The organism is Proteiniphilum saccharofermentans, assembly GCF_900095135.1.
Classification (GTDB): Bacteria; Bacteroidota; Bacteroidia; order Bacteroidales; family Dysgonomonadaceae; genus Proteiniphilum; species Proteiniphilum saccharofermentans.
The window spans coordinates 346029-403699 of sequence record NZ_LT605205.1 but is presented as its reverse complement, the minus strand read 5'-3'; the positions used below and the strand labels follow the sequence as shown (position 1 = coordinate 403699).

Below are 57671 nucleotides of genomic sequence, written 5' to 3'. Positions count from 1 at the left end.
GTTCGGCAGAACGCTGGAGCAGGTATGGGGTTCAAAGCGCTTCCTGTCCTACTACCTGGTTACCGGTATCGGTGCAGGATTAATACAGATGCTTGTCCTCTTTTTAAGAGTGCAAACGGTCGTACCCGTAGAGATGTTTTCAATGGTAAACAGTGTCACCGTAGGTGCCTCGGGAGCTGTTTTCGGCATATTATTGGCATTCGGCGTGTTATTTCCCAATTCACAACTATTCATCATCCCCTTTCCCTTTCCTATTAAAGCAAAATGGTTTGTGATAGGGTACGGACTGTTGGAACTGGCATTCGGCGTTGCCAATCGTACCGGCGACAATGTGGCCCATTTTGCCCATCTGGGGGGAATGCTCTTCGGAATTTTCATGATTTTGTATTGGAAAAAAAAGGACCGGAAATATGGCAGATTTTATTGAAAGATTGAAACATAGGTATAAGACGGGCAGCGTAATGACGAGGCTTATCTTTATCAACGTATTCGTTTTTATTGTACTAAAGATCATAAATGTCATTTTCACCCTGTTCAACATTTATGCTGTCGACCTAATTACCTTTCTTGGAGTCCCGTCCCATATTCCTCTATTAATGAACAGGATATGGACACTTATCACCTATATGTTCGTGCATGAAGGTTTTCTTCATCTGCTCTTTAATATGCTCTGGCTCTATTGGTTCGGCCAGATCTTCATGCAGTATTTTACCGGACGGACACTGGGTAGCCTCTATGTTTTAGGAGGATTGGCCGGCGCACTGCTCTACGTAATAGCATTCAATACGATCCCTTATTATACGGGAATGGAGAGAGGATGGATGATAGGGGCATCAGCGGCTGTAATGGCTATCGTAATGGGTGCTGCTTTTTATCGTCCCGATGTACAATTAAATCTTCTGTTCTTAGGACCTGTAAAAATTGTCTATATTGCTATCTTTGCATTTGTGCTCGACTTCCTTTCATTGGGAAATCCCATGAATCCTGGCGGACATGTGGCACATATAGGCGGAGCATTGCTTGGTTATTTATTCGCCATCCAATATAAGAAAGGGAAAGATATTACCCGCTGGATAGGTGGAGCAATAGATTGGTTTGTCGGTCTGTTCAAACCACGTAGGCAGGCAGCAAGAATGAAGGTGAAGCATGCCCGTCATGAAACCGATTGGGAATACAATCAACGTAAACATACAGAGCAGGAGGAAATTGATGCTATACTGGATAAATTAAAACAATCGGGTTACAGCAGTTTATCATCAGAAGAAAAAAGGAAACTTTTTGATGCGAGTAAGAAATAAAAAAACGGGCTTTAGAGATATGATTAAATGGGCCATCTTTGCTACCAACGTAGCGGCCATTATTCTACTTTTCTGCTCATTCCTTTCATGGTGGGTTTCTCCCCTGAAAACCAACCTATTTTCATACATAGGATTGGGATTTGGCTTCATTCTACTTGCCAATATCGGCTATCTGGTCTTCTGGATAGTTTTTTCAAAATGGAAACTCGCTTTAATCTCATTATTTGCAATTCTTTTCTGTTATAAGCCCGTGACTACATTCTTTCCAATTCACTTTATCAGCAAGATGGAGCCGGAAGGAAGTATCAAAGTATTGACTTATAATGTACAAGGATTTCCTCATGAGAGAAATAAAGATGCGTCAAAACATCCTATACTCGATTATATTGCAGATACAGACGCCGACATAGTCTGCCTGCAGGAATACTTGGTTAGCAAAACGGGACAGTCCATTTTTTCCCAACGCGATGTGAACAAAATTCTCGATCGATACCCCTATCGTTCGATTACCGGTTTGGAATCTTCTGGAAAATATCATATCTTCGGGCTGGCATGTTTCTCAAAATATCCGATTGAGAACACGCATGAAGTAGTGTTTGAGTCCTCCTACAACGGAGCAGCAGTTTATACTATCAATATTGATGGAGAAAGGTACACTGTAGCCAATATTCATCTGGAATCGAATAATATCAAGCCGGAAGATAAGAAGCTATATAACGATTTTCTTCAGAATGCCGATTCGGTACGGCTTGAGCAGGTAACCAGCAATATCCGCACCCGGTTGGGAACTGCCTACCGGATACGGGCGCGACAGGTTGAAAAAGTGAAACAGTATATCGACAGGCAAGATACGCGCGGAACTATTATCTGCGGTGATTTTAATGATACACCTATATCATACGCCTATCACAGGATGAAGAAAGGATTAAGGGATGCATACGTCTCTACCGCTTTCGGGCCGGGTATCACCTATCACGAAGATCTCTTCCTTTTCCGTATCGATCATATTATGCACAGCGACAATATAAAAGCCTATCGGGCAAGAAGGGATAAAATAAAATATTCGGATCATTATCCACTTAGAACCTATCTGAAATTGGAGTGAAAAGGTGGAAAAATGGGAAGGAAAGGAGGAAGATAGATTTGTTGATTTCAAGATTTGACTACATCGATTGGTAATCCATTATTTCACAATTTCAAGATTAAAGAGTAATTGGTAATTAATCACTTTCAACATCCCAACTCTCAAATCAGAATTAATTATGTATAAGATAAGTAAAGAATTTTCTTTTTCGGCGGCACATTCCCTCTTCGGGTTGCCCGACGATCATCCTTGCAGCCGCCTGCACGGGCACAACTATGTGGTGACAGTTCATCTCCGATCAAAAGAGTTAAACAGGCAAGGCTTTGTCCGCGATTATACCGAATTGAAAATAGTTAAGGAGTATATCGATACCCGGTTAGACCACCGGAATCTCAATGACATTCTCTCGCCGCTCAATTCATCTGCCGAGAACCTGGCAAAAATGTTGTACGACGTCTTCAAACCCCGGATCCCGGAGCTTTACGCCGTAGAAGTAAGTGAGACTCCCAAAACATCAGCGATCTATGAACCTGAATGTGAATGAAATATTTTATTCGCTCCAGGGTGAAGGCGGACGCTCGGGACAGCCGTCCATCTTTATCCGGTTGGCGAAGTGCAACCTGACATGCAGTTTCTGTGATACCGATTTCGAACGGGGCGTGAAAATGACAACAGATGAAGTCCTCAGAGAAATTGAACAGTATAGTTGCAAATGGATTATCTGGACCGGGGGTGAACCTACGCTTCAACTCAATGATGCTGTTGTAGCTCTCTTTAAGGAAAAAGGATACCTGCAGGCCATAGAAACCAACGGAACGAGAAGAGTGCCTGAAGGGATCGACTACATCACCTGCAGTCCGAAGCAACAATTCGAGAAGGTCAGGGAGTTGATCCCGGAAGTGGATGAATTGCGTTTTCCCATCCAGAAAGGGGATCCGCTACCGGATGTCACTATCCTCCCCAAAGCAAAACATCATTTTTTAAGTCCCATTTTCGACAATCATAATATCATTCAGGAGAATATAGATTATTGTGTCTCTCTCGTGAAGGAAAACCCATTGTGGGCACTCAGTCTCCAGATACATAAACTTATCGGCATCCGTTAACATGAACAAATTTCAGGTAACTATATTAGGTTGCGGCTCTGCCATACCCACCACAATGCACAATCCGCCGTCGCAATTAGTGGATCTGAATGAAAAATTATTTATGATCGATTGTGGAGAGGGAACACAGCTTCAGATGAGGAAGTTCAAGGCCCGGATCAGTAAACTTCACAGCCTGTTCATTTCTCACCTACATGGCGATCATATTTTCGGATTACCCGGACTACTCTCCACGCTCAGCATGTTGGGGAGGACAGGCGATCTGCATATCTACGCACATAAAGAGATTAACCTATTGATAAAGCCGTTTTTGATCTATATGGGAAAACATATGTCATTCAGGATAAAACTGTTTCCACTAAATCCTGAACGGCAGGAACTCCTGTTCGAAAACAAGTCGATCAGAATATTTTCTTTCCCGTTAAAACACCGCATTGCTACAAACGGGTTTCTTTTCGAGGAGAAAGAATCACCCCGGCATATTATCCGTGAGATAATCGATCTTTACCAAATTCCCCTGAAACAAATCCCGGAAATTAAAGAGGGTGCCGATTTTATCACGTCTGACGGCACTATCATCCGAAACGACATACTTACATCGCCAGGTAATCCTCCACGCAGATACGCTTATTGTTCCGATACCGCCTATGCACCCGAAATCGTCCCCTATATAAAAAATGTGGATCTGTTATATCACGAAGCCACCTTTGCCGAAAGTGAACTGATACGTGCCGGAGAAACTTATCACTCAACGGCACGCCAGGCAGCAGAAATAGCGAGAGCAGCCAATGCAAGGCAATTGGTGATCGGCCATTATTCTTCCCGCTATAATGAACTGGGAACCCTTTTAAAAGAGGCTGTCGCTGTATTCCCTAACACTGAGCTTGCCGCTGAAGGAAAAGTTTTTGAATTATAATAATTTATTTTTATAAATTTGTATCATAACATCCCAGGAGCAGTGTAAAACCAGCATATATATCATTTTGTTTTAATCGGCCAATTATATGCATAAATTTAATAGCATAATTTCAGTTCTGTTTTTCCTGCTACTTTTACTTTCTTGCCAGGATAATACCGAAAAAAGATATACTATAGGTTTCTCCCAATGTATGATGGACGATGTATGGAGGCAGGCCATGATGGTGGAAATGAACATCGAGGTATCGAATTATGAAAATATTGATATCATTGTCATGGATGCGGAGGAGAATAATCAGAAGCAGATCCGCCAGATCAGGGAATTGATCAACAGGAAGGTAGATGTGCTTATTATCTCACCCAATGAATCCAACAACCTTACTCCGATTGCCGTAGAAGCGTACCGGGCGGGTATCCCTACTATTATCGCCGACAGGAAAATAAATTCCGACGAATATACCTCTTACGTTGGTGGCGATAGTTATGAGATTGGGAAGATGGCAGGACAATATGCCAGTTCCCTGTTACCTGACAGTGCTACCATCCTTGAAATATGGGGAACAAAAACTACTTCTCCCGCCATAGAGCGTCATCAGGGTTTTATTGATGGGTTGGACAAGTCGAAGGGTTTCAACATCATATCGATAGAAGGGAAATGGCGGCGTGAGATTGCCCGTGATGAAACTGAAAAACTGCCGGACTATGAAAACATCGATCTTGTGTATGCCCATAATGATGTGATGGCGATAGGTGCCAGAGAAGCAATTATCAAAAGGGATTCATCCCTTATACCGAAAATAAAAATAATGGGAGTTGACGGGGCTTTCGGTAAGGATGCGGGATTAGAAGCCGTTGCCGATGGTCGGATCGACGCATCGTTCCTCTATCCCACCGGTGGAGATGAAGTCATCAAGGTAGCTATGAAGATACTCACAGGACAACCTGTAGAAAAACAATATATCCTCGAAGGCACGAGAATTATAGACAAGCCTACAGCGCAGACCCTCTTATTACAATCCGACCAACTCATTAATTATCAAAACAGAATAGAGCAACAAAGGAAAAACCTTGAATCTATTGTAAACGAATTCAGTATACTTCGGCATTCTTTAATTCTTATTCTTTTGCTGGCTGGATTGCTCTTCCTTTTTTCGATCTATATCTTTTATATCAACAGGAAGATAAAGCGCAGGAATAGTCAGCTCCGGTTGAAAAACGATGAGATAGAGCATCAGAAACAGCAATTGATTATTCTTAATGAAAAAATTAAAGAGGTAAACGATCAGAAAGTGCGATTTTTTATGAACGTGTCGCACGAGGTAAGAACCCCACTCACGCTGATTGTCAGCCCCCTGGAGAAATGGATCAAAAACGTGCAGGACCCGGCTTTACTTGCCGATCTGACACGCATGAAAAAAAATACCGACAGACTGACCCGGATCATTAACCAATTGCTCGACTTTCAGAAAATTGAAAGTGATAAAACACAACTCAACGTTAGTAACAAAGATATCGTCTCGTTCACCTCAACCGTAAAATCACTTTTCGACGAACTGGCCGAAACCAGAAACATCCACTATTCATTCACTTCAAACAAACCTTCTGCCCAATTATGGTTCGATGCCGATAAGATGGAAAAGATACTGGTGAATCTATTGTCAAATGCTTTTAAATTTACGCATGATAACGGAACAATAGCTGTGGATATGCACTGTTACAACGAAAAGATATCCATATCCGTCAGTGACAATGGGACCGGAATAAGCAAGGATAAACTGCCGCTTGTTTTCGATCGTTTCTATACCGATAGTAGCGACAATAAGACGGGTACCGGCATAGGGCTCCACCTTACGCAGGAATTTGTGAAAATGCACGGTGGTAAAATTAGTGTGGAAAGCGATCCCGGAAAAAAAACGGTATTCACTATTGAAATCCCTGCCGGTAAACACCATCTGCCTGAATACAGCTTAATGGAAAACCAAAACGAGATTTTGGAATCTGGGGCAGAATCAATTATCGATGCTGAAAAGACAAGGGAGATAACAGGAAGGAAGTATAATTACACGGTCCTTATTGTGGAGGATGACCAAGGAATCAGAGAATACCTCTCGGAAGAGCTATCGGAAAATTTTCAGGTGCAGACTGCAGAAAACGGCCTGGAAGCATTGCAGCTTATGGAAAAGCAGACAAACATAACCCTTGTTCTGAGTGATGTGTTGATGCCATGGATGAATGGTTTCGAGCTATGTAAAAAAATCAAGGCTTCACCTGTACTGTCGGATATTCCGGTCATCCTTCTTACAGCATTGGGAGAAATAGATCAGCGAATGTATGGTATTGCCGAAGGAGCTGACGATTATATCCGCAAGCCATTCCATATAGATTATGTAAAAGTAAAAATCATACGGTTACTCGAAGAACGCCGCCGTCTGCAAAGGAAGTTTATGCAGACGATGCAAACAGGCGGCATTCCGATAATCGAAAATAACAAGAAAATTGACAGTAGCGATGAAATCTTTATCTCCCAATTTATCTCGCTACTGGAAACGTCGTATGCAAAAACTGATATATCAGTAGAAAAGCTAAGTGAAGAACTGAATATTTCGCGCGTTCATCTATATCGGAAAATAAAGGAGATATCCGGACTGACTCCTGTTGATTATCTGCGCAACTTCAGACTGAGCAAAGCTGTGGAACTACTTGACAAACGCCGTTTCTCCGTCAGTGAGGTCGCCTATCAGACCGGATTTTCCTCTCCGGCATATTTCTCGAAATGTTTCAAAGACGTTTTTAACATGACTCCTTCCGAATACATGGAAAAAAAGTAACCGCACTTGCGGAATTCATACCACACACACTCCTAAATCCTGAAAACAGCCCCGGGAACAACCTCTATTCCTTATCATTTTTGTTACATTTCTGTATCATCATTGAAATCCAGGCTGTTTATTTACTCTTCGTTTACAAATTTGACAGCCTTCGTTACATTTTTTATTGGCAAATCCAGGCTCCGCATCTATCATTGTACCCGGAAATAAAACCTGTTTTCAACAATAATTATTTGTGAGCATAACAGCATAACATTGTGAAGTAAGGCGAACTGTTTTTATTACCATTTTAATATATCAGGGGAATCATCATCCGGCGAATACTGTTTTCTTTACGATGAAACACATTCTGCATTTAAGCCCTCCCCTATAAAACGGAAGAATCTATTTCTTTATTCAGAACGAATGTATAGGAATAAAAGCATAGTCTATATATATAATTTTAATTTTAAAACCAGAGATGAAGAAGATGTTAGAAAAACTATCGATTTTATTGATTTTCCTGGCTCTCCCCTTTTTATCATGGGGACAAGAAATTACGATCCGGGGAAACATAGTATCCGCTACCGATTCGGAGCCTGTTATCGGGGCAAATGTCCTTATAAAAGGAAAAAACGTGGGAACCGTAACCGATATAGATGGTAACTTTAGTCTGGAAGCGGGTCGAACCGATATATTGGTTATCTCCTATATTGGTTTTGAGACATTAGAAATACCTATTGAAGGACAACCGGTATTGAATATCACAATGACCGAAGACATGCAATTACTCGATGAAGTAGTAGCCGTAGGCTATATCACACAACGTAAGGCTGATTTAACGGGAGCCGTTTCGGTGGTAAGCGTGGAAGATATGATGTCTATTGCCGAGAACAACCCGATGAAAGCGCTTCAGGGACGTGTTCCCGGTATGACCATCAGCGCCGATGGCAATCCGAGCGGAGCAGCTACTGTCCGTGTTCGCGGCATCAGTTCCCTCAACAGCGACCAGAATCCCCTTTATATTATTGACGGTGTACCCACGCAAGGTGGCATGCACGAGCTTAATTCAAACGATATCGAGAGTATCCAGGTTCTTCGCGACGCTTCCGCTGCAAGCATCTACGGTTCACGTGCCGCCAATGGTGTGATCATTATTACCACCAAAAAGGGACAGGCCGGGAAAATCCAACTGACTTTCGATGCTTTTCTCACGAGCACTTATTTTAATAACCGCATGGAGGTGCTCAATGCGCGCGAATACGGACAGGCTTTGTGGCAGGCATCGGTAAACGGGGGCGGTAATCCGAACAGCAACAATATCGGTTACAGCTTCGATTGGGGTTACGATCCTAACGGACACCCCCAACTCAATAATATTTATCTGGCTAAATATGTTGATAATGACCGGACAATGCTTGCTTCCGACACCGATTGGTTTAATGAAATATCCAAAACGGGGTTGATCCAATCGTATAACATGTCTCTTAGTTCGGCTACCGAAAAAAGCAGTTCGTTTTTGTCCCTGGGGTATTTTTACAACGATGGAACGCTTAAGCATACCGATTTCAACCGTATTTCGGCACGTATCAATACCGACTATAAATTGTTTGACGGCAGGGTGGTTATCGGTGAAAATTTCACATTGAACAGGACAAGTGAAGTACAGGCGCCGGGCGATGTCCTCGACCTTTCTTTGAAAGCATTACCCATGATACCGGTACACACGATAGACGGTGAAGGCTGGGGTGGACCCTCCAGAGGCATGAACGACCGCCATAATCCTATGCGCCTGCTTTATGACAATCGCAACAATGCTTACGCTTATTGGCGTTTGTTCGGAAATGCATATGCCGATCTGGAAATAATCAGGGATTTACACTTTCGCACCAGCTATGGCATTGATTATGGCAATTTCTATAAACGTCATATGGTACATTCTTACCGTACGGGCTTCATGAACAGCGACAATACGGCGGTAAATATGGAACAGGGCCATTGGATGAGATGGACATGGTCGAATACCGCCACTTATCAGAAAACAATCGACAGGCACAGGTTCGATGTGTTGGCAGGTGTGGAAATGAACCGGCAAGGCGACATAAACTTTAACGCTTATACTTCGGGAGAAGGTGCTTTTGCCATCGAAACACCCGAATATATGTGGCCCGGCGTAAGTACCGGAACCGCATCTGTTGGCGGTGGCTCGACAGGGTTTTCCCTGCTTTCCTATTTCGGAAAAGCCAACTATTCCTATAACGACCGTTACCTTGCCTCGTTTACTATCCGGCAGGATGGCTCTTCCCGCTTCGGAAGAAATAACCGTTTTGCCACTTTTCCTGCCGTAACAGCCGGTTGGAGGATTTCGGAAGAAAATTTTATGGAAAATACCAAAGACTACATTTCCGACCTGAAATTACGCTTCGGTTGGGGGCAGACAGGAAACCAGGGTATCGATAATCTTGCGACTTACGCGCTCTTCGTTCCTGAATACGGTATCGGAGACCCGACCTGGAATATCATAGATGGTACGGCATACGACCTTGCGGGATCGGGTTCGGGCAATCTGCCTTCAGGATACCGGAAAATCCAGACCGAAAACGATGACCTGAAATGGGAAACTACCGAACAGACCAATATCGGGCTGGATTTCTTACTCTTCAACCAAAGCCTTTACGGTTCTATCGATTGGTATATCAAGGCTACAAAAGATATGTTGATCAATCCCGCTTATATCGGTATTGTGGGTGAAGGAGGCTATCGTTGGGCCAACGGCGCTTCGATGGAAAACCGGGGGTTTGATTTTTCCACAGGTTACAAAAACAGCACTCCGTTCGGGTTGGAATACGACATTACCGGAGTTATTTCGACATATAAAAACAAGGTCACCTATCTGCCCGAATCTGTAGAGAACTCGTATGGCGGCCGTCCGGGTGACAACATTATCGGTCGTCCTTTAGGCTCTTTCTACGGTTATGTTGCCGATGGTATCTTCCAAAACCAGGAAGAAGTGGATGCCCATGTGAATCAGACCGGCAAAGGTATCGGACGCATACGCTACAGGAACGTGAATGACGAAGATAATGAGATCAACGATTTAGACCGTACATGGATAGGCAGTCCGCATCCCGATTTTTCATATAGTCTGAATATAGCCCTTCAGTACAAGGGTTTCGACCTCACCGCTTATTTCCAGGGTGTACAGGGTATTGATGTGCATAACTGGCTCAAAGCACAGACGGATTTCTGGAGTGTGGATGATGTCAATTCCAACAAGGGAAGGCGTCTGCTGGATGCCTGGACGCCGCAAAACACAGGGTCGACTATCCCTGCTTTGCAAACGATCAATACCAACGACGAAGGACGGTTTTCGACTTATTTCATCGAAGACGGTTCGTACATGAAACTACGCAATTTATCCCTGGGCTATACGCTACCGGCAACTGTTGTTTCAAAAATGAAAATGAGCCGTTTGCGCTTTTATGTCAGCGGACAGAATCTGTTTACCGTGAAATCGAAAGACTTTACGGGGGTAGATCCCGAAAACGCAGGGTGGGGTTATCCTATTCCTACAACATGGACTGTGGGATTGAACGTAATATTTTAATTTTTATCGTTACACATGTTAAATCATTATTATAATATGCAATTAAATAAAATCATCTCAATAGTTGTAGTCGTCGTTCTTATGTCGGGATGTGCCGATTTTCTGAATGAAACTCCCAAGGGCGTATTGAGTTCCGATCAGGTAAACGACCCGGAAAGATTATTGACAGCAGCCTATTCGGCTTTGGGTAATGACCATTACGATGTCCCCCTCAGTCTGTGGCCATACGGGACAGTTCGCTCGGACGATGCTTATAAAGGAGGTTCCGGCCCACAGGATATACAGGTGTTTCACTTTTTTGAAGTGTCGAACAATATAATGCCGAATTTTGGCGAAGTGGATCGCTTATGGTTTCAATGCTATATCGCCATTTCACGTGCCAATAACGCTATTCGCGCCATACAGGAAGCCGAAAACCTTGATAACAAAGAGGAGAAATTGGGTGAAGCGCGTTTCCTGCGCGGACACTTTTACTTTTTGTTAAAAATACTGTTCAAGTATGTGCCTTATGTGGACGAAAATACACCGGTGGATGAGTATGAGACCATTTCCAACAGGGCATTGACCAACGATGGGTTGTGGCAGAAAATAGCCGATGACTTCCAGTATGCCGTCGATCACCTACCGGATGTCCAAGCTGAAACAGGACGTGCCAGTAAACCAGCCGCAGCAGCCTATCTGGCTAAAACCTACCTGTATAAAGCTTATCGGCAAGATGATCCTGAAAAGCATGCTGTAACCGGTATCGATCAGGCGGATCTGCAAAAAGTACTGGACAATACGGAGATCGTGCTTTCGTCGGGTTATACACTGGAGCCTGATTTCGCATTCAATTTCCTGCCGGGAAGTTATGAGAATGGCCCCGAAGCGCTGTTTTCGGTTCAATACTCTAAAGACGACGGAACAAGATTCGGACGCCTGAATTTTTCAGACTTGCTTTCGGTACCGATGGGGTTGGGTTGCTGCGATTTCAATAAACCAAGCCAAAGTCTAGTGAATGCTTTCCGTACGACAGGAAACGGATTGCCGCTCGAAAACTACAATACGATGGATCAGTACAGTACGCAGGAACAGTACGATCCACGGCTCTTTCATACGGTAGCCATTCCCGGTCTTCCGTACAAGTACAATTCCGATCGTATTTATGAGGAAAGTTGGAACCGGAACCCTGCAGATTACTATTTTTATGCTTCGCTGAAAGAAAATGTAGATCCCGATTGCGATTGTTTTGTCCCGATGGTGCCTTTTTACGCCAACTCGAAGAACCGTATACTGATCCGCTTTGCCGATGTACTGCTGATGCGGGCCGAAGCGCTGATTGAGCTACACCGACCATCGGAAGCGTTGCCGTTGGTCAACCAGGTGCGCACGCGGGCAAGAAACAGTACGGCTTTTGTTGATTACGCGAGAGACAGAATGAATATCGACACATACAGGGACGGTATAAACTGCACATGGGACGAATCTTTTGCCCGCCAGGCTTTGCGTTGGGAGCGGCGCCTGGAGTTGGCAATGGAAAACGGCCGTTTCTTCGACCTTGTACGCTGGGGAATTGCCGAACAAGCCATGAATCAGTATTATAACGCGGAAAGAATGCGCAGGCCCTATTATTCTTCCGCCCAGTTTAATGCGGATCAACATGAATACCTACCCATCCCCGAAGCGCAGATCAGGTTGAGTAAGTTTATGTACGAACAGAATCCGGGGTATTAAAATAGTCAAATAGGAAGCCTGCTGCTTTTTCGGTAACAGGCTACATATCACACGAAAAAATTAAATTTGAGTCGTATGAAGACATTAAAAAACATAAGTTTAACGCTCATCATATTCTTAGGCGGCATTTTCACTGCCTGCAATGACAACAAAGGTGATTCACTCGACCTGACGGCTGATGTGGATATCCTCTCTTTCAAAGTCAATAATGTGGAAGGAGCCATCAACAACGACAATGGAACGATTACCGTTCTGGTGCCTTCAGGTACTGACCTGTCGGCTGTGGCTCCTGTTATAGGATTGCCCGCAAACGCGACAGTATCACCGGCTTCCGGTGAAGCCCAGAACTTCACTTTTTCAGCAAATACCCCCATAGAATACCGGGTATTCAATGGCAATCTGTACAATACGTACCGGGTAACGGTGATGGAGATCAAAGCAGAGATCACTTCTTTCCGTATCGGAAACCGGAACGGCATCATCAATCAGGACGACAACAGTATCGTGATTTATCTTCCGGAAGGGACGGACGTGACTGCACTAAGCCCTGTGATAGAGTACACAGACGGCGCTGTGATATCGCCAGAGCCGGGTAGTTTTGTTGATTTCACTTCGCCTGTCACCTACACACTTACTTACCAGGGAGAAACATTCACCTATTCCGTGACCGTGATCCCGGGAGAAGAGCCCAAACTGCCATTGCTTATTTACAACGGCGAAAATATAGTCCCGCACTGGGACGGCTTAGTGGTCACCATAGACAGTCCTTATCCTAACCCAAATACCGGCGGTATCAATAATACACCTTTCTGTGCCTCTTTTATACGGGATGCAGTTACCGGGGAAGGCTGGCATGGAGGAGCTTTGTGGAATAACAATAAAGTAAACATCAACCCTGCCGAATACGACCGTTTTTCGGTTATGATACTGAAAGAGGTCGCGGGAGATGTGCAGATCGAAATTCAGTCCGATGGTGAAACCAACAAAGACTGGTTGAGGGCCTGGTATTCTGAAGATCATCTTGGCGAATGGCAGGAATTGGTGTTCAATATCCCGGAGAATCGTACGGCGATAATTAACAATATCCTGGTGATGCCGCATGAACATCCTAATGGTGAGCCTGTAGCTTTCACGACACATCGTATGTATTGGGACGAATTGAAAGCGATCCCTAAAAATTAAGTAAAATATGTATTTTTGTACGTGGCAGGGCAATAATGTCCTCCACGTACTCAACATAAAACAGGTATATGAAACGACAAATGTATTTACTTCCGGTTTTACTCTTCTCACACTTGTTGGCAGGATGTAATGGCGGTAATGACATAATTCCTGAACCTGAGCCCGGTGAGCCGACCGTAGATATGTCCACCACGTGCAGGAACCCACAGGAATCCGGCACGTATCAAACATTCTACAAGCCGGAGCAGGGTTATGTAGGCGACCCCATGCCGTATTACAACGCCGATGAAAAAAGGTTCTACCTGTTTTACCTTTACGAAAATGCCAACAACCATCCCGTCTATCTGACAAGAACTGCAGATTACGCCACTTTCGACGGTTTTATACAGGCGCTACCGGCAGGCGCCACAGGCAGTCAGGAGGAATGGATAGGAACCGGTAGTTTTATCAAAGCGGAAAATACCTATTATGGCTATTATACCGGACACAACAGCAATCTTGACCCTGCCGAGAAAGTGATGCTTGCCACATCTGCCGATTTACTGAACTGGACGAAGCAACCTTCGGCCACCTTTCAGGCGCCAAACGGATTTGACCGGAATAATTTCCGTGACCCGCATGTATACTGGGATGAGACCCGCGAAAAATATGTGATGCTTGTTACTACGCGCAAAGACGGAAAAGGGGCGCTTGCACGCTATACATCATCCGACCTGATAAACTGGTCGTTGATTGAACCTTTAATGGCAACGGCTTCCGATAATCCGGCGATATATGAAATTCAAACGGATTCCGAAATCCTGGAATGTCCCGACATTTTCAGAATAGGCGATAAATGGTACCTGGTCTTTTCACGCATCAACCGCGATGAACACCGTAAGACATTTTACCGTATAGCCGACTCACCCGACGGGCCGTGGAGAAGAAGCGAAGACGCTTCAGGACACCACGAGACTTTCGACGGATTATACCTTTATGCCGCAAAGACGGCGGGTGACGGTACAAACCGCTACCTGTCGGGTTGGTGCTCAACCGGAGGAACGGTAAACAACAATAATGAACTGGATTGGGCGGGATCATTGATAACACATAAGATTGTGCAACAGGCAAACGGACGTTTATATCCGGTAATACCTGAGGCTGTAGATGCAAAATTCAATCGGAAAGTCGAATTCGAAAAGATAAGATCAGAAGGGAATGTATCAGGCAATAACGGCTCATACAGCATTACCGCCCAAGCCTCCGGAAGAAGTTATGCACTGTTCAACAGGAATAACAGCCCGGTCAAAATCTCGATGAAAATTGACGCATCGGAATCGGATCATTTCGGGTTTTCTTTCGGAGCGTGCGATGATTTATCGGAAGTATATTCAGTCTCCTTCGATCTGACACCGGACAATCGTTGGAGCATGCCTTCCCTGTTCATGCACAACGAAACAGGTTCAAACAGGAAAGAACTGAACTTTACCCCGCTTGTCGTTCCGGAGAACAAGGTTTTTGACGTAAAGATTATTATCGAAAAGTCAATAGCCGTAGTATATGTGAATAACAATACAGCATTTACAAACCGTATTTACAAGATGAATCAAAATCCCTGGACAATCTTCTCGGGCAACGGAACTATTAAAGTTACGGAAATAACAATCCGGGAAACACCCTGATTATACTTTACAAGAATCAAAAATATCACATAGATAGAAAGTTATGAAGAAAATTCTACATTTATTATTAGGATGCAGTGCATTCCTGTTATATGCTTGCTCCGCGGGAAATACAATAAATTTTGATGTAACCGAAAATTATATCCTGATACCTGTTGAGGACAACGCTCCGGAGTCGGTCGTACAATTCTCAGTGGATGGTGAAAAGATCGGTGAACCGATGTATATCCGTGTTTCACAGACGAAAACAGGCTACTGGGTACCCATCGATGTATCGAAATACAAAGGCAGGAAAGTCAAGCTCACGTTTGAGCACGTAAATAAAACGGATATCGGCTTTTCCCGCATAAAGCAATCCGACAGCTTCGAGTTCGATTACAACGAAACCTATCGTCCGCTTTATCACTTTACACCAAAATACGGCTGGATGAACGATCCCAACGGAATGGTGTATCACAACGGTGAATATCATCTGTTTTACCAATACAACCCTTACGGGTCGCGCTGGGCAAACATGCACTGGGGACACGCCGTATCGAAAGACCTGGTTTCATGGGAGCATCTGCCGTTCGCGTTGGCACCCGATTCTCTCGGCTCAATTTTCTCGGGAAGCGCGGTAATTGACAAAGACAATACAGCCGGTTTCGGCAATGACGCGATGATCGCCATCTATACTTCGGCGGGAAAAATTCAGACCCAATCAATCGCTTACAGCCTCGACAATGGACGTACATTTACCACATACGAGGGGAATCCCGTGTTGAGCGATTTGAGCTATCCCGATTTCCGTGACCCGAAAGTGTTTTGGCACAATGCTACGAACCAATGGATAATGGCGCTGGCAACCGGACAGACTATCTCTTTCTACGGCTCGGATAACCTGAGAGAATGGGATAAACTCAGCGAATTCGGTGAAGGCATAGGCGCACACGGCGGTGTGTGGGAGTGTCCCGACCTGTTCCCTCTCACATATAACGGACAGACCAAATGGGTACTTTTTGTGAGTATCAATCCCGGCGGACCCAACGGCGGAAGCGCCACACAGTATTTCATCGGTGATTTCGATGGAAAAACCTTCAAACCTGACCCGCTCCCCTATCCTCTCTGGCTGGATTACGGGCGTGATAACTATGCAGGCGTAACCTGGAGCAATATTCCCGACTCCGACGGCCGCAAATTATTTATCGGATGGATGAATAACTGGGACTATGCCAACCATATCCCACCGGTTCATTTCAAGGGAGCCAGTACGCTGCCCCGCGAGCTGAAGCTGGCACATAACGGTGGACACCTTGTTGTAGCCAACCCACCGACAGAAGAGGTGAATGCTTTACGTGGAAATACAAAGAAGATAGATGCATTCACAGTCAACAAATCGCATACGATAGACAACCTGACGGAAGAAAATACAGGTGCCTTTGAGATAGAGATGGATATTGAGGCAGGCAGCACCTCTGCCTTCAATTTTATATTGGCGAACGAGAAAGGTGAAAGGACAGTGTTCAGTTTCGATCCCGAAAAGGGCGTATTCGGTGTTGACCGGTCAAAAAGCGGGATTGTCGACTTCACCGATAATTTTACAACAGGCACCATCGAAGCGCCTCTTGTAAAAAAAGAGAACTATCATATCCGGCTTTTTGTCGACAGAACATCGGTGGAATGTTTTGTAAACGACGGCGAGTTGGTGCAGACCAACAGCATCTTCCCTACAGAACCCTATAACTCCCTTTCTTTCGAAAGCGATGAAGAAGTGACAATCAGTAGTATAAATGTGTATCCGATTCGGAGTAAGTGAAAAACTAAAAGTGAAAAAGTGAAAGGTGAAAAACCAGGAGTGAAGAGTGATAATGTGGAAATGTGAAAAGGATAATGAAAGTCTGACATCCCGGATCCCTCTAAAATCAAAAGAGAATTGAAATTGATTATGAAACAGGCAAGGAAAAATAAAGTAATAGTATGAACACGATAAAACAAGAAAAAGTATTTCTAAGAGTGGTTCCCGTCATGCTGGCGTTTTTCGCCATGGGATTTGTCGATCTGGTGGGCATCGCGACTAATTACGTGAAAGCCGATTTCGATCTCTCGGACACGGTAGCCAACCTTTTTCCCTCAATGGTTTTTTTCTGGTTCCTTATTTTCTCCGTTCCCACGGGGATGCTGATGAATAAGATAGGACGAAGAAAAACGGTGCTGTTGAGTTTGGTAGTAACAGCTGCAGCCTTGCTGATCCCGGTTGTGAGTTACAGTTTTGTATCGATGCTCATATCTTTTTCCTTGCTTGGCATAGGAAACACGCTGATGCAGGTGTCTATCAACCCTTTGTTATCGAATATAGTGAAAGGGGATAAGCTGGCAAGTTCACTTACACTGGGACAATTCGTGAAGGCAATAGCGTCATTCACCGCTCCGCTGATAGCTGCCTGGGCTGCTGCAAGTCTGGGCGACTGGAAACTTCTTTTCCCGATATTCATGGCGATGGCGATACTGGCCACACTTTGGCTGGGTATTACGCAGATAAAAGAAGAAGAGACAGGTGGTAAAACGTCTACTTTCTTGCAGTGCTTCGCTTTGTTGGGTGATAAAACAATACTACTTTCGTTTCTGGGAATCATGTGCCACGTAGGTATCGATGTGGGCGTGAACGTAACCGCACCGAAGATACTCATGGAGCGGTTAGGGATGCCGCTTGCCGATGCCGGATTCGCCACCAGTCTTTATTTTCTGTTCCGCACTATCGGATGTTTTACCGGCGCCTTTGTATTGGCTCGTTATTCAGCAAAAAAATTCTTTGCCATAAGCGTTGTGTTGATGGTGTTTTCAATGGCAGGGCTTCTCATCTTCAACAATCTTACATTCATTTACATCTCCATTGCCCTGGTAGGATTGGGTAATTCCAATATCTTCCCGATAATCCTGTCGAAAGCGATGTTGTATATGCCCGAAAAGAAAAACGAAGTATCGGGCCTGATGATCATGGGGCTTTTCGGCGGAACGGTTTTCCCTTTACTGATGGGCTTGCTTTCCGACGCGATGGCTTCACAGACAGGAGCGCTCATTGTCCTGACCGTGGGTGTGGTTTACCTGATATTCCTCACATTCAAACTTAAAAAAGGATGAAAGTTAATTTACTGATGTGATGATGAAATTAATGAGGAAAAATACCTAAGTGGTTAAGTGGCAAGATAGATAATGCCGGTACGCTTTGCGGGCTAACTTTTAACCTCCAACTTTTAGTTTTTCACTTTTAACTTTTAGTTTTTAACTTTTAGCTTTTAGTTTTTAATTGTAATAGTATGAACAAAATAATAGTAGGTCTCGGAGAAATATTATGGGATGTATTTCCGGAACGGAAAATATTGGGCGGGGCACCCGCTAATTTCGCGTATCATGTGTCGCAGTTCGGCTTTAACGGTTACGCTCTCAGCGCTGTGGGAAATGATCTCTTAGGGAAGGAAATACTCAATTCCCTGGAAGAGAAAAATCTAAACTATCTGATTGAAACTACCGATTATCCGACGGGAACAGTACAGGTTACGCTTAGTGGCGCAGGTATTCCTCAGTATGAGATATGCGAGAACGTGGCATGGGATAATATCCCGTTTACCAAACGTACCGAGAATCTGGCAAAGAGTACTTCCGCTGTTTGCTTCGGTTCTCTGGCTCAACGCAACAAAACATCGCGGGAGACGATAAAAAAATTCCTGAAAACCGTTCCTGCCGATTGTATAAAAATTTTCGACATCAATCTGCGTCAGCATTTCTACACGAAAAACATCATCGAGGAATCCTTAAAGATATCGAATGTGTTGAAGATAAACGACGATGAGATAAAAGTCGTAGCCGATCTATACGGTTGGAAAGAGATAGATGAGCAGGAGCTATGCATGCAGCTGCTAAGGCGGTTTGCACTCGATATTGTCATCCTCACCAAAGGTACTGAAGGTAGTTTCGTCTTCAACAACAAAGAAACATCCTGTCAACCCACGCCTAAAGTGCATGTGGCCGATACGGTAGGTGCGGGCGACTCGTTCACCGCAGCATTTGTAGCGGCATTTATGCATGGCAGGCCGATAGCCGAAGCTCACCAGTTCGCTGTCGAAGTCTCGGCGTATGTATGCCAACAACACGGTGCCATGCCTAAGTTGGCCGATGCCCATATTGAACATTTTCGTTAAGCAATACGAGCAGGAGGTAAGCAAGCTTACCTCCTGCTCTTGCTAAAAACTTGCGTATTATAAAAATAAACAGATCAAAATATGTAAAGTTTTACATTTTTTTATAATTTTGCAGAACAAATGGAACCTCATGAAAAGATGTTATTCCTTCTTTTTGATGATATACCTGATCTCGGGAGCCTGTTTACCCTTGTTTGCACAGGGAGATTCGGGCGGGTCTGGTATGGAGGGACTGCAAAACAGACTTGTCTCCCCGGATACTGTGAATATGCAAAACAGAGAAGGGTTTCAACATACCGAAAAACTTCAGAATACTACGCAAATACAAAAACGACAGGGGTCTCAAAATTGGGAAGATCCGCAAGATAAAACTACCATTAAACTGACAGGGAGCCAGCTTATCATTGAGAATCTTCCAGAAGATGGAGTACTCGAAATATACAATATCATGGGAGTAAAAGTATATAACCGCCGGGTAAACGCAGGCACCAATCAATATATTCTATCCCTGCCAAAAGGCTATTATATCATAAAAATCGGTAAACTCACCCGGAAAATTGCTGTCAAATAAATTTTCACTATCGTTAAATCTCTTCATTTTGCTATATTTACATGCTTTTTTATATCTTTGTGGTTTAGAATTATAAAAGTGTGTTTTAGGTTTTGTCCTTTACTCTTTAAAAACGTATAATCATATGAAGATCGCTATTGTAGGTACCAGCGGAGCTGTAGGTCAGGAATTACTCCGGGTACTGGATGAAAGAAATTTCCCGTTGGACGAACTCCTGTTATTCGGTTCGTCGAGAAGTGCCGGAACATCATATAATTTCAGAGGTAAACAGGTCGAAGTAAAAGAATTGCAACACAACGACGATTTCAAGGATGTCGATATTGCATTCGTCTCTGCAGGTGGAGGTACTTCACTGGAATTTGCCGAGACCATCACCAAGTACGGAGCCATCATGATCGACAACTCCAGTGCATTCCGTATGCAGGATGATGTGCCTTTGGTCGTTCCGGAAGTGAATGCGGAAGATGCGCTGAACAGCCCTCGCGGTATCATCGCCAATCCCAACTGTACTACCGCACAATTGGTAGTAGCACTACAGGCAATTGAAGAGATCGCTCATATCAAAAGAGCCCATGTAGCCACTTACCAGGCCGCTTCGGGAGCCGGCGCGGCTGCCATGCAGGAACTGGAAGACCAGTACAAGCAATTGGTGAACGGTGAAGAACCGACTGTTTCCAAGTTCGCCTATCAGCTTGCATACAATCTGATCCCCCAGGTGGATGTCTTTACTGATAACGGATATACGAAAGAGGAGATGAAGATGTACAATGAAACACGCAAGATCATGCACTCCAACATAGAAGTAAGTGCAACCTGTGTACGGGTACCGGTAATGCGTGCACATTCAGAGGCTATCTGGATCGAGACCGAACGTCCCATCTCTGTAGAAGAAGCACGGGAAGCATTCAGCAAAGCGAAAGGAGTAGAGGTAATCGATAACCCGTCTGCCAGAGAATACCCTATGCCCCTGGGACTCTCCGGAAAAGACCCTGTGTATGTAGGACGTATCCGTAAGGATCTTGCCAATGAGAATGGATTGACTTTCTGGACCGTATCGGATCAGATCCGTAAAGGAGCTGCCCTGAATGCTGTTCAGATTGCAGAATATCTCATCAGCCAGAGATAATGCGAAGATAAAAGCAGAAAAAATTTTATATTGAATAAAAGGCCGGTAATTGTTACCGGTCTTTTTTGTACCTATGAAAACAGGTTTTTACACTGCCCACTCGGACTCCGGAGTCTGTAGAAAGGATAAGCGATCTTTTCAAATGACAAGCGTTCTCACGAAAAAGGAGATAATCAAACCGACTGTCACCAATTTAAGCACAAGCCCTGCAATATAACCGACAAAGGCGCCGGTAGCCTGTTTCACAGCGTGTATAAATTGTGTTCCGGAAAGCAGCCCTCCGGCGAAAGCGCCCACAAACGGGCCCAAAATAATACCCCACGGCCCCAGGAAGAAACCTACCAACAGGTCGATAGTAGCGCCCCAGACCACTTGTTTATTGCCACCCATTCTTTTTGTCCCCCAAACCGGCAGGATATTGTCGAGGATAGTGACTACGGCTGTCAATACACCCAAGACGATAATAGCTGTCCAAGAGATATCATCCTGCGTAGAGGGAATGAACTTCAATGCCAGCAATCCTCCCCAACTCAAAGGAAGGCCGGGAAGTATCGGTGCAATAGTCCCTACAGCTCCTACGAGCAACAGTAGACCGGCCAGGATAATCCAAATCGTATCTCCCATCTCTATTGATGTATATGTGATCCGCCTTCCTGATGATCATGCTCCAGCAGCACACGGTGGGGCAGAGATCCATGACCGAGTATCTCGATGGGACACGACTCATATGCATTCAGCAGCCATTCCTGAGATATATCGGTACCCGGATGATAATGCAATCCCTGATTCACACAGGCGATATTCTTCACAAGAGAGATAATCGTCCCTACATCATGCGAAACCAATACAATGGCGATCTCTTTATTGATATCGCCCAGCAATTTATAAAAATTGGTCTCAAACAGCTTATCCACATAGGTACTCGGCTCATCCAGAATGATCAGTTTCGGATTGTCGACAATGGCCCTTCCCAGCAACACACGTTGTAACTGTCCCCCCGAAAGATCTCCAATCGCACGCGACAGCAATTCTTCTATTCCAAGCCTCTCTGCCACCTCTTTTACCTTTTGTCTGTCCGCAGAAGAATATCTCTTGAAAATATTGTTTCCCGGCGTTAAACCTGACAGGATCACCTCCGATACGGAGATGGGAAACTTTTTATCAATCCGGTTTATCTGAGGGAGATAACCAATATTAATTGAGGCTGTTTTTTCACCTTTATCATAGAAAGTGACGGAACCCGACTGAGGTTTTATCAATCCGAGAATAGTTCTCAAAAGGGTAGTCTTCCCTCCTCCATTCGGTCCGATAATACCGAGGAAATCATCTTGATATATACTAAGATTGATATCCTTCAGCACATTCGGTTTGTTTTCGTAACCAACCGTAAGGTTTGCTATGTCGATCAGTTTATTCATTTTTTTACAAGAAATAGATATTTGCTCGCTATGGCATAGTTCAGGTAAACTTAGACGTTTTCTCGCGACGGCATAATACAAGTAAATGTGTTCTACCCATCGCTTATCGAAAACATTCAGGCAAACTTGACTCTGTCCATTTTGATAAATAACTACTGCTCGGCAATGTTTCAAGCGAGCTTGACATTGCTCTCGCTTAATCGTTATTTTAGCTTAACGCAAATACTCATTTGCTTTATGGGCTAAAATGGCGGCAATCCTCAGCAATTCTTCATCCCACTCGTACCTGAGCAGATCAATCTCAAACACCTCCGCACCGATCTCCTGAGCAATCACGGATGCATTCTTCGTGTCAAAACCACGCTCTATAAAAATAGTATTGATCTTTTCCTTTCGGGCGACGTCTACAATTTCTTTAATCTGCGAAGGAGAAGGGCTTTTCCCCTCGAACTCAATACTTATTTGATGCAGGCCATAATCGCGTGCAAAATAGCCCAATGCGGGATGATAAATGATAAATGATTTTGAGGGGGCATCTTTCAGCAAATCACGGATCAGGCTGTCTGTCCGTTCTATTTTTACCGACAATGTATCAAAATTGGTCCGGAATGTCTCTTCATTATCAGGATCTAATTTCACGACCGCATCCAGCATATTCCGGACCAAAACCTTTACGGCCCGGGGTGACGACCATACATGCGGATCTACACCACTATGGGCATGCACATGTGCTGTGATGTCTCCATGATGGTGATCATGGTCGTGTGCGTGGTAATGTTCCTGATCATGGCTGTGGTCATGCCCTTCCATCCTCTCAATCCCTTCCGAACAATTTACGATAGCTACATTCGGGTTATTTTCCGCGAGGCGTTTGCTCCAGGCATTCTCAAAACCGAGGTCACCCACCATAAAATAGATATCGCTCTTCGCCATGTCGACCATCACCGAAGGGGCCGGTTCATATGTCTCAGGGCTTGATCCGGGAGGCACAAGCGTATTGATTGCAAATGCATTGCCTACGATCTGATCGAGGAAGTAACGTTGAGGTTCAATAGTCACCGTCAGCATCCGCTTTCCTTCATTATTATTCCTGGTTCCGGAACCGCATGCCAAAGTCAGTGCCGATAGCAAGATGATATACAGATATTTTTGCATGTGATAATTTTAGTATACAAAAGTACATGAAATTTTCCTATTTTTGTTAGTGATTCTAACAGAAAGCCCGATAGTTATGCAACATATATTAGAAACAACGGAAGACGGATCGCATACACTGTATGTCCCGGAATTGGATGAGCACTACCACTCCACACACGGCGCCATTCAGGAGTCGCTTCATGTCTATCTGGAAGCGGGATTGCACCATTGCGATAAATCGGAGATCAACTTATTGGAAATCGGTTTCGGTACGGGGTTGAATGCATTTCTCACCTTGCTCGATACTGAAAAATCGGGTAAAACAGTAAAATATACTACTCTTGAACGATATCCGGTATCGATCACCGAGGCGAAGATGTTCAACTATAGTAAATTGCTGGATCCCTCGCAGGAAGTGAAGTTTATCCAACTTCACTCTTCTCCCTGGGAAGAGTGGGTAGAGATAACTCCCGACTTTCATCTGAAGAAGTTGCAAATGGATATCAAAGGATTGGACAAGTTTCAACAGGGAACAGCTTTCGATGTGGTCTACTACGATGCCTTTGCTCCCGAAAAACAACCTGGTATGTGGACGGAAAGGATATTCGACCGGTTGTATACCCTAAGCAATCCGGGAGCAGTGCTGACCACCTATTGTGCCAAAGGCGCCGTAAGAAGGATGCTTCAGTCCGCCGGTTACCATGTGGAACGTCTCCCCGGCCCTCCCGGGAAACGGGAAATATTACAGGCGGTAAAGTAAATTTGCGTGCTAAGTATGAATTTTTATGCTCAAAGTATTACTTTAACTTCCGGCTCACTTGATCCATTAAAAAGGTGAGAAGGTACTTAAGTTTGAATTTACCTATGAAGGAATGGTGGTAGGTAATTTAAAACAAGAACCTTATCTTTGCAGCACAAATCAATAAGTAGGCACCAATGAAATAAATAATTTCTTTTAAGCTTTTATAGAGGCAAATCGTAAAAACGGTTTGCCGGGTTATTCATCTATATAAAAGAAAGAAATTATGCTTACTATTCAAAACCTGTCCTATACTCATCCCGACAAAACTCTGCTATTCAGTAATATCAACCTAACGGTTAATCCCAATGAGAAAATCGCATTGATTGGAAACAACGGTGCGGGTAAAACCACATTGCTAAGAATCATTGCAGGAGAATTGCAACCCTCGGATGGAATACTGAAAACAGATACGAACCCCTATTATATCCCTCAAATCTTCGGGCAGTATGATCACCTGACAGTTGCCAAAGCATTGCAAATAGATCAAAAGTTAAGAGCTTTACATGAAATCCTGAACGGAAATATTTCAGAAAAAAACTATGATCTGCTTAACGACGACTGGACAATCGAAGAACGTTGTTCCACGGCATTGAACGAATGGCAATTAAACAGTCTGGATCTGTCACAAAAAATAGAAACATTAAGCGGAGGACAGAAAACAAAGATCTTTCTGGCAGGTATCTCCATTCATCAGCCTGAACTGGTATTATTGGATGAACCGAGCAATCATCTGGATATTCCAGCAAGACACTATCTATATGATTTTATAGAAAACACAAAATGCAGTTTGATCATCGTCAGCCACGACCGCAAATTACTGAACCATTTAAATATGGTTTGTGAACTGGACAAAAACGGAATAACCGTTTATGGTGGTAATTATGACTTTTACAAAGAACAAAAACAGATAAAGGCCAACGCTTTGGCACAAGACATTCAAAGCAAGGAAAAAGCATTGAAAAAAGCCAGGGAAAAAGAACGTGAGACCATCGAGCGCAGGCAGAAACTGGATGCACGCGCAAAAAAGAACCTGTCGAAAGCAGGATTGCCGAAAATAGTAGCCAATACGTGGAGAAACAGTGCGGAAAAAAGTACTGCCAAAATAGAAGGTGCCCATTCTGAGAAAACAGGAAATATCTCACAGGAATTGCAGGAGCTGCGGTCCTACCTGCCGGAGGCCGACAAAATGAAATTCGGATTTGACCATTCAGGTCTGCATCAAGGGAAAATACTCTTTACTGCCACCAATATCAATTTTAGCTATGGGAACGATAAGTATGTATGGAACGAACCTTTAAGTCTCCGGATTACGAGCGGTGAACGGGTAGCCATAAAAGGGACAAATGGATCGGGAAAAACAACGTTAATCAAAATTATTCTCGGAAATCTTACACCACAAACCGGAATAGTATCTGTTCCTGAAAGCAGGTCCGTTTATATTGATCAGGATTATTCCCTGATAAACAATAAACTAACAATCTACGAACAGACACAACAGTTTAATACATCCGCTCTGCATGAACATGAAGTAAAAATCAGGCTAAACCGTTTTTTGTTCACGAAAGAAGATTGGGATAAACCTTGTACCACATTGAGTGGTGGAGAAAGAATGCGGCTAATGTTATGCTGCTTAAGCATTGCCGATCAATCACCGGATATTATTGTATTGGACGAGCCGACCAACAACCTCGATATACAGAACATCGAGATACTGACTCAGACCATCAACGAATATCAGGGAACACTACTCGTTATCTCCCACGATGAGACATTTCTGGAACAAATAAACATTCAAAGGATAATCGGCGTTAATTAAGAAATAAATTGGAGGAAACTGATAGGTTGCAAGTTGATAAATTGATGGCAACTTTTTCGAAAAAACATAAAAAAATAAAAAAATAATGTATTTATTTCTACTATCATTCACCACTTTACTATAACGATTATGGCAAAAGAAATCAGAACCGAAATAACTATTCAGGCAAAACGCGAAAAAGTATGGGCAATCCTCACCGATTTTGAGAATTATCCGAATTGGAACCCATTTATCACCTTCATAGAGGGGAAAGCAGAAGAAGGACGTCAGATAACCGTCAGAATAGCCCCTCCGGGTGGGAAAACAATGACCTTCAAACCGACAATTATTACAAGGACGGAGAACCGGGAATTAAAATGGTTAGGAACAGTATTGTTCAAAGGATTATTCGACGGAGAACATACGTTCGAGCTAAAAGACAACGCATACGGGACGGTCACATTTATCCAGGGCGAACAATTTAGAGGTATTTTCACTGGATTGTTTAACCCCGAAAAAACAATTAAGGGATTTAATGAAATGAACAATAAACTGAAAGAACTCGCAGAGAAAGAGGAATATAATCGTTGACAAATGGCATAACAAGCATGCGATAAAGTCATTACTTTTGCCTAATTTAATTGGCAAGGGACCTATAGCTATCATTACTTACAATACAACGAGCGAAAACAGTATGGTAATAGAAATCGACAGTGAAATAGAATTAAGACAATTGGAACTAAGAGACTCGATTGATATTTTTGAAGCCATTGACAGCCAGAGGGATTATTTAGGCAAATGGCTTCCATTTGTAGCGTTCACCAAAGAAATATCCGATACGAAAGAATTTGTAGATTCTATAATCAATGCGCCAAAAGAGATATCCGAACTGGTATTCACCATCAGAAAACAGAACAAATTCATCGGGCTTATCGGTTTTAAAGATACCGACAGATCCAACAAAAAGACAGAAATCGGATACTGGCTTTCGGAGAAATATCAGAAACAGGGAATTATCACAAGATCAGTGGAGAAGCTTTGTGATTTTGCTTTCAATAAGCTGGATATAAACAGAGTTCAAATAAAATGTGCAGTCGGCAATCAATCCAGTATAAAGATTCCCCAAAGATTAAGTTTTAAATTTGAGGGTATCGAAAGAGACGGAGAATTACTCACCGGAAATATTTTTACGGACCTGGAAATTTACAGCAAATTAAAATCCGATAAATAACTTAAGAGATCATTCTATGCATTTTTCAATCAATATCAAATATTGAACCTGTCAGTAACATCAAATGAGCCTTAGAGCAAAACTTATCCGAAAATAAATATATCAGTTATAATATGATATACTGATAGTGGTAACCCTACAAACATACAAAAATAAAACTGTTCACAATAATTTGTTTGTTAAAGCCATGAAACAAACAATATTCTTTCAATACTTATACCTTTAAAACTGAGCCTCTCAGCAAAGTAATTTGAGCCTCTCAGCAATCCCGTTAAGAGATTTGTTTTTTAATTTTGCCTCGTAATCAAAACAATAAGAAAAATGAAGAAAGTAACTATATTGACATTTGCAGGCCTAATGTTGTTAGTGCAGGCCTGCACCCAGGCAAAACAGGACAGGCAGAGTGAAGAGACCGGGAATGCTGAAAAGGTAAAAACAACGGGAACAATGGAAAAAATATCACCGGAGAAGTTTACGACATTTACCGTAAGCGACAATGTAGAAATGTACAGGGTATCATTCAGGAACCAATACGATATGAATGTGGCAGGACATCTGTTCATATCGAAAGATTTAAACCGGAACGCAAAAAATCCCGCTATCATCGTAGGACACCCGATGGGAGCTGTCAAGGAAAAAAGTGCAGATGTGTATGCATCTAATTTAGCAGAACGTGGTTTTATCACAATGGCGATTGATTTGTCATTTTGGGGTGAAAGCGAGGGTGAACCCCGACAAGTGGTCGCACCTGATATTTATGCTGAAGATTTCAGTGCCGCCGTTGATTTTCTGGGCACACGTCCATTCGTGGACAGGGAAAAAATCGGAGTGCTTGGCATTTGCGGTAGTGGTAGTTTTGTCATCAGCGCCGCCAAGATAGACCCGAGAATGAAAGCCATCGCCACCGTCAGCATGTACGATATGGGACAAGCAAACCGAAATGCCCTGAATAAATCCCTAACTCTTGAACAAAGGAAACAGATCATTGCAGAGGCTGCACAGCAACGCTATGTAGAATTTGAAGGAGGTGAAACCCGATATACCAGCGGAACCTGCCACGAGTTGGACGAAAATACCGATCCGATTCAGCGTGAATTTTACGAGTTCTACCGTATGCCAAGAGGGGAATATACACCTGAAAGCAGTTCCCCGGAACTTACCACCCACCCCACATTGAGCAGCAACACCAAATTTATGAATTTCTATCCGTTCAACGATATAGAAACAATCTCGCCTCGTCCCATGTTATTCATCACAGGTGACCAGGCACACTCGAAGGAGTTTAGCGAGGACGCCTACAAACGTGCGGCAGAACCAAAAGAGTTGCACTATGTCAAAGGTGCCGGACACGTGGATTTGTACGACAATACCAAAGGATTAGCCCCATTTGACAAATTGGAAAGTTTTTTCAAAGAACATTTACAATAGATGTAAAACCTTATATTTAAGACAATCATCGTATGAGATATTCATTTTTAATCATTATGCTTTTTATGTCAATGATTGGGCTTGGCGCCTCGTCTTGCGGGGAATCCGGCGATAATATCAATCCCGGCAACAACACAGAAAACAATGATAATAGTAATAACGGCGGCAACGGAGATGAGAGTATGACAAGTAATAAAATCAGCATCAGGGTCAATTCAAAAACCTTTACGGCTACTCTTTTGGATAATAATTCGGCAAAAGCCTTTTTGGAAATACTACCTTTGACAATGAATATGATTGAACTGAACGGCAACGAGAAATATTTCGACCTGCCCCAAAGTCTTCCGACAAATTCATCCAATCCCCGAACAATACAGAACGGAGATTTAATGCTTTACGGCTCACGCACTCTGGTACTATTTTACAAAACATTCTCTACATCTTACAGTTACACACGACTCGGACGCATTGACGACACATCGGGTTTGGCGGCCGCTCTGGGTTCGGGAAATGTAACGGTCACTTTTGAGAAAGAATAAAAATCGACAAACCAGCCGATACCGGATTCAACCCTTTAAAAGAGGCAGTTGATCCAACATATTTCTGATTTTAATAGCAATGTGCAGCATTGGTTCGGCAAAGGTAAGGCCAATCACATCAAATTGGTTGGATATATCGTTCAGTTACATTAGTCGTTTTCTGTGCTCGGCATAACCAAAGCAAGCTTTGTTTCTGCTCTTGCTTAACGAAAACGTTGATAACTTTCACCACTTCATCAGTTTTCATTCCATCGGGATCAATGCCTACTGTTGCAACCATTTCTTCAGGATCTATAACATCCAAATCAAAATGGATAACCACTTTTGATGTACCTGCATTTTTCAGCCATTCAATAACTGCGGAACTACTACTGATAAATTTGTCTATAGTATGTGTAATTTATGCAGGTATTGTCTATTTTTGTATCAAACTCAGGTTGATTATGTACGAAAAGAAAACGTTTAAAAACATCAGCATATGAAACGAGCATGAAAACTGTTCTCACACAAGAACATGACTAAAAGCGAGTTCCATATGACACCATTGAAAATAAAATTTTTAGTCATATGAAAACATTTTCAGTAAAAGCATTCGGGACGGAAGCACCCGAAGCAGATCTGCAACAGATGACCATCGATCGCCGGGAAGTAACGGCAAAAGATGTAGAAATTGATATTCTGTTTTGTGGCGTTTGCCATTCCGATCTACATACGGCAAGAAATGAGTGGCACGGTACCGTATATCCCAATGTACCGGGGCATGAGATCGTGGGGCGGATTACAAAAGTCGGTAACGGCGTGACCAAATTCAAAGTGGGCGACCTTGCCGCTGTCGGTTGCATGGTAGACAGCTGCCGGGAATGTGAGCAGTGCAAACACGGAAACGAGCAGTATTGCGAAAACGGAAATGTCCAGACATACAACGGGCACGACATACATCTTAACAAGCAAACATTCGGCGGCTATTCGGAACGTATAGTGGTAGATGAAGATTTTGTGTTACACGTACCCGAAAACCTGGATCTGGCAGCCACTGCGCCATTGCTCTGCGCGGGAGTAACCACCTGGTCGCCCTTGAAACATTGGAATATAGGCCCCGGACACAAAGTCGGGATTGTCGGGATCGGCGGACTGGGACACATGGGCGTAAAGCTGGCTAAAGCAATGGGAGCCTATGTGGTGGTTATTACCACTTCTCCGTCGAAAGTAGCCGATGCCAAACGGTTAGGGGCTGACGACGTCATTCTGTCCACAGACAAGGAACAGATGAGAGCCAATACCAACACGCTGCACTTTATACTGGACTGCGTTTCAGCACAACACGACGTAAATGCCTATTTGCGGCTACTCAAAGTAGACGGAACACTGGCCTTGGTGGGAGCGCCCGAGCATCCACTACCCATCGCAGCTTTCAGCCTGATCCCCGCAAGGAAGAACTTTGCCGGATCGACCATCGGAAGCATCAAAGAGACACAGGAAATGCTTGATTTCTGCGGCGAACATGCTATTACCGCGGACATCGAATTGATCAATATACAGGATATCAACACTGCCTACGAACGACTGTTGAAAGGCGACGTAAAGTATCGTTTTGTCATTGATATGACTTCTCTGAAAGGTTAAAGTTGGATAAGCCGGACTTATCCGGCTTACCACTGATTTGCCTATGGGATTTATCATAAAGAGATCTCGATGAAAGTGGTATATGGTTCCGGCACAGCCGTTGCTACTTGCATTTTATTATAAGAAACTATCAACGGAAAGCCATTATGAGTTCACTTTTCATAAAAAACATGGTCTGTAACCGCTGTATCATGGTGGTTCAGCAGGAACTGGAGAAACTGGGTTTAGACGTAAAAAGTGTGACGCTGGGCGAAGTAATGCTCACCAAAGAGCCTACAGCCGAAGAAAAGAAGCAGATAGAATCCGTTTTAATCCCATTAGGCTTTGAGGTGATTGATGATAAAAAAAGCAGGATTATCGAAAAGATCAAAAACATCATCATAGGTCTTGTCCATCATCATGATAACGATACCAGAACCAACCTGTCGGAACTGTTGAGCAGTGAATTGCATCATGACTACAACTACCTGTCCAACCTCTTTTCGGAAGTGGAAGGCACTACCATTGAGAAGTATTTCATCGCCCAGAAGATTGAAAAAGTAAAAGAATTGTTGGTGTACGATGAATTGTCTTTGAGTGAGATTGCTTTCCGCCTCAACTATTCAAGTGTAGCCTACCTGAGCAATCAGTTCAAAAAGGTAACCGGACTGACACCGAGCCACTTCAAGCAGATCAGGGAAGACAAAAGAAAACCGCTGGATAAGGTATGAAAAGGAAAAACAGATACAAATGACAGAACCCAAAAGAAAAGGACCCGGTAGCCCCGATGTTACACTTAAAGCTCTTAGCTTCATCGACAATCTGACCGGACAATCCCATATCGCTGATCTGGGCTGCGGAACAGGAGGACAGACTATGACGCTTGCCAAACATGTGCAGGGAAATATTACTGCACTTGATCTGTTCCCTGACTTTATCAATATCTTCAATCATAATGCCAAGCAATTAGGCTTGCAGGACAGGGTAAAAGGTATTGTAGGTTCAATGGATAATCTTCCTTTTCAGGATGAAGAATTAGACCTGATCTGGTCGGAAGGGGCCATTTATAATATTGGCTTTGAACAAGGACTGAACAAGTGGCGTAAGTATCTAAAAACAGGAGGATATATTGCTGTTTCTGAAAGTTCGTGGTTTACAGACGAACGTCCTGTGGAAATCAATGACTTTTGGATGAATGCGTATCCGGAAATAGATACAATCCCCAATCAAGTAGCCAAAATACACAAAGCAGGATATCTCCCTGTCGCTACATTCATTTTGCCCGAAACTTGTTGGACAGAGCATTACTTTGCTCCAAAGATTACAGCCGAAGAGATTTTTCTTACTAAATATGCAGGGAATAAAGCTGCCGAAGAACTCGTTGGTTCTCAACGTCATGAAGAAGAATTATATCGCAAGTATAAAGAATTTTACGGTTATACATTTTTCATCGCAAAAAAAATGGGATAATGCTCAAAAAAGGTTCAATTACTTTAGACATTTTCTCGCAACGACATAATCCAAGCAAGCTTATCCACTCTCATTGAGCTTAACGAAAATGTTGGTAAAACCTATTTGAATAAATTGGGAAACGGTTTCAGTTATAATAATTGAAACCGTTTCGGCTTCCTAGTATAGAAAGAATATAATATAACCAACAGGAACAAGAAATATCCAGCAGCGTTACAGATCCTCGAGTTATATCCTGACGCTTTAATAGGAATAGAAGGGATATACAACGAAGGAGTTATTTATGATGTCGATGCGGACGAGTTGAACGAATTTGAGAAAGAGTTTCCCGAGAAAGAGAAAGCATATAAAAAACACAGGTAAGATCTCTGGAATTGGTAAATAAGTTCTTATAAAGTTATAAATAATCCCAACTCAGCAGTAATCTTGCGGAGAATTAACCTAATTTACTGAGTAGATAGTAAGTTAATTGTATTTCCGTAATATAAATCACCAAAATTTGTATCTTTGAATATTGTATAGATATATCATTATGTATAATCCTCTGAAAATAGACAGAAAGAATTTGACCCTGATGGGGGTTAAATTTCCCGATTTAGCATCACTTGAAGCTACGGCAAATGCAATCGGTTCTAGTATGTTCGAAGGGTTTAAACCCTCTCCTGCATTGATACAACTCTATCTGGAATGGAAACAAAACATCATAAGTTCTACCGTTTTCTTTGAACGGCTAAAAGAAACATATGAGCTACAAATATCTTGATCCTGACTATTCTTACACCAATCCTAAAACAGGGATTTTACGTAATCTCGCAAACATTGAAGATCAGGAATTTTTAATCGTATTCGAGAGCCTTAATGTCGCCAGAAGATTAGAGGAATTATATCACAAGCCGATTAAGATAAGAAATGCCGAAACACTGCTGGAAATCCATAAGTATTTGTTTCAGGACGTTTATGTATGGGCCGGAAAAATAAGAACTGTAGAAATAAGTAAAGAGGGAAAACAGTTTTTCCCGACAAACAGATTTGTTACTGCTTTTGCATATATTGACTCTTTAATTGCAGAATATCGTAAGATAAAAAAACAGACAAAGAAATACTTTCGAGAAAATTAGCAGAGATACTGGATACTGTCAATTTTTTGCATCCGTTCAGAGAAGGTAACGGACGTACTCAAAGAGAATTTTTACGAACATTGGCTCTTGAAAAAAGACTTATTCTTAACCTCAATCCACCAGACAATCGTGATATTTACAATAGATAATATATAAGGAACAATAAATGGCAATATTGACCAATTATCAAAATGGTTCTTCCCGTTTTAATATGACTTAACAAAATAAATTTTACCTTTGTATCGTATGACAACAAGCGATATATTAGAAAGAATCTTACTGCCTATCAATGATTTATGGTGTGTAGACAATGTTCAAATAAATGAAGAAGAAAAATCTGTTTATGTTCACCTATCATATAAGTTTGATTTTGTAGAAATTGACGGAAGAGATTACCCCATTTACGATTATCGTCATGAGCGTAATTGGCGTCATTTGGATTTATGGCAATACAAGACCTATTTAACTGCACGTATTCCGCGCTATAAAATAGGCGGTGAAATCCGTTCCGTTGACGTTAGCTGGGCAGATACAGGTGAACGTCTGACGACTTTACTTGAAAAAAAACGATAGAAACTTTGTCTCTGACAAAAAGTCAAAGCCGCACAGCTAAACTTTTGTCATTGAGCCACTCACAAGTAAGCCGGATAATGCACCGCAGCGTATCTCGAGGGCTGGAACGTCGAGACAAAAGCGACATTTATCCACACCTGAGCATTGACGAGAAAGCAACCAAAAAAGGACATCACTATTTAAGCATCTTATCCGATGAGCGCGCCGGAGTAGTTATTGAGGTTGTATCGGGACGAACCAAAAAAAGCGTAGATGATTTATGCGTAAAACTTTCTCAAAAGCAGCGCAAATCCGTCAAGACCGTATGCACGGATATGTGGGATGCTTATATCTATGGCGCAAATAAGTATTTTAAGGAAGCTAAACTCTGTCATGACAACTTCCATTTGGTGGGCTATTTGAATAAAGCGGTAGATAAAGTTCGCAAGAGAGAAGTTAAAACAAACGATGCCTTAAAGAAGAGCAAGTATCTGTTTTTGAAGGATAAAATGAACTTTACCAATAAACAGTATATTGCTTTCGAGGCTATATCAAATGCCAATTATGAGGTTTCGAGAGCTTGGAGAGTAAAGGAAAATTTTAGAGACATCGCATTTCGCCAAAACCGGCTGGATGCCCTTGCCATATATTCCTTTTGGCGGCTGGATGCCCAAAGGGCGAATATTAAAGAAATGAATGAGGTAGTCGAGATGTTTGACAGACATCAAAACGGCATTGTAAACGCAATAGAAACAGGTGCCTCAAATGCAAGAGCAGAAAGGTTAAACAGTTCAATACAAGAGATAAAAACAATTGCCAGAGGATATAGAAATGATGATAATTTTAGAGTAGCAATTTTGTTTTTCCATGGAAATCTTGATATGTATCCATAAATGTTAAGTCATACTAAAACTTATAGAACCATCAAAATTAATTTTTGAATTACTACATTGAAATATTCCAAAACCTTTTCGAATAGCTTATTCCCCCTACATCCGTAAATCTTACAAATCAAATCCATAAAACTACAACAGGATAAACTCTTTTTATTACCATCTTTGCATTATCAACGAAAATAAAAACTATGGCAACAGGCAATACACAAACAATATATCTTCCACTGGAAAATGTGGAGAGCGAACACTGTGCCCTGATTGTGGATAAGGGATTGTCCCAGGTCAAAGGAGTGGAAGCGCACAAGGTGGAGCTCAATAACCGCAGGGCGGCCATTACTGTAAATAACAACGAAACAGTGGCCGGGGCGGTAAAAGCAATCAAAGACCTTGGTTATGGTGTGACCACCGTAAAGCATACTTTCCCGGTATTGGGGATGTCTTGTGCTTCCTGTGCGAGCAGTGCCCAAACTATCGTAGAGCATGAACCGGGAGTCGTCAACGCATCCGTAAACTTCGGTACGGGAAATCTTACCGTTGAGTACTTGCCTAACATGACCGATGCTACCAAACTGCAAAAAGCGGTTCAAGCTGTTGGTTATGATCTGTTGTTAGAAGATGAAACCACGCAGCAGGAGACATTGGAAAATATCCACGCCGGGAAATTCCAAAAGCTCAAAAAGAAAACCATTTGGGCGATCATACTGGCCATACCGGTTGTGGTCATCGGCATGTTCTTTATGGATATGCCTTATGCCAATGAGATCATGTGGCTTTTCGCCACTCCTGTAGTATTCTGGCTGGGAAAGGATTTTTATATCAACGCGTGGAAGCAGGCCAAACACCGCTCGGCCAATATGGATACCCTGGTCGCATTGAGTACCGGTATTGCATACCTGTTCAGCGTTTTCAATATGTTATTCCCCGACTTCTGGCATCAGAGGGGATTACATGCACATGTATATTTTGAAGCCGCGGCGGTCATTATCGCCTTTATCCTGTTAGGAAGATTACTGGAAGAAAAGGCCAAAGGTAATACATCGACAGCAATCAAAAAACTGATGGGCCTTCAACCCAAAACCGTAACAGTAATACGACCCGACGGAACCGAAGAGCAGGTCGCTATCGAAAACGTGAATGTAGACGATATCATCCTTGTCAAACCCGGTGAAAAAATTGCGGTGGACGGCATAGTAACGTCCGGTAATTCTTATGTAGATGAGAGTATGTTTAGCGGTGAGCCTGTACCTGTACTGAAAGAAGAAAACGAAAAAGTCTTTGCAGGCACAATCAACCAAAAAGGAAGTTTCCGGTTCAAAGCGGTGAAAGTCGGCAAGGAGACAATGCTTGCCCAAATCATTAAAATGGTGCAGGATGCACAAGGAAGCAAAGCACCCGTACAGAAACTGGTCGACAAGATTGCCGGTATTTTCGTTCCAATAGTTATCGGTATTGCCATTCTCTCATTTATCCTTTGGGTGACTTTGGGCGGAGATAACGGCGTAGTACAGGGATTACTGGCTGCCGTTACGGTATTGGTAATTGCCTGTCCATGTGCATTGGGACTGGCGACCCCTACCGCCATTATGGTGGGTGTAGGCAAAGGCGCTGAAAATGGTATATTGATTAAAGATGCTGAAAGCCTTGAACTGGCCAAGAAAGTAAATGCCGTGGTATTAGATAAAACCGGGACTATCACCGAAGGCAGGCCGCAGGTAACAGACATCCAATGGCTGAATAATGACGATTCCACCAAAGATATCCTGTTCAACATCGAAAAACGCTCCGAACATCCATTGGCAGAGGCGGTGGTAAAACATCTGGAAGGTACCGCCGCCACTTCTCTGACAAAATTCGAGAGTATCACCGGAAAAGGAGCAAAAGCCGATCATAACGACGAAACCTATTTCACCGGCAACAAGAAACTATTGACGGAGAACAATATCACTATCTCAGATGATTTATTGAAATATGCCGATGAATGGGGTAGCCAAGCCAAGACCGTTATCTGGTTCGCAAACAGCAAACAGGCCATTTCGGTAATTGCGATTTCCGATAAAATCAAAGAGACATCGATAGAAGCTATCCGGCAGATGCAGGATATGGGTATCGACCTCTATATGCTGACCGGAGACAATGAAGCCACGGCCAAAACTATTGCACAGCAGACGGGCATTCATCATTATAAGGCAGAAGTATTGCCGCAGCACAAAGCCGATTTTATCAAGGAACTGCAACAGCAAGGCAAGGTAGTAGCGATGGTCGGAGATGGTATCAACGACAGTACGGCACTTGCCACTTCGGATGTAAGTATCGCCATGGGAAAAGGAAGTGATATTGCGATGGACGTCGCCAAGATGACCATCATCTCATCCGATCTCACCAGGATATCGCAGGCAATACGACTGTCCAAACAAACTGTAGCGACCATCAAACAAAACTTGTTTTGGGCATTTATCTATAATACGATTGGTATCCCGATTGCGGCAGGTATCCTCTACCCCATCAATGGCTTCCTGTTAAATCCTATGATTGCTGGAGCAGCCATGGCATTGAGTAGTGTAAGTGTGGTAACCAACAGCCTGAGGTTGAAATGGAAAAAGATCAATTCATAACTTATAACTCATAGTTAGAAAAATGGAAAATAAAGAACTTCAATTCAAGACAAACATCAATTGCGGGGGATGTGTTTCCAGAGTAAAACCCGGTCTGGATAGTACGGAAGGTATCCGTGAGTGGAATGTGGACATCGATAATCAGGACAAGATCCTGACCGTACAATCCGAAGGTATCACAGCAGACGAGGTAATCGCCATCGTCCAAAGCAAAGGATTTAAGGCAGAAGCTTTAGATTAAGCTGAATAAGCAACCGATAAACTTGTTTGATTTCGATGTGGTCTTCCGGATTTCATCCAAATCAAGCAAGTTTTTATTTTAATTGATATCCTTTCCGGGATAACCGGCAACACCTATTATCATTTCAAAACTACAGGATGGGAACCATCTCCAGAATAAGTTCCTTATAGACTAGAAATATTATACCATACTTGCAAAAACACGAATTATTCAAATTTATTGAAGTTATAATTACAATAATGACTATATTTTCGGTGTATTGAAATCATAATTACAAAAAACATGAGGAAAAATCAGAGAGTCAATATTTCTCACAATCAGATTTCGGAATATATTCTACGTTTTTTTCTTTGTGGCTTTATAATTCTTACATCTTTTTCAAGACCTTCTCAAACGTATTCAGATTACGGGAAGTGAAAGTATCTTTTAAGTTTTTCCGTCCTAATATTTTCCCGAATTCAGACTCCAATGTGTTTCCTTTCGGTACTCTCCAATAGAAATTGTTTGCTGCTATCAAACCCCTTTCTTCTTCCGTTTTTTTCGACTTTTCAAATTCTTCCATCAGCGTTTTTTCAATGCCTGCAATGCCTGCAAAACCATAAATGTGAAAATCGGGATTGGCATCAAATGGATTTTCAGTAAAAATAGTTTCAACCTCGGTTTTGTCTTTTATGAAAAGAAAAGCATCGTAATTGAAGTGTGTGGACATAGCTTTTTCCAGCAGTGCTTTTAACTCATCTTTTTTCTTATCGGATGAGAACAGGATATTGCCTGATGCCAGGACGGACGACACGTTTTCCATGCCCGTTTTTTCAAATACGGAACAGACTTCTGCCATTTTCATATTCGTTCCTTTTACGTTTACCCCACGCAAAAAGGCACAGAAAATGGGTTTATTTTCAGTAGATTTTTTCATGATTTAAAATTTAATCCCGCTTCTTCCAATGCTTTTCTGAATGCTGGCAAGGAAGCCTTGCCGATGCCGTGCAACGAAAGAATTTCTTTTTCAGTATGCCCTGCTAATTTCTCAATAGTATCAATGCCATAGTGCAACAAAGCATTTCTTGCAGGATTGCCCACTAAGGCAAGGAAACCCGAAGTCGGTTCTTTCAGCTTTTCACAAACGGGACAGGTAGGACAGTCGCCGCTTTTATAGTATTTGTGCCCTTGCGGACAGATGCGTGGTGTTCTGGGTGTTAGCATTTTCCTCTATTCTTTGTTTTTGTAAATTCTGAAGGACTTCCCATTATAGTTCATTTCAGCCGTTCTAGTTTTCCTTTCCGTTTAATAAGGTTTTTGTAATCCCATTGGATTTCCCTTGATTTTTCGAGCCACCGCTTTAAGTCTTCGGTGTTGATTTCTTCGACCGAATTGTAGAATATGGAAGCGTCTTTGAATTTTGTTCCTTTCACGTTTAATCCGTCTTCGTCAAAATCTGCTCCGCTCCAGAACATCAGCCGTATTCCGGTTTTTTGTCTGCTGTAACCGACTGTCGGGTTTCCGTCCAAGAACCAAATGGGATGTCTGTGCCAGATTTTGCATTCGGCTTCGGGAAGATTTTTGTTTATTTCCTCAAAAAGCAGACGGCAGATTTCCCTGTCATTTCCCGATTGGCTGTCATTGTAATTTTGAATATCCGTGCTCATCATTCTCATTTCTCGCAGACTTCTTTCAGTTTTTGCAATGCTTTCGGGTAGTTTTGGTTGAAATAATCTGCATAGCTTTCGACAACATCAATATCAACGGTAAGGATCGTGATGCCGTTGTTTTCCTCAAAAGTGTAATTCTCAAGACCGCCTGTCCATTGCTCTACCTGTTCGCCCGAAGTGATTTCTTTATCCCCGTCCAGTATTCCCGTGGAGCGGATAGAAACGAATTTGTTGGGATTGTTTTCGACAACTTCGGCTATCATTCCGCCTTTTTTACCGTTTTCGTCCGTACCGATGAACAGGATTTTCGAGCCTTTTTCCCAAGTTCCCTCAAAGGTCGAACCGGGGTGAAACAGCGATGTCCAGTGCTCGTAGGTCGTTTTATCGTCCAGCCCGAGCATCGTGCGGTACACCTTTTCGGCAGGGGCTTTTATCTCGGTTTTGAACTGTACCCTTTTCCTGGCAGCGGCAGTGGGAGAGGGCTGTTTTTCCACGATCTCTTTCAGGTTTCGTAAACCTTTGTCGAAGTCCTTGTCCATATTCATAAAGAGGTTCATCAGGTTGAATGGGTAGGGCGATTTTCCCGAAATCCCCCATTTTACGAGGGTTTCGTTGGGCGATTTTTCCCCGACCGTGATGTAGGATTTGTTGGGTTCGTCGCCGAAATCGTAAAAAAACAAATCACTTTCCATTCTTTCGTTTTCCACGATGCGGGTAATGACCTGTGCCCCTTTTCCGAGGGTTTCGCTGTCCCAACTGTACCTGAAACCGACCGTGCCATCCGTTCCCTCTGCAGTTTTCGTCATATTCAGGTCAGAAAGCTGCCACACCCCGAAATTGTCCTGATTTTTGACGTACCTGATGTATTCAAACACTTCTTTTTGGGGCTTGTTGATAACGATTTCACCACTGCTTTTGTATTTTTTCGGTACAAAAAGTGCCACAATAAGCGGTATCACGATGAGAATCAGTATTACGATGAGAATTTTTTTAGCGTTTTCATATTTCAATTTGTTTGATGGTAAATGCTTTTTGTGCAGAAAATTGATATTTAATGTTCGATAACGTCGTATTTACACCAGTTATTCCATGTTGGGATGCAATATCCCTCTATTTTCAAAGAACAGTTCTTATGGTTGTATCGTTCAAAGAAACGAAATAAATTTACCCTTTTCACTCCCTCGTATTTCCAAATACAGGTCAAAAAAGGAATACAGGTTTTATTATTTGACAGGTGCTGTTCTCATATTTGCTATCATTTATAATCAGCTATCTTCGGGGTGTAGATATTATTGGTAAGTATTCAAAGTGAAGTTTATAGCTATTGAAATCTTGATCGGTTACTTGGAGAAAAGAAAATAAACCTGTAATTTTGTTGCAAAATAGATTGGGTTGAAGAAGAAGATTGCCATATCATCCATTGTAGTAGAGATACTTATCGTGCTGGTGGCGGGAACGATACCGCATCATCATCACGATAACGGGGCAATCTGTTTTCATGTGACGCATCATCAGGATCATCAGGATGATGAACACTCGGCTCAAAGCGGCCATAGCTGCCATCACGATCCGACCTGTATCGCTGAAACGACCTATTATACAAATCCCGATGGCAAGATAAAAATCAAGGTGACTTCTTTTGATAACGGCGATAATCCGGGTCATATTCAGCTTTTCCCTTTGCTTTATCTTGTCTCGGACTTCCTGATAAACCCCGCTTATAACACCTACACGAAACCGAAACAGGGGGAATATATCCTATTTTACAAATCAGCCGAAGTAAGCCGGTTCCATGGCTTGCGTGCTCCGCCTTTCATCCTTTCCTGAATTAACCTGCTGTATTTCATTATACAGGATAGATGGCTATACATGAAATAGCTGTCTCTGCATTATTTTCCATTCATCATCATGTCACGGAGCAATAAATTTTATCAAAAATGAAGACTTATATTGTAGGCTCATTGATCGCAATGGCCTTGCTTATTTCGGGTTGCTATTCCGGAAATAAAAACGCATCGTCTGCGGATGCCAAAGATGCGCACGAACATCTGCATGACCACAGTCACGACCACGACCATGATTACGACCATCAACACGGGCATGACCACGATCATTCTTCCGACGGGGCGCACAGCCATTCGGCAAGTGATGGCCACGTCCATTCGACGGCTGCAGGACATGACCACGATCATTCTTCCGGAGATGCGGATGAGATCCATTTCTCCCGTCAACAGGCCGAAGTGGTCGGTTTGGAAGTAGAACAAGTAGCACCCACCCCTTTCAGCTATGTGATCAAGACCAGCGGACAAATTCAGGCGGCACAAGGCGACGAAGTGGTTATCGCGGCCACATCAAACGGGATTGTGTCGTTTTCCAATCCTTCCCTTACCGACGGAAGCGCTGTCAAGACCGGCCAGTCCATCGTGACAATATCCGCCAGAAATCTTCTCGAAGGGGATCCATCAACCAGAGCCAAAATTGAATTCGAAACTGCCGAAAAGGAATTCCAACGGGCGGAACTGCTGGTCAAAGACCAAATCATTTCTACCAAAGAATTTGAGCAGGCCCGCCTCCGCTACGAAACCGCCAAGACAGCCTATAATGCACAGGCATCCAATATGACAGTCAACGGTGTGAAGGTCACCTCCCCCATCAACGGATATATAAAGAACAGAATGGTGGCGCAGGGAGAATATGTATCAGTAGGGCAACCTATCGCGACCGTCTCCCAAAACAGACGGTTACAACTGCGTGCCGAACTGTCGGAAAAACATTACAAGACGGTCAAAAACATAACCTCTGCCAATTTTAAACCGGCTTACGACAATCAGGTTTACAAACTTTCCGATTTGAACGGTCGGCTGTTGTCATTCGGCAGATCAGCGGACGGACAATCATTTTTTATTCCCGTCACATTTGAATTCGATAACATAGGCGATATTCTGCCGGGTGCTTTTACCGAAGTCTTTCTGTTGGCCAATCCGCAAAACAATGTAATATCGGTACCTGCATCATCCCTCACTGAAGAGCAGGGGCTTTATTTTGTCTATCTGCAACTGGATGAAGAGCATTACAAAAAACAGGAGGTTACTCCGGGACAAAGCGACGGAGAGAGAATACAAATCCTTTCAGGCCTGGCATCGGGAGACAAGGTGGTTACCAAAGGTGTATATCAGGTGAAGCTGGCGGCTATTTCGTCCGCAATGCCGGAAGGTCATACCCACAATCACTAACCGCAAAGACGAAACGCTATGCTGAATAAAATAATAAGATTTTCGTTGAACAACCGGATGGTTGTGCTGGTCGCCGCGGTTTTGCTTATGGTCGCAGGATTATACACGGCCGGCAATATGGAGGTGGATGTATTTCCCGATTTGAATGCACCAACCGTCGTGGTGATGACCGAAGCCCAGGGAATGGCTCCCGAAGAGGTAGAGCGGTTGGTGACTTTCCCGGTTGAAACTGCATTGAACGGTGCAGCCGACGTACGTCGTGTCCGTTCCTCTTCCACTACAGGATTTTCCATTGTATGGGTCGAATTCGACTGGGGAACGGATATTTACCTCGCGCGGCAAATTGTATCAGAAAAGCTCTCTGCCGTAAGCGATGCGCTTCCGGCTTATGTCGGGAATCCCACTTTAGGGCCTCAGTCCTCCATTCTGGGTGAACTGATTACCATCGGGTTGACTTCCGACTCTACTTCGCTCCGGGATCTGCGTACATTGGCAGATTGGACAATTCGACCACGTCTGTTATCAACCGGCGGAGTGGCACAAGTTACCGTTATCGGCGGTGAAATCAAAGAATACCAGATATTGTTGAGTCCTGAAAGGATGAAGCATTATAACGTCAGTCTGGATGAAGTGATTAATGTGGTAAAAGAGATGAACCAGAATGCTTCGGGAGGAGTATTGTATGAATACGGGAACGAGTATATCATCCGCGGTATTCTTTCCACGAATCAGGTAGATGCATTGGGGAAATCGGTGGTGAAAAGTGTGAACGATGTGCCTATCCTGATTGAAAATATAGCCGATGTTACGATAGGCGACAAAGCCCCCAAGTTGGGAGTAGCCTCTGAAAAAGGGAAACCTGCCGTTCTGGTAACGGTCACCAAACAGCCTGCCACAAGTACGATCGAACTGACAGAAAAGATAGATCAATCGTTAGCGGATATTCAACGAACTCTTCCGGCCGACGTGAAAGTGAGCACCGATATTTATCGTCAGTCGCGCTTTATAGAGGGCTCCATCAGCAATATCCAAAGGGCATTACTGGAAGGAGGAATTTTTGTAGTGATCATCCTCTTCATTTTCCTGATGAATGTACGGACAACGGTTATTTCACTTGTCACCATTCCTCTTTCACTGGTATCAGCCATTTTAGCTTTGCAGTTTATGGGTCTGACCATTAACACCATGAGTTTGGGTGGTATGGCCATCGCAATCGGCTCATTGGTGGATGACGCGATTGTGGATGTGGAAAATGTATTCAAACGACTGCGGGAAAACCGGCTAAAACCGGTAGAGGAACGAAGAAGCGTGATAGCGGTTGTATATGATGCGTCGAAAGAGGTACGTATGCCTATTCTCTACTCCACTTTTATCATCATCGCCAGTTTTGTCCCTCTGTTTTTCCTCTCGGGAATGGAAGGACGTATGCTGGTACCCCTCGGGATTGCATTTATCGCGGCACTCTCTGCATCCACTATTGTGGCACTGACATTGACGCCCGTGTTGTGTAGTTACTTGTTGGGAAAATCGAGAAAGGGAGATGATACTCCTGAAAAAGAGGCTTTCGTCGCCAGAAAACTAAAGGGGATTTATCAGCATGCATTGAGATGGTCATTCAACCATAAAAAATGGGTGCTGGGCGGAACCGGCGTCATCGTACTGGTAGCGATTATCCTGTTCTTCACACTCGGCCGCAGCTTTCTTCCACCGTTCAACGAAGGGTCATTCACCATCAGTGTCAGCACCATGCCCGGTATATCCCTGGAAGAATCAGATAAATTAGGAAGAATAGCGGAAGAGCTGCTGCTTTCGATACCGGAGATACAAACAACAGGGCGCAAGACCGGACGTGCCGAACTGGATGAACATGCTTTAGGTGTAAACCTGTCGGAGATTGAAGCGCCATTTATTTTGGGTAAGCGCTCCAAGGACGAGCTATTGGAAGAAGTACGGGAGAAAATGAAATTACTCCCCGGCGTAAATATCGAAATAGGGCAACCCATATCGCACCGTATTGACCATATGCTTTCGGGAACCAGGGCAAATATCGCCATCAAACTGTTCGGGACAGACCTCAACCGGATGTACAGCATCGGTAACCGGATCAAAGCATCTATCGAGGATGTGGAAGGGATTGCCGACCTGAACGTGGAACAACAAATCGAACGTCCACAGTTGAAAATAGAACCCAAACGGGAGCTATTGGCAAAATATGGTATCCCGTTACCTGAATTTGGAGAAATCATCAACGTGATGCTGGCCGGCGAAGTCGTTTCGCAGGTCTATGAAGGGAACAATTCGTTCGACCTCACATTGAAAGTGAACGATGAAAGCCGTTCGACCATGGAGCGGATCAGGAATATGATCGTGGATGCCAATGGACGGAAAGTACCGCTGGAGAATATTGCCGAAGTCACCTCTTCCACCGGCCCCAATACCATTAACCGTGAGAACGTAGCCCGTAAGCTGGTCGTTTCGGCAAATGTCGCCGGACGTGATTTAAGGGGAGTTGTCAACGATATCCAAAAAATAGTCCGCGACGAAATCGACTTGCCCGAAGGGTATCATATCGAATATGGCGGACAATTCGAAAGTGAACAGGCAGCATCCCGCATGTTGTTTATCACCTCCATCTTCTCCATTATGGTGATCTTCCTTTTACTCTTTGCCCAATTCAAGAGTGTAAAACAATCGACGGTGATACTGCTGAATCTCCCGTTGGCATTGATAGGGGGTGTATTCGTTATATTCTTCACCAACGGGGAGCTAAGTATTCCCGCTATCATCGGCTTTATCTCGCTCTTTGGGATTGCCACCCGCAACGGGATGTTGCTTATCACCCGGTATAACGATTTACAAAGTGAAGGACATTCAAAATTCGAAAGTGTGATGCAAGGCTCATTAGATCGTTTGAACCCTATCCTGATGACTGCATTGACATCCGCTTTGGCGCTTATCCCCCTTGTATTGGGCGGAGACCTTCCGGGTAACGAAATACAAAGCCCGATGGCTAAGGTCATATTAGGTGGATTACTGACCTCTACCTTTCTGAACGGTTTTATCATTCCTATCATGTATCTGATAACCGGAAGGAAAGTAGTTGAAACAGAGGTTTTACAAGATAAAGAGAATTAACAGTCCCCACAAAATATCGTCAGTCGGATGATTTAGTGGCAATCGGGCATCTTGTAAAAATTGGATAAGATAAAAACAGAGAAAACAATTAATAGAATTCAAATGAAGACAATCATAGCAACCCTGTTGATACTGTTTACAGGTATCACTCTGAATGCGCAGACAACGATCAATTCCATACTGGCCTCAATAGAAGAAAACAATACCACATTAAAGTCGCTCCGTGAAAGTGCGGAAGCACAAAAACTGGAAAATAAAACGGGTATATATCTTGAAAATCCGGAAGTCGGGTTCAATTATCTTTGGGGAAATCCCGCAGACATTGGCAACCGCACCGATTTCAGCATTATGCAAACATTTGACATAGCCACTATTACGGGCATGAAAAGCAAAGCAGCCAATAAGCAGAATGTATTGGTCGAATGGCAATACAAAGCCGACCGTATGAACATCCTTTTGGAAGCAAAACAGTACTGTATCGACCTGATCTACTACAACGCGCTGAAAAAAGAGCTGGATCAGCGCTTACAACATGCCGAAACAATTGCTGCAGGTTACGAAGACCGCCTGAACTCAGGTGATGTCAGCCGTCTGGAATATAATAAGGTACAACTCAACCTTACCAGCGTGCAGGGAGAAATATTCCGTATCGAGGTTGAACGCAATGCATTGCTGGAACAATTGAAAAGGCTGAATGGAGGAACAGACATCCTGCTGGAAGATTGGCAGTACGATGACATCTTGCTTCCACTGCATTTTGACGACTGGTTTACACAAACAGCACAACAAAATCCGGTTTTAGCCTATGCCAGACAGGAAATAGAAGTAAGTAAACAACGACTCTCACTGAGCAAAACAATGAACTTACCCACCCTCTCTGCCGGATACATGAGTGAAAAAGTAGTTGGAGAACGCTTTCAGGGTCTTTCCCTTGGCATCTCCATCCCTTTATGGGAAAACAAGAACCGGGTAAAACAAGCCAAAGCATCGGTAAAAGCAGCCGAGTCGCGGGAAACAGACAACCGCCAACAATTTTACAACCAACTGCAGATACTCTATAACCGTACTGCCGGTTTAAAAATAGCGGCTGAAAAATACCGCCAATCGTTGGTAACGGCAAACAATACCGGGCTCTTGAAAAAAGCCCTGGATGCAGGAGAAATATCGCTGTTGGAGTATATGGTAGAGATCGGCTTATACTACGAAACAATCAACCGTGCATTAGAAGCTGAAAGGGATTACCAAAAAGCATTCGCGGAATTATCGGCAGTAGAACTTTAATCGTAGCAGAAAAGGAAACACCAATTATCCAGATATCAGGCATATCATCCAGAAGATTGTAAGGCTAAAGGAACCGTTATTCATTTTTAATTTGGCAATTCCCCTTTTTCATACTATTTTCGCATAATAAAAACGTTCCCGAACTACATCTTTTGGGGCCATAATCAACGTTTTCGTTAAGCTAAATGAGCAAAGCCAAACTTGTTTGAGTTTTGCCATAGCGAGAAAACGACTAATGTAATTGAACGAAAAAATCATGCAATTAACGGCGAAATTAATTCAACTTCTTCCGCTTCAATCCGGAACCGGAAGGAACGGCGAATGGAGAAAACAAGATATTATTGTAGAGACACAGGATCAATATCCCAAAAAGATATGCATTTCTTTATGGGGAAATAAATTCCAGCATATTTCACTCAATTCGGGTGAACTCTACACCATTGATTTTGATGTGGAAAGCAGGGAATTCAACGGAAGATGGTATACCGATGTGAAAGCATGGAGAATAGAGGCACAAAACATCCAAAACAACACTCCAACTTTCTCTCCAAAAGACGAATATGACGAAATACCCCCACCGGAAAACCCGTTCAATAGTGCGAATGAAGGAGTGGATGATCTACCGTTTTAAATCAATCTATTTCATCCATTTCTTCTCATACTTCTTAATTTTCCCCTCACAAATACGTTTGGTAATATCCCGCAATAATTCCACTTTAAGAACAAGGGTATCAATATCCTCTTTTGTGACTACAAAAACAGGATCATACCGTCCATTGACATAAGCAGCTTTGATTTAATGAAGCCACTCAATATAATTCAAAAGAAGTGTATGGATAATGACGGATCGCTATCTAAAAGCTAAGCCATTCAAATATGAAATGCTTTTTTGTTTCTACAAATATTTAATCAGAAATTCGACCGATAACAGTGGCATATAATAAAAAAATCCCAAAAAGTATATTTACTTTCAGGGACTCAAACAATTTTTTTATCTGTGCGGCCGAAGGGACTCGAACCCCCACGCCTCTCGGCACTAGATCCTAAGTCTAGCGCGGCTACCAATTACGCCACGGCCGCAGGTGTGAAATGTGGCGCAAAGATACGATTTATTTTTCTACCGATCCTCCTTCTTGCAAAATTTTATTGCAATTGTGTATATCTTCTTGGGATATCTCAATTCAATTTTTTTATTCTCCGACGTTCAGCATTGAAACGATACACAATACGGTAGAACCCCATCTGCATATTCTTACCTATCCAAATTTTGAAAGATCCTCCCCTTTCACCACAGCTTTAATCACCTTCGGGAAATGGGCATATTCCAATGCATGCACCTTCCGAGCGACATCTTCAGGCGTATCTTCAGGCAACACTTCACAGGTAACCTGAAAAATAATGTCCCCCTCATCGTAATTTTCATCTATATAATGGATAGTGATGCCTGACTCCTTTTCACCCGCTTCCACCACAGCCTGGTGTACCCTGCCGCCATACATCCCCTTACCTCCGAATTTGGGCAACAGCGCCGGATGAATATTGATAATCCGGCCGGGATAGGTATCAAGCAACGACTGTGACACTTTCAATAAAAATCCGGCCAATACAATATAATCGATATCATACGAACGAAGCATATCTATTATGGCCGACCCCTCATCGAACTCAGCCTTACTGAATGTAAAAGAGGGGATACCCAGCCGGTCGGCACGTTCATGTACATAAGCATCTCTTTTATTGGAAATGATAAGTGGGACCGATATATCTTCATGTCCGGAAAAATAGCGGATAACATTCTCCGCATTACTGCCACTTCCCGATGCAAACAGGGCGATACGAGTCATAAAAACGGTTGTTTCCTGCACAAAAAAACATAATTTGTGCACTTTTCTTGATTTTAATAGACAAAAATTTGCTCTGTTAGAGAAAATTTGTGTTACTTTGCATCGCAAATTTAAGAATAAATTTTTTTATTTATTAATTAATATCGAAAGTTATGTCTGAAGTAGCACAAAGGGTGAAATCGATTATTGTCGATAAATTGGGTGTTGAAGAAGTTGAGGTTACTGAAACCGCAAGCTTCACCAATGATTTGGGAGCTGACTCTCTTGATACGGTTGAATTGATCATGGAATTCGAAAAAGAATTCAACATTTCAATTCCGGACGATCAAGCTGAAAAGATCTCTACTGTTGGTGACGCAATTTCTTACGTAGAACAACACGCAAAATAATCCATTTTTATGGAGTTAAAGAGAGTAGTAGTAACAGGCCTGGGTGCGATTACCCCCCTTGGCAATGACGTGAAAACCACGTGGGAAAATGCTTTGGCGGGTAAAAGCGGAGCCGGGCCTATTACTCATTTTGATGCATCGCTTTTCAAAACGCAGTTTGCCTGCGAAGTAAAAAATTTCGATCCGAGCGATCTTTTTGATCGTAAAGAAGCCAGAAAATATGACCGGTATGCCCAGTTAGCCATCCACGCAGCCAAAGAAGCGATGGCGGATTCAGGGCTCGATCTCGAAAATGAGAATGTAGACCGTATCGGGGTTATTTTTTCTGCCGGGATCGGAGGAATAAGAACATTCGAAGAGGAAGTTGGGAGTTATTATACCAACATGGACAAAGGGCCACGTTTCAATCCCTTTTTCATTCCGAAAATGATAGCGGATATCGCCGCCGGGCATATCTCTATGATTTATGGACTGAGGGGTCCTAACTATGCGACCGTGTCGGCTTGCGCTTCCTCTACCAATGCAATTGTCGACGCATTCAATCTTATTCGCCTGGGTAAAGCTAATGTCATTGTAACAGGTGGTGCCGAAGCGACGATCAGTCCCTCGGCAGTGGGAGGATTCAACGCCATGCACGCGTTGTCCACCCGCAACGACTCACCGTTGACGGCATCACGTCCTTTCAGCGCCAGCCGCGACGGGTTCGTGATTGGAGAAGGCGGATCGACACTCATCCTCGAAGAGTTAGGCCATGCACTGGCACGTGGGGCTACTATCTATGCAGAAGTAGTCGGTGGAGGCATGTCGGCCGACGCACACCATATCACTGCTTCCCATCCCGACGGATTGGGTGCTAAATTAGTGATGCGGAATGCTTTGGAAGATGCTGAAATGAACCCGGATGAGATCGATTACATTAACGTACACGGCACATCCACTCCTGTAGGCGATATCTCGGAAGTGAAGGCAATCCTCGATGTATTTGGTGAACACAGCTACAACCTGAATATCAGTTCGACCAAATCGATGACCGGCCACCTTTTGGGAGGTGCAGGTGCTATCGAAGCAATGTTCACTATCTTGGCAATCAGGGATCAAATTGTTCCTCCCACCATCAACCATGACGAGGGAGACAATGATCCGGAAATTGACTACAACCTGAATTTTACATTCAACAAAGCTCAAAAAAGGAAGATAAGAGCTGCGTTATCTAACACTTTTGGCTTTGGGGGACACAACGCAAGTGTAATTCTCAAGCAATTCAACAAATAGTGTGTTAAGAAGACTCGTAAAGAGGATAAAGGCTCTCCCGCACAGAGGGAAAGAGCCTTATCTCTCGTTTTATAACGTATTGGGCTTCTATCCCGACAGGATAGACCTCTATAAAGAAGCCATGACTCACCGTTCTTCGTCCATCCGATCGGAGAAAGGGCGATGGGTGAATAATGAACGTCTCGAATTTTTGGGGGACGCCATTCTCGATGCCATCGTCGCAGATATCCTTTATAAAGATTTCGAACACAAAAAGGAGGGGTTTCTCACCAGTACACGTTCACGTATAGTACAGAGGGAAACACTCAACAAGCTGGCTATAGATCTTGGACTGGACAAACTTATTGTCTCATCGACCCGTAATCTGGCACATAATACCAATATATATGGTGATGCTTTAGAAGCCCTTATCGGTGCTATATATCTCGATCAGGGGTACCGGGTAGCCAAGAAATTCGTATTTGAAACACTCATCAAACAGCACCTGAATATTGATAAGGTATTGAAAAGTGAAGTCGATTTTAAGTCCAGGCTGATTGAGTGGGGACAAAAGAACAGGGTGGAAGTCAACTTTGAAGTGACTGAATCTACCTATGATGCACAAAATAACCCCGTCTTCTTTTCCCGTGTGAAAGTAGGAGGGGCAGAAATTGGTTCCGGAAAGGGATACTCAAAGAAAGAATCTCACCAGATGGCAGCAAAAGTAGCTATCAAAAAGTTACGTGAAAACAACGAACTGCAAGAGGCGCTCGTTGAAACAACAAGAAATGAATCACCCGCCTCCACTACGGAGAACGAGTGATCAGTACTATTTTCACTTACCAGATACCAAAAGAAATACCCATTCGTTTTCCCTGCAGCACAAGTTGGTTATCGGGGGTAACCAACCGGAGTTTACCGGCTACATCAGACAGGGGTACTGCGGTGATTTCTGATCCTATTTTGGCAACCATCCTTCCAAATTTTCCTTCATGGATCAGCTCTGCCGCATGTCCACCCAACAATGTGCCAAGATTTCTGTCATAGGGCGACGGAGATCCTCCCCGTTGAATATAACCGAGTACCGTTTCACGGGTTTCATAACCGGTCTGGCTTTCGATCTCACGGGCAAAATAAGTGGCAGGGCGCTCTTTGGTAGGTACCTCTACGCCTTCAGCCACAGCTACAATAGAGTAAGCCTTCCCCATTTCCATCCGCTGGTTGATCTTATCGATAACCACTTTCATATTATATCCTAACTCCGGCAACAGGATGATATCAGCTCCTCCGGCCATCCCGGCATGAAGCGTGATCCATCCCGCATGGTGTCCCATCAGTTCAATCACCATCACGCGACGATGTGAACTGGCAGTAGAGTGTAGCCTGTCGATAGCATCGGTAGCGATATTCACAGCCGTATCGAACCCAAAAGTCACATCTGTACCATATACGTCATTGTCAATAGTTTTAGGTATTCCCACCGCATTCAATCCCAGTTCAGAAAGCATCCATGTGGTACGTTGTGTGCCATTTCCTCCTATACAGACTAAACAATCAAGTCCCAGCTCATTATAGGCATTTTTGATCTGCTCCCTGTCTTTCTCATCGGGGGAAGTAATCATTTTACGGAATACTTTCTCGCGTGCCGTACCCAGAATTGTCCCTCCCATATTCAGAATTCCCGAAAGAGACTGATCGGTAAGTTCCACAATGTCTTTGTACAGCAGTCCGGAAAAACCGTTCTGGATACCAATTATCTGCATGCCATAATTATTGATGGCTGTTTTTCCAACGCCACGTATGGTCGCGTTAATTCCCGGGGCATCACCGCCGGAAGTAAGAATACCTACCTTCATCTGAATTATGAGTTATGAATTATAAATTATGAGTCCACTCCGATAAGTCTTTTTTCGAGAAATCACCCCCTTCACAAGTCCTGTAATGAGGGCTAAAACGGCAAAACCAGGGTTTTCTGAGTAGGCTCAATTATAAATTTTTGAATCTTGAAATTATGAATCCTACAAAGAAAACAAAAAAGAGAGAAAAAATGCAGTTTCAATAAAAATATTTTCCGGCAAAAGACTACGGGTATTGTCAGAGGTGGCTATTTTTCATACATTTGGCATAAATGATGGTCGCAGCCCGATCCGAAGCACCCGGGCCTCCCAGGATCTGGCGCATCTCTTCGTAGTTACTGAGCATATTTTGTCGGTAGCTTTGCACATGGAGTATCTGTTTCAGTTCCTTACGAATATTATCTATTGTGAAGAAGCGGGCGAACAGTTCTTTTACAACCTCTCGATTGCATATTAGGTTTACTAAGGAAATATAAGGCGTATGAAGAATATTTTTAAAGACCCAATAAGTGATCTTCGGCATAGGTGTTTTGTAGCAAACCACTTGAGGAACATTAAGCAGGGCTGTCTCCAGGGTAGCTGTACCGGAAGTCACTAACGCAGCATCCGATTGTGCCAAAATACGGTAGGTTTGATTAAAAAGCACCTTTGCAGGAGGAAAAGAGCTTATAAAATTGCCATAGAAAGCCGGATCGATACCCGGTGCACCTGCCACGATCAACTGATAACCGTCTGAATAACCTTTGACTGCTTCCAGCATCGAAGGAAGATTATTAGTGATCTCCTGCTTACGGCTTCCGGCAAGAAGTGCGATCACCGGCTTATTATCCAGACCGTTTGCTTCCACAAACTGGCTGAAAGTTTCCTCTTTATGATCCCGTTGGACAATAGCATCCACTGTGGGATTTCCTACATAATGCACTTTATATTGATGTTCCCTGAAGAAATCTACTTCAAAAGGGAGGATTGACAGCATTTCGTCCACATATTTTTTGAACGATTTTACCCGGTATTTTTTCCATGCCCACACTTTGGGCGAGATATAATAGTAAACAGGGATATCGAGTTTAGTTTTTACATACTTGGCAATCTTGAGGTTAAAACCGGGATAATCGACCAAGATCACCGCGTCGGGATGATAAGTGGTAATATCTTTTTTACAGAACGCGAGGTTCCGCAGGATAGTACGGGCATTTAGCACCACAGGAACAATACCCATAAAGGCCATGTCACGGTAATGCCTTACCAGCGTTCCGCCAACTGACTGCATCAGGTCACCCCCAAAGAAACGAAAGTCTGCCTCTTTATCATGTTTCCGTAGCGACTGCATCAGGTTGGATGCATGTAAATCGCCCGATGCCTCTCCTGCTATAAGGTAATACTTCATATACTAATTTACTAATGTGCCGATGTGCCAATTGAATCAAACCATCAACTGTTCATTGTCAATTATCCATTGTCAAATCCCATTAAAATTCCACTCTTTCAACTGGGGCAGAAAGTCATAAGCTGTCATATCGATCTTTACCGGTACAACCGCGGCATATCCATTTGCCAAGGCCCACTCATCGCTGTTGTCATTCTCCTTTTCCCAGTTTTCAAAATTACCGGTCATCCAGAAGACGTCTCTGCCTGAACCATCCTTGGATCGGTGATACTCATTCACCCACTTGCCATGCGTCTGCGTTGTTATCTTGACCCCTTTCACCTCTCCGGCCGGTACATTCACATTCAGGCAAATTCCCCGGGGAAGCCCTTCATCAATTACTATTGATGCCAGTTTTCTGGTGATCTCCTTTGTGAAAGAGAAATCGGCATCAGGTGTAAAATCACACAACGAAAAGCCGATAGAGGGCACATCGAAGACACAGCCTTCGATAGCAGCTCCCATAGTACCGGAATAAATAACACTGATCCCGGCATTAGAGCCATGATTGATCCCCGAAACCAATAAATCGGGCTTGCGATCCACAAACTCGTTCAATGCCAGTTTCACACAATCGACCGGTGTGCCGTTACAGGTATAAACGGTCAGATTTTCCTCTTCCCTATGCAATCTTACCCGAAGTGGCTGGCTGGTGGAAATGGCACTCGACATACCCGAACGGTGCGAATCGGGTGCGAATACAATTACTTCTCCTAAATCTCTCACCGCTTCCGTCAATGAAGCGATTCCTTTCGCCTGATACCCATCATCATTAGTGACCAGGATCAAGGGTTTTCTATTCATCATTCTGTTTCTTTCTCGTTTTTAAGAATTACAAATATAATGAAAGCCGAATGGTAAGCCAAAATTGTTTGAGTTTACCTGAGGCACATCTTATATTCTACAAATATAGTGAAAGCCGAGGGATAAGCCAATTTTTTTTATACCTTTGGGGATTCACAAAACAATTAGTATGAGATGGAACTGACACCCGGTGCCTATGCGCACCGGCGGGTAATTCCATAGGGTTCCCAAACATATCCACAAAAACAATGACAATCGTTATGAAGAGATTTGGCACACTTCTTTATCTGTTTCTGGCTGCTTCCCTGATATTTGCACAGGAAGTAAGGCCTGTAAAAAATGTAATTATGATGATCCCCGACGGTACATCCGTAGGGGTCTATTCTGCTGCACGATGGTTCAAGTACTACAATGGCATGGAGGATAAACTGAACATCGATCCTTATTTCACAGGCACCGTCACCACCTTTTCATCTAACGCCCCGATCGGGGACTCTGCTCCCACCGGCTCATGCTACGCAACCGGGGTATTACAACAAACCGGTAACGTGGCTATTCATCCTGAAGTTTCCGATAACGACCTGTTTCCGGTAGACGCATCACGGACTTATCAACCTGCCGCCACCATCCTCGAAGCATCAAAGATTGAGAAAAAGAAAGCAGTAGGATTAGTGGTTACCTGTGAGTTTCCCCACGCCACACCGGCCGACTTCTCAGCACATCATTATAACAGAGGCAACTACAAGGCCCTTGCCCCGCAAATGGCCTATCAGAACATAGACGTGGTGTTCGCCGGCGGTAACAGTATTCTTACCGATGACATTAAAAAACATTTCGTAAATAACGGAACCACTCTCATTCAAAACGATAAAGAAGCATTACTCAATTATAATGGCAATGGGAAGGTTTGGGCGCTATTTGGCGAACGGGGTCTCCCTTACAATATTGACAGGAATCCCGACAAGGTACCTTCACTCGCAGAGATGACTGAAAAGGCTTTAGAAATACTATCGAAGAACGAAAACGGCTTCTTCATGATGGTAGAAGGGAGCCAGGTCGACTGGGCAGCACATGCCAATGATGCAGCCACAATGATCGACGAATATCTTGCTTTTGACGAGGCAGTAGGCAAGGCGATGGCATTTGCCGAAAAAGACGGAAATACAGTAGTCGTGGTTGCCGCAGACCATGGTAACAGTGGTATTTCGATCGGTTCGAGGGATTGCCCGGGATACGATAAACTCTCCATAGAGCAACTTTTCGGCACAGTTTCCAAATACCAGTTGAGCGCCAACGGGCTCGAATCAATATTGGTCAATACAAAACCCGAAGGGATTAAAGCGGTATTCAAACAATACACTGATATCGATATCACAGACGAAGAACTTGAAACACTGCTTGCTTCCAAAAATTACAAAGAAGTAGACTATATGAAAGTTGCCTCAAGCAATAATCTCGCACATAACATCGTCAACATATTGAATTCCAGAACTTGTTTCGGATTTACGACAGGAGGGCACACCGGAGAAGAAGTACTTCTTGCTTCTTACCACCCACAGGGCGATGTGCTCAAGGGACATGTGAAAAATACAGGGTTGAATCAATACCTGCAGAAAGTAACCGGATTGGAGATATCGCTACAGGAATTATCCGACAAGATTTTCGCCAAACATAATGAGGTCTTTGCGGGATTAAAATATTCAATCGATAAGAAAGATCCGGACTTTCCGGTACTCCGGGTAAAGAAAGGAAAGAACAACCTTGAGGTGAAAGCATTCTCATCCGTGGCTACATTGAATGGGAAACCATTCGACATCGGATCTGTAACAGTCTATATCGATAAGAACGATACGTTCTATTTGCCGGTGGCCCTTGCGGAGAAATTATAAATCTTTGGGCCTTACTATAAAACAAAAAAAATCCACTTTATAGGTGGATTTTTTTTGTTTTTGACAGAAATCATTCTTCTTTCCGGAGTACAATATCTCCATGGAATGATATCTGTTGTCTATCCGTATCGTTCACACTGAGGCGTGCCGTTCCGTTCTCCCAGATATCAAAGCGGAATGTAACGGGACGATCCAGGTCACGGAATGTGATCACCACATCCCAATTTCCTTTCTTGTTTCCTTTATCTGCTTTATACTCAAAGTCGGTACTCGTGAAACGATATCCACCTTCTCTCGGATCCATAGGCGCACGGTAGGCGCGGCCATAATAAGGCAGATAGGCTATCACCGTATCGGGCGACACTTTCACATCATAATAGGGTGAAAGATAAATCGACTTGTAACCGGTAGGATAGGCGTAGGTAGCTTTAAATGTAAAATCGGGCACTTTCACCGCATTCCCCACATCGGCTGCCAGTTTCTCTTTCTCAACCGCCGTTTGGGCACTTCCACATGCACAAAAAGATAGAACTGAAAGAAGTCCTGCAATACTAAATAATGATAACTTTTTCATATATATCCTCCTTCATAAATAAGATCCTTTATATAGCAGAAATCACATATCACCAGTGACATAATCATATAATAAACAAAGGAAAATAGTTTTTTGTTTTATAGAAGGATCCCCATCGAAGGGAGAAGATGCGAGAGATATAGCAACAGCATCAGCGACAACATACCATATGCCACATAAATATGGTTTTTCGAAATCGTTCTTGAGTAGAAATATGCGTTCAGATAAGAGACCAGTGTGAGGGAAAGCGA

Annotated in this window: 54 protein-coding genes, 1 tRNA gene and 1 pseudogene (2 of these 56 cut by a window edge); 41 read left to right on the top strand and 15 right to left on the bottom strand. The window is 43.3% G+C overall.

Annotated features, from left to right (window positions below; genetic code table 11):
• The 16 genes from PSM36_RS01515 to PSM36_RS01440 all read left to right on the top strand — a co-directional run.
• Positions 1-427: the 3' portion of a rhomboid family intramembrane serine protease gene (locus PSM36_RS01515; RefSeq protein WP_076928485.1), read on the top strand. Its footprint begins 251 nt before the window's first position; 427 of the gene's 678 nt are visible here — the last part of the coding sequence; the start codon falls outside the window, past its left edge; it ends in the stop codon at positions 425-427.
• Positions 411-1298: a rhomboid family protein gene (locus PSM36_RS01510; RefSeq protein WP_076928484.1), complete on the top strand. Its 888-nt coding sequence runs from the start codon at positions 411-413 to the stop codon at positions 1296-1298. The genes PSM36_RS01515 and PSM36_RS01510 overlap by 17 nt, the downstream gene beginning before the upstream one ends.
• A 19-nt stretch (positions 1299-1317) precedes the next feature.
• Entirely contained in the window at positions 1318-2403 is a 1086-nt protein-coding gene (locus PSM36_RS01505; RefSeq protein WP_161947536.1) for an endonuclease/exonuclease/phosphatase family protein, read from the top strand.
• Positions 2404-2560: 157 nt separating this feature from the next.
• Positions 2561-2926 (top strand): 6-pyruvoyl trahydropterin synthase family protein, encoded by a 366-nt coding sequence (locus PSM36_RS01500; RefSeq protein ID WP_076928482.1) that lies wholly within the window; start codon positions 2561-2563, stop codon positions 2924-2926.
• Positions 2907-3488 (top strand): 7-carboxy-7-deazaguanine synthase QueE, encoded by a 582-nt coding sequence (locus PSM36_RS01495; RefSeq protein ID WP_076928481.1) that lies wholly within the window; start codon positions 2907-2909, stop codon positions 3486-3488. The genes PSM36_RS01500 and PSM36_RS01495 overlap by 20 nt, the downstream gene beginning before the upstream one ends.
• A gap of 1 nt (position 3489) precedes the next feature.
• Positions 3490-4404 (top strand): ribonuclease Z, encoded by a 915-nt coding sequence (locus tag PSM36_RS01490; protein WP_076928480.1) that lies wholly within the window; start codon positions 3490-3492, stop codon positions 4402-4404.
• An 88-nt stretch (positions 4405-4492) separates the two neighbouring features.
• On the top strand, positions 4493-7234 hold the full coding sequence (locus PSM36_RS01485; protein WP_076928479.1) for a substrate-binding domain-containing protein: 2742 nt from the start codon (positions 4493-4495) through the stop codon (positions 7232-7234).
• A gap of 460 nt (positions 7235-7694) precedes the next feature.
• A complete protein-coding gene (locus PSM36_RS01480; protein ID WP_076928478.1) occupies positions 7695-10820 on the top strand; it encodes a SusC/RagA family TonB-linked outer membrane protein in 3126 nt (1041 codons plus the stop codon).
• Between the two features lie 36 nt (positions 10821-10856).
• Entirely contained in the window at positions 10857-12533 is a 1677-nt protein-coding gene (locus PSM36_RS01475) for a RagB/SusD family nutrient uptake outer membrane protein (RefSeq protein WP_076931973.1), read from the top strand.
• Between the two features lie 75 nt (positions 12534-12608).
• Positions 12609-13715, top strand: a complete 1107-nt coding sequence (locus PSM36_RS01470; RefSeq protein ID WP_076928477.1) for a DUF5018 domain-containing protein — start codon at positions 12609-12611, stop codon at positions 13713-13715.
• Between the two features lie 68 nt (positions 13716-13783).
• The gene (locus PSM36_RS01465; RefSeq protein WP_083710878.1) at positions 13784-15376 is read left to right on the top strand and encodes a glycoside hydrolase family 32 protein; all 1593 of its coding nucleotides are present in this window, start codon (positions 13784-13786) and stop codon (positions 15374-15376) included.
• 43 nt (positions 15377-15419) lie between these two features.
• Positions 15420-17171: a GH32 C-terminal domain-containing protein gene (locus PSM36_RS01460; protein WP_076928475.1), complete on the top strand. Its 1752-nt coding sequence runs from the start codon at positions 15420-15422 to the stop codon at positions 17169-17171.
• A gap of 161 nt (positions 17172-17332) precedes the next feature.
• Positions 17333-18493, top strand: a complete 1161-nt coding sequence (locus tag PSM36_RS01455) for an MFS transporter (protein WP_076928474.1) — start codon at positions 17333-17335, stop codon at positions 18491-18493.
• 176 nt (positions 18494-18669) lie between these two features.
• The gene (locus PSM36_RS01450) at positions 18670-19551 is read left to right on the top strand and encodes a carbohydrate kinase family protein (RefSeq protein ID WP_076928473.1); all 882 of its coding nucleotides are present in this window, start codon (positions 18670-18672) and stop codon (positions 19549-19551) included.
• Between the two features lie 130 nt (positions 19552-19681).
• The gene (locus PSM36_RS01445) at positions 19682-20122 is read left to right on the top strand and encodes a T9SS type A sorting domain-containing protein (RefSeq protein WP_154670941.1); all 441 of its coding nucleotides are present in this window, start codon (positions 19682-19684) and stop codon (positions 20120-20122) included.
• Positions 20123-20246: 124 nt separating this feature from the next.
• Positions 20247-21248, top strand: coding sequence for an aspartate-semialdehyde dehydrogenase (locus tag PSM36_RS01440; RefSeq protein WP_076928471.1), 1002 nt, complete (start codon positions 20247-20249; stop codon positions 21246-21248).
• Between the two features lie 138 nt (positions 21249-21386).
• Here the strand turns inward: PSM36_RS01440 and PSM36_RS01435 are convergent, their stop codons facing one another.
• The 3 genes from PSM36_RS01435 to PSM36_RS01425 all read right to left on the bottom strand — a co-directional run bounded on the left by PSM36_RS01435 (position 21387) and on the right by PSM36_RS01425 (position 23821).
• On the bottom strand, positions 21387-21872 hold the full coding sequence (locus PSM36_RS01435) for a DUF456 domain-containing protein (protein ID WP_076928470.1): 486 nt from the start codon (positions 21870-21872) through the stop codon (positions 21387-21389).
• A 2-nt stretch (positions 21873-21874) separates the two neighbouring features.
• Positions 21875-22666 carry a metal ABC transporter ATP-binding protein gene (locus PSM36_RS01430; RefSeq protein WP_076928469.1) on the bottom strand — a complete coding sequence of 264 codons (792 nt, stop codon included), beginning with the start codon at positions 22664-22666 and terminating at the stop codon, positions 21875-21877.
• A gap of 213 nt (positions 22667-22879) precedes the next feature.
• Positions 22880-23821 carry a metal ABC transporter solute-binding protein, Zn/Mn family gene (locus PSM36_RS01425; RefSeq protein WP_076928468.1) on the bottom strand — a complete coding sequence of 314 codons (942 nt, stop codon included), beginning with the start codon at positions 23819-23821 and terminating at the stop codon, positions 22880-22882.
• Between the two features lie 76 nt (positions 23822-23897).
• On the opposite strand from PSM36_RS01425, the gene mnmD reads away from it, so the two are divergent.
• The 6 genes from mnmD to PSM36_RS01395 all read left to right on the top strand — a co-directional run bounded on the left by mnmD (position 23898) and on the right by PSM36_RS01395 (position 29598).
• Positions 23898-24563 (top strand): tRNA (5-methylaminomethyl-2-thiouridine)(34)-methyltransferase MnmD, encoded by a 666-nt coding sequence (gene mnmD, locus PSM36_RS01420; protein WP_076928467.1) that lies wholly within the window; start codon positions 23898-23900, stop codon positions 24561-24563.
• Positions 24564-24828: 265 nt separating this feature from the next.
• Positions 24829-26421, top strand: a complete 1593-nt coding sequence (gene abc-f, locus PSM36_RS01415; protein WP_076928466.1) for a ribosomal protection-like ABC-F family protein — start codon at positions 24829-24831, stop codon at positions 26419-26421.
• A gap of 129 nt (positions 26422-26550) precedes the next feature.
• Positions 26551-26991, top strand: a complete 441-nt coding sequence (locus PSM36_RS01410) for an SRPBCC domain-containing protein (protein ID WP_076928465.1) — start codon at positions 26551-26553, stop codon at positions 26989-26991.
• Positions 26992-27094: 103 nt separating this feature from the next.
• Positions 27095-27631, top strand: a complete 537-nt coding sequence (locus PSM36_RS01405; RefSeq protein ID WP_076928464.1) for a GNAT family N-acetyltransferase — start codon at positions 27095-27097, stop codon at positions 27629-27631.
• A gap of 321 nt (positions 27632-27952) precedes the next feature.
• Entirely contained in the window at positions 27953-29059 is a 1107-nt protein-coding gene (locus PSM36_RS01400; RefSeq protein ID WP_083710876.1) for an alpha/beta hydrolase, read from the top strand.
• A gap of 32 nt (positions 29060-29091) precedes the next feature.
• The gene (locus tag PSM36_RS01395; protein WP_173823104.1) at positions 29092-29598 is read left to right on the top strand and encodes a cyclophilin-like fold protein; all 507 of its coding nucleotides are present in this window, start codon (positions 29092-29094) and stop codon (positions 29596-29598) included.
• Positions 29599-29625: 27 nt separating this feature from the next.
• Here the strand turns inward: PSM36_RS01395 and PSM36_RS17190 are convergent.
• Positions 29626-29965, bottom strand: a pseudogene (locus tag PSM36_RS17190) (hypothetical protein); the annotation flags it as partial.
• 200 nt (positions 29966-30165) lie between these two features.
• Here PSM36_RS17190 and PSM36_RS01385 point away from each other — a divergent pair.
• The 10 genes from PSM36_RS01385 (at position 30166) to PSM36_RS01345 (ending at position 38089) form a co-directional block, all read left to right on the top strand.
• Positions 30166-31221, top strand: coding sequence for an NAD(P)-dependent alcohol dehydrogenase (locus PSM36_RS01385; protein ID WP_076928462.1), 1056 nt, complete (start codon positions 30166-30168; stop codon positions 31219-31221).
• A 170-nt stretch (positions 31222-31391) separates the two neighbouring features.
• On the top strand, positions 31392-31931 hold the full coding sequence (locus PSM36_RS01380) for a helix-turn-helix domain-containing protein (RefSeq protein ID WP_449421185.1): 540 nt from the start codon (positions 31392-31394) through the stop codon (positions 31929-31931).
• A 19-nt stretch (positions 31932-31950) separates the two neighbouring features.
• Positions 31951-32670 (top strand): class I SAM-dependent methyltransferase, encoded by a 720-nt coding sequence (locus PSM36_RS01375; protein WP_076928460.1) that lies wholly within the window; start codon positions 31951-31953, stop codon positions 32668-32670.
• Between the two features lie 532 nt (positions 32671-33202).
• A complete protein-coding gene (locus PSM36_RS01370; protein WP_076928459.1) occupies positions 33203-33433 on the top strand; it encodes an antitoxin VbhA family protein in 231 nt (76 codons plus the stop codon).
• A complete protein-coding gene (locus PSM36_RS01365) occupies positions 33414-33788 on the top strand; it encodes a Fic family protein (RefSeq protein ID WP_197684911.1) in 375 nt (124 codons plus the stop codon). Before PSM36_RS01370 ends, PSM36_RS01365 begins: the two co-directional genes overlap by 20 nt.
• A gap of 26 nt (positions 33789-33814) precedes the next feature.
• Positions 33815-33937, top strand: coding sequence for a Fic family protein (locus PSM36_RS17845; RefSeq protein WP_197684910.1), 123 nt, complete (start codon positions 33815-33817; stop codon positions 33935-33937).
• Positions 33938-34034: 97 nt separating this feature from the next.
• Positions 34035-34361, top strand: coding sequence for a transposase family protein (locus tag PSM36_RS01360; RefSeq protein ID WP_076928393.1), 327 nt, complete (start codon positions 34035-34037; stop codon positions 34359-34361).
• A gap of 5 nt (positions 34362-34366) precedes the next feature.
• Positions 34367-35233: an ISL3 family transposase gene (locus tag PSM36_RS01355; protein ID WP_161947535.1), complete on the top strand. Its 867-nt coding sequence runs from the start codon at positions 34367-34369 to the stop codon at positions 35231-35233.
• A gap of 437 nt (positions 35234-35670) precedes the next feature.
• Complete coding sequence (locus PSM36_RS01350) at positions 35671-37848, top strand: heavy metal translocating P-type ATPase (RefSeq protein ID WP_449421188.1); 2178 nt, start codon at positions 35671-35673, stop codon at positions 37846-37848.
• Between the two features lie 22 nt (positions 37849-37870).
• Positions 37871-38089: a heavy-metal-associated domain-containing protein gene (locus PSM36_RS01345; protein ID WP_076928457.1), complete on the top strand. Its 219-nt coding sequence runs from the start codon at positions 37871-37873 to the stop codon at positions 38087-38089.
• Between the two features lie 367 nt (positions 38090-38456).
• Here PSM36_RS01345 and PSM36_RS01340 read toward each other — a convergent pair whose 3' ends face one another.
• From PSM36_RS01340 to PSM36_RS17660, 4 genes are read right to left on the bottom strand one after another with little or no spacing between them, the layout of a single operon-like run.
• Positions 38457-39005, bottom strand: coding sequence for a DUF1697 domain-containing protein (locus PSM36_RS01340; RefSeq protein ID WP_076928456.1), 549 nt, complete (start codon positions 39003-39005; stop codon positions 38457-38459).
• Positions 39002-39292: an RNA polymerase alpha subunit C-terminal domain-containing protein gene (locus PSM36_RS01335; protein ID WP_076928455.1), complete on the bottom strand. Its 291-nt coding sequence runs from the start codon at positions 39290-39292 to the stop codon at positions 39002-39004. The genes PSM36_RS01340 and PSM36_RS01335 overlap by 4 nt, the downstream gene beginning before the upstream one ends.
• Before the next feature lie 50 nt (positions 39293-39342).
• Positions 39343-39744: a DUF1801 domain-containing protein gene (locus PSM36_RS01330; protein ID WP_197684909.1), complete on the bottom strand. Its 402-nt coding sequence runs from the start codon at positions 39742-39744 to the stop codon at positions 39343-39345.
• The gene (locus tag PSM36_RS17660) at positions 39741-40748 is read right to left on the bottom strand and encodes an SRPBCC family protein (RefSeq protein ID WP_232001496.1); all 1008 of its coding nucleotides are present in this window, start codon (positions 40746-40748) and stop codon (positions 39741-39743) included. The genes PSM36_RS01330 and PSM36_RS17660 overlap by 4 nt, the downstream gene beginning before the upstream one ends.
• Before the next feature lie 382 nt (positions 40749-41130).
• Between PSM36_RS17660 and PSM36_RS01320 the strand changes: the two genes are divergently transcribed.
• The 5 genes from PSM36_RS01320 (at position 41131) to PSM36_RS01300 (ending at position 48018) form a co-directional block, all read left to right on the top strand.
• Complete coding sequence (locus PSM36_RS01320; RefSeq protein ID WP_076928454.1) at positions 41131-41565, top strand: DUF6769 family protein; 435 nt, start codon at positions 41131-41133, stop codon at positions 41563-41565.
• A gap of 110 nt (positions 41566-41675) precedes the next feature.
• Positions 41676-42971 (top strand): efflux RND transporter periplasmic adaptor subunit, encoded by a 1296-nt coding sequence (locus PSM36_RS01315; RefSeq protein ID WP_083710875.1) that lies wholly within the window; start codon positions 41676-41678, stop codon positions 42969-42971.
• 18 nt (positions 42972-42989) lie between these two features.
• A complete protein-coding gene (locus PSM36_RS01310) occupies positions 42990-46106 on the top strand; it encodes an efflux RND transporter permease subunit (protein WP_076928453.1) in 3117 nt (1038 codons plus the stop codon).
• A 102-nt stretch (positions 46107-46208) separates the two neighbouring features.
• Positions 46209-47387: a TolC family protein gene (locus tag PSM36_RS01305; protein ID WP_076928452.1), complete on the top strand. Its 1179-nt coding sequence runs from the start codon at positions 46209-46211 to the stop codon at positions 47385-47387.
• A gap of 256 nt (positions 47388-47643) precedes the next feature.
• Positions 47644-48018: a DUF3127 domain-containing protein gene (locus PSM36_RS01300; RefSeq protein ID WP_076928451.1), complete on the top strand. Its 375-nt coding sequence runs from the start codon at positions 47644-47646 to the stop codon at positions 48016-48018.
• A gap of 367 nt (positions 48019-48385) precedes the next feature.
• On the opposite strand, the gene PSM36_RS01295 is transcribed toward PSM36_RS01300, so the two are convergent.
• Positions 48386-48467: transfer RNA gene (locus PSM36_RS01295), tRNA-Leu, on the bottom strand.
• Between the two features lie 176 nt (positions 48468-48643).
• Positions 48644-49231 carry a phosphoribosylglycinamide formyltransferase gene (gene purN, locus PSM36_RS01290; RefSeq protein WP_076928450.1) on the bottom strand — a complete coding sequence of 196 codons (588 nt, stop codon included), beginning with the start codon at positions 49229-49231 and terminating at the stop codon, positions 48644-48646.
• 152 nt (positions 49232-49383) lie between these two features.
• Here purN and PSM36_RS01285 point away from each other — a divergent pair, with 152 nt between their 5' ends.
• From PSM36_RS01285 to rnc, 3 genes are read left to right on the top strand one after another with little or no spacing between them, the layout of a single operon-like run.
• Entirely contained in the window at positions 49384-49620 is a 237-nt protein-coding gene (locus tag PSM36_RS01285) for an acyl carrier protein (protein ID WP_019539373.1), read from the top strand.
• Between the two features lie 9 nt (positions 49621-49629).
• On the top strand, positions 49630-50892 hold the full coding sequence (gene fabF / locus PSM36_RS01280) for a beta-ketoacyl-ACP synthase II (protein ID WP_076928449.1): 1263 nt from the start codon (positions 49630-49632) through the stop codon (positions 50890-50892).
• Position 50893: 1 nt separating this feature from the next.
• Entirely contained in the window at positions 50894-51694 is an 801-nt protein-coding gene (gene rnc / locus PSM36_RS01275) for a ribonuclease III (RefSeq protein ID WP_076928448.1), read from the top strand.
• Between the two features lie 16 nt (positions 51695-51710).
• Here rnc and PSM36_RS01270 read toward each other — a convergent pair whose 3' ends face one another.
• From PSM36_RS01270 to surE, 3 genes are all read right to left on the bottom strand, one after another.
• On the bottom strand, positions 51711-52727 hold the full coding sequence (locus tag PSM36_RS01270) for an ATP-dependent 6-phosphofructokinase (protein WP_076928447.1): 1017 nt from the start codon (positions 52725-52727) through the stop codon (positions 51711-51713).
• A gap of 238 nt (positions 52728-52965) precedes the next feature.
• The gene (locus PSM36_RS01265) at positions 52966-54114 is read right to left on the bottom strand and encodes a lipid-A-disaccharide synthase (RefSeq protein ID WP_076928446.1); all 1149 of its coding nucleotides are present in this window, start codon (positions 54112-54114) and stop codon (positions 52966-52968) included.
• A 72-nt stretch (positions 54115-54186) separates the two neighbouring features.
• Positions 54187-54960 carry a 5'/3'-nucleotidase SurE gene (gene surE, locus PSM36_RS01260; RefSeq protein ID WP_076928445.1) on the bottom strand — a complete coding sequence of 258 codons (774 nt, stop codon included), beginning with the start codon at positions 54958-54960 and terminating at the stop codon, positions 54187-54189.
• Between the two features lie 257 nt (positions 54961-55217).
• On the opposite strand from surE, the gene PSM36_RS01255 reads away from it, so the two are divergent.
• Positions 55218-56846, top strand: coding sequence for an alkaline phosphatase (locus tag PSM36_RS01255; protein ID WP_076931967.1), 1629 nt, complete (start codon positions 55218-55220; stop codon positions 56844-56846).
• A gap of 70 nt (positions 56847-56916) precedes the next feature.
• Here PSM36_RS01255 and PSM36_RS01250 read toward each other — a convergent pair whose 3' ends face one another.
• Together PSM36_RS01250 and PSM36_RS01245 are read right to left on the bottom strand one after the other, a co-directional pair.
• Positions 56917-57420 carry a DUF4251 domain-containing protein gene (locus tag PSM36_RS01250; RefSeq protein WP_076928444.1) on the bottom strand — a complete coding sequence of 168 codons (504 nt, stop codon included), beginning with the start codon at positions 57418-57420 and terminating at the stop codon, positions 56917-56919.
• Positions 57421-57518: 98 nt separating this feature from the next.
• Positions 57519-57671: the 3' portion of a hypothetical protein gene (locus PSM36_RS01245; RefSeq protein WP_076928443.1), read on the bottom strand. It continues 867 nt past the right edge of the window; 153 of the gene's 1020 nt are visible here — the last part of the coding sequence; its start codon lies off the right edge, out of view; it ends in the stop codon at positions 57519-57521.

Coding starts and splice junctions, on each gene's coding strand:
- abc-f (WP_076928466.1), top strand. CDS start 24,829: ATGCTTACTATTCAAAACCTGTCCTATACTCATCCCGACAAAACTCTG.
- PSM36_RS01490 (WP_076928480.1), top strand. CDS start 3,490: ATGAACAAATTTCAGGTAACTATATTAGGTTGCGGCTCTGCCATACCC.
- PSM36_RS01265 (WP_076928446.1), bottom strand. CDS start 54,114: ATGAAGTATTACCTTATAGCAGGAGAGGCATCGGGCGATTTACATGCA.
- PSM36_RS01315 (WP_083710875.1), top strand. CDS start 41,676: ATGAAGACTTATATTGTAGGCTCATTGATCGCAATGGCCTTGCTTATT.
- PSM36_RS01375 (WP_076928460.1), top strand. CDS start 31,951: ATGACAGAACCCAAAAGAAAAGGACCCGGTAGCCCCGATGTTACACTT.
- PSM36_RS01345 (WP_076928457.1), top strand. CDS start 37,871: ATGGAAAATAAAGAACTTCAATTCAAGACAAACATCAATTGCGGGGGA.
- PSM36_RS01410 (WP_076928465.1), top strand. CDS start 26,551: ATGGCAAAAGAAATCAGAACCGAAATAACTATTCAGGCAAAACGCGAA.
- PSM36_RS01485 (WP_076928479.1), top strand. CDS start 4,493: ATGCATAAATTTAATAGCATAATTTCAGTTCTGTTTTTCCTGCTACTT.
- PSM36_RS01370 (WP_076928459.1), top strand. CDS start 33,203: ATGTATAATCCTCTGAAAATAGACAGAAAGAATTTGACCCTGATGGGG.
- PSM36_RS01455 (WP_076928474.1), top strand. CDS start 17,333: ATGAACACGATAAAACAAGAAAAAGTATTTCTAAGAGTGGTTCCCGTC.
- PSM36_RS01505 (WP_161947536.1), top strand. CDS start 1,318: ATGATTAAATGGGCCATCTTTGCTACCAACGTAGCGGCCATTATTCTA.
- PSM36_RS01310 (WP_076928453.1), top strand. CDS start 42,990: ATGCTGAATAAAATAATAAGATTTTCGTTGAACAACCGGATGGTTGTG.
- PSM36_RS01350 (WP_449421188.1), top strand. CDS start 35,671: ATGTCTTGTGCTTCCTGTGCGAGCAGTGCCCAAACTATCGTAGAGCAT.
- PSM36_RS01510 (WP_076928484.1), top strand. CDS start 411: ATGGCAGATTTTATTGAAAGATTGAAACATAGGTATAAGACGGGCAGC.
- PSM36_RS01440 (WP_076928471.1), top strand. CDS start 20,247: ATGAAGATCGCTATTGTAGGTACCAGCGGAGCTGTAGGTCAGGAATTA.
- PSM36_RS01495 (WP_076928481.1), top strand. CDS start 2,907: ATGAACCTGAATGTGAATGAAATATTTTATTCGCTCCAGGGTGAAGGC.
- PSM36_RS01430 (WP_076928469.1), bottom strand. CDS start 22,666: ATGAATAAACTGATCGACATAGCAAACCTTACGGTTGGTTACGAAAAC.
- PSM36_RS01340 (WP_076928456.1), bottom strand. CDS start 39,005: ATGAAAAAATCTACTGAAAATAAACCCATTTTCTGTGCCTTTTTGCGT.
- PSM36_RS01435 (WP_076928470.1), bottom strand. CDS start 21,872: ATGGGAGATACGATTTGGATTATCCTGGCCGGTCTACTGTTGCTCGTA.
- PSM36_RS01300 (WP_076928451.1), top strand. CDS start 47,644: ATGCAATTAACGGCGAAATTAATTCAACTTCTTCCGCTTCAATCCGGA.
- PSM36_RS01395 (WP_173823104.1), top strand. CDS start 29,092: ATGAGATATTCATTTTTAATCATTATGCTTTTTATGTCAATGATTGGG.
- PSM36_RS01255 (WP_076931967.1), top strand. CDS start 55,218: ATGAAGAGATTTGGCACACTTCTTTATCTGTTTCTGGCTGCTTCCCTG.
- fabF (WP_076928449.1), top strand. CDS start 49,630: ATGGAGTTAAAGAGAGTAGTAGTAACAGGCCTGGGTGCGATTACCCCC.
- PSM36_RS01405 (WP_076928464.1), top strand. CDS start 27,095: ATGGTAATAGAAATCGACAGTGAAATAGAATTAAGACAATTGGAACTA.
- PSM36_RS01450 (WP_076928473.1), top strand. CDS start 18,670: ATGAACAAAATAATAGTAGGTCTCGGAGAAATATTATGGGATGTATTT.
- PSM36_RS01425 (WP_076928468.1), bottom strand. CDS start 23,821: ATGCAAAAATATCTGTATATCATCTTGCTATCGGCACTGACTTTGGCA.
- PSM36_RS01250 (WP_076928444.1), bottom strand. CDS start 57,420: ATGAAAAAGTTATCATTATTTAGTATTGCAGGACTTCTTTCAGTTCTA.
- PSM36_RS01270 (WP_076928447.1), bottom strand. CDS start 52,727: ATGAAGGTAGGTATTCTTACTTCCGGCGGTGATGCCCCGGGAATTAAC.
- PSM36_RS01500 (WP_076928482.1), top strand. CDS start 2,561: ATGTATAAGATAAGTAAAGAATTTTCTTTTTCGGCGGCACATTCCCTC.
- PSM36_RS01330 (WP_197684909.1), bottom strand. CDS start 39,744: ATGAGAATGATGAGCACGGATATTCAAAATTACAATGACAGCCAATCG.
- PSM36_RS01305 (WP_076928452.1), top strand. CDS start 46,209: ATGAAGACAATCATAGCAACCCTGTTGATACTGTTTACAGGTATCACT.
- purN (WP_076928450.1), bottom strand. CDS start 49,231: ATGACTCGTATCGCCCTGTTTGCATCGGGAAGTGGCAGTAATGCGGAG.
- PSM36_RS01445 (WP_154670941.1), top strand. CDS start 19,682: ATGAAAAGATGTTATTCCTTCTTTTTGATGATATACCTGATCTCGGGA.
- PSM36_RS01480 (WP_076928478.1), top strand. CDS start 7,695: ATGAAGAAGATGTTAGAAAAACTATCGATTTTATTGATTTTCCTGGCT.
- PSM36_RS01335 (WP_076928455.1), bottom strand. CDS start 39,292: ATGCTAACACCCAGAACACCACGCATCTGTCCGCAAGGGCACAAATAC.
- surE (WP_076928445.1), bottom strand. CDS start 54,960: ATGATGAATAGAAAACCCTTGATCCTGGTCACTAATGATGATGGGTAT.
- PSM36_RS01400 (WP_083710876.1), top strand. CDS start 27,953: ATGAAGAAAGTAACTATATTGACATTTGCAGGCCTAATGTTGTTAGTG.
- mnmD (WP_076928467.1), top strand. CDS start 23,898: ATGCAACATATATTAGAAACAACGGAAGACGGATCGCATACACTGTAT.
- PSM36_RS01465 (WP_083710878.1), top strand. CDS start 13,784: ATGAAACGACAAATGTATTTACTTCCGGTTTTACTCTTCTCACACTTG.
- PSM36_RS01470 (WP_076928477.1), top strand. CDS start 12,609: ATGAAGACATTAAAAAACATAAGTTTAACGCTCATCATATTCTTAGGC.
- PSM36_RS01360 (WP_076928393.1), top strand. CDS start 34,035: ATGACAACAAGCGATATATTAGAAAGAATCTTACTGCCTATCAATGAT.
- PSM36_RS01475 (WP_076931973.1), top strand. CDS start 10,857: ATGCAATTAAATAAAATCATCTCAATAGTTGTAGTCGTCGTTCTTATG.
- PSM36_RS01285 (WP_019539373.1), top strand. CDS start 49,384: ATGTCTGAAGTAGCACAAAGGGTGAAATCGATTATTGTCGATAAATTG.
- PSM36_RS01380 (WP_449421185.1), top strand. CDS start 31,392: ATGGTCTGTAACCGCTGTATCATGGTGGTTCAGCAGGAACTGGAGAAA.
- PSM36_RS01385 (WP_076928462.1), top strand. CDS start 30,166: ATGAAAACATTTTCAGTAAAAGCATTCGGGACGGAAGCACCCGAAGCA.
- PSM36_RS01365 (WP_197684911.1), top strand. CDS start 33,414: ATGAGCTACAAATATCTTGATCCTGACTATTCTTACACCAATCCTAAA.
- PSM36_RS01460 (WP_076928475.1), top strand. CDS start 15,420: ATGAAGAAAATTCTACATTTATTATTAGGATGCAGTGCATTCCTGTTA.